The 57,671-nt window shown below is 59.6% G+C and carries 46 protein-coding genes and 1 riboswitch (2 of these 47 running past the window's edge); of the genes, 27 read left to right on the top strand and 19 right to left on the bottom strand.

Annotated elements, in window-relative coordinates:
• The 4 genes in view from EXN68_RS21280 to EXN68_RS21265 are tightly spaced (at most 28 nt apart) and all read right to left on the bottom strand, a layout consistent with a single transcriptional unit that may run on beyond the window.
• Nucleotides 1-732, bottom strand: partial view of a TRAP transporter substrate-binding protein gene (locus tag EXN68_RS21280; RefSeq protein ID WP_065117656.1) — the 5' portion only. Its footprint begins 267 nt before the window's first position; the window shows 732 of its 999 coding nt (coding positions 1-732); it begins with the start codon at nucleotides 730-732; the stop codon falls past the left edge of the window.
• A 15-nt stretch (nucleotides 733-747) separates the two neighbouring features.
• The gene (locus EXN68_RS21275; protein ID WP_142842739.1) at nucleotides 748-2,580 is read right to left on the bottom strand and encodes a TRAP transporter large permease; all 1,833 of its coding nucleotides are present in this window, start codon (nucleotides 2,578-2,580) and stop codon (nucleotides 748-750) included.
• Between the two features lie 28 nt (nucleotides 2,581-2,608).
• Nucleotides 2,609-3,736 carry an LLM class flavin-dependent oxidoreductase gene (locus tag EXN68_RS21270; protein WP_065117654.1) on the bottom strand — a complete coding sequence of 376 codons (1,128 nt, stop codon included), beginning with the start codon at nucleotides 3,734-3,736 and terminating at the stop codon, nucleotides 2,609-2,611.
• The gene (locus EXN68_RS21265) at nucleotides 3,733-4,599 is read right to left on the bottom strand and encodes an ABC transporter substrate-binding protein (RefSeq protein WP_142842738.1); all 867 of its coding nucleotides are present in this window, start codon (nucleotides 4,597-4,599) and stop codon (nucleotides 3,733-3,735) included. Before EXN68_RS21265 ends, EXN68_RS21270 begins: the two co-directional genes overlap by 4 nt.
• 211 nt (nucleotides 4,600-4,810) lie before the next feature.
• Here EXN68_RS21265 and EXN68_RS21260 point away from each other — a divergent pair, with 211 nt between their 5' ends.
• Both EXN68_RS21260 and EXN68_RS21255 read left to right on the top strand, forming a co-directional pair.
• Complete coding sequence (locus EXN68_RS21260) at nucleotides 4,811-5,176, top strand: ArsR/SmtB family transcription factor (protein ID WP_065117652.1); 366 nt, start codon at nucleotides 4,811-4,813, stop codon at nucleotides 5,174-5,176.
• Nucleotide 5,177: 1 nt separating this feature from the next.
• On the top strand, nucleotides 5,178-5,807 hold the full coding sequence (locus EXN68_RS21255; protein ID WP_142842737.1) for a glutathione S-transferase family protein: 630 nt from the start codon (nucleotides 5,178-5,180) through the stop codon (nucleotides 5,805-5,807).
• Here EXN68_RS21255 and EXN68_RS21250 read toward each other — a convergent pair.
• Both EXN68_RS21250 and EXN68_RS21245 read right to left on the bottom strand, forming a co-directional pair.
• The gene (locus EXN68_RS21250; RefSeq protein WP_142842736.1) at nucleotides 5,804-7,639 is read right to left on the bottom strand and encodes an ABC transporter ATP-binding protein; all 1,836 of its coding nucleotides are present in this window, start codon (nucleotides 7,637-7,639) and stop codon (nucleotides 5,804-5,806) included. The two genes, EXN68_RS21255 and EXN68_RS21250, sit on opposite strands and share 4 nt — an antisense overlap.
• A 215-nt stretch (nucleotides 7,640-7,854) precedes the next feature.
• Nucleotides 7,855-9,051, bottom strand: coding sequence for an aminotransferase class V-fold PLP-dependent enzyme (locus EXN68_RS21245; protein WP_142842735.1), 1,197 nt, complete (start codon nucleotides 9,049-9,051; stop codon nucleotides 7,855-7,857).
• 87 nt (nucleotides 9,052-9,138) lie between these two features.
• Between EXN68_RS21245 and EXN68_RS21240 the strand changes: the two genes are divergently transcribed.
• Nucleotides 9,139-9,975: an IclR family transcriptional regulator gene (locus EXN68_RS21240; protein WP_065117648.1), complete on the top strand. Its 837-nt coding sequence runs from the start codon at nucleotides 9,139-9,141 to the stop codon at nucleotides 9,973-9,975.
• Between the two features lie 6 nt (nucleotides 9,976-9,981).
• On the opposite strand, the gene EXN68_RS21235 is transcribed toward EXN68_RS21240, so the two are convergent.
• The 5 genes from EXN68_RS21235 to EXN68_RS21215 all read right to left on the bottom strand — a co-directional run bounded on the left by EXN68_RS21235 (nucleotide 9,982) and on the right by EXN68_RS21215 (nucleotide 15,388).
• A complete protein-coding gene (locus EXN68_RS21235) occupies nucleotides 9,982-10,476 on the bottom strand; it encodes a RidA family protein (protein ID WP_020011822.1) in 495 nt (164 codons plus the stop codon).
• A 79-nt stretch (nucleotides 10,477-10,555) separates the two neighbouring features.
• Nucleotides 10,556-11,779 carry an amidohydrolase/deacetylase family metallohydrolase gene (locus EXN68_RS21230; RefSeq protein ID WP_142842734.1) on the bottom strand — a complete coding sequence of 408 codons (1,224 nt, stop codon included), beginning with the start codon at nucleotides 11,777-11,779 and terminating at the stop codon, nucleotides 10,556-10,558.
• A 1-nt stretch (nucleotide 11,780) separates the two neighbouring features.
• The gene (locus EXN68_RS21225) at nucleotides 11,781-12,656 is read right to left on the bottom strand and encodes an ABC transporter permease (RefSeq protein ID WP_065117645.1); all 876 of its coding nucleotides are present in this window, start codon (nucleotides 12,654-12,656) and stop codon (nucleotides 11,781-11,783) included.
• The gene (locus tag EXN68_RS21220; RefSeq protein WP_161991429.1) at nucleotides 12,656-13,597 is read right to left on the bottom strand and encodes an ABC transporter permease; all 942 of its coding nucleotides are present in this window, start codon (nucleotides 13,595-13,597) and stop codon (nucleotides 12,656-12,658) included. Before EXN68_RS21220 ends, EXN68_RS21225 begins: the two co-directional genes overlap by 1 nt.
• A 264-nt stretch (nucleotides 13,598-13,861) precedes the next feature.
• A complete protein-coding gene (locus EXN68_RS21215) occupies nucleotides 13,862-15,388 on the bottom strand; it encodes an ABC transporter substrate-binding protein (RefSeq protein ID WP_142842733.1) in 1,527 nt (508 codons plus the stop codon).
• Between the two features lie 434 nt (nucleotides 15,389-15,822).
• On the opposite strand from EXN68_RS21215, the gene EXN68_RS21210 reads away from it, so the two are divergent.
• The 8 genes from EXN68_RS21210 (at nucleotide 15,823) to EXN68_RS21175 (ending at nucleotide 29,054) form a co-directional block, all read left to right on the top strand.
• On the top strand, nucleotides 15,823-16,947 hold the full coding sequence (locus EXN68_RS21210) for a glycosyltransferase family 4 protein (RefSeq protein WP_142842732.1): 1,125 nt from the start codon (nucleotides 15,823-15,825) through the stop codon (nucleotides 16,945-16,947).
• A 309-nt stretch (nucleotides 16,948-17,256) separates the two neighbouring features.
• A complete protein-coding gene (locus tag EXN68_RS21205; protein ID WP_142842731.1) occupies nucleotides 17,257-18,993 on the top strand; it encodes a type I secretion system permease/ATPase in 1,737 nt (578 codons plus the stop codon).
• Entirely contained in the window at nucleotides 18,986-20,299 is a 1,314-nt protein-coding gene (locus tag EXN68_RS21200; protein WP_142842730.1) for an HlyD family type I secretion periplasmic adaptor subunit, read from the top strand. The genes EXN68_RS21205 and EXN68_RS21200 overlap by 8 nt, the downstream gene beginning before the upstream one ends.
• A 191-nt stretch (nucleotides 20,300-20,490) precedes the next feature.
• Nucleotides 20,491-21,453, top strand: a complete 963-nt coding sequence (locus EXN68_RS21195; protein WP_142842729.1) for a rhizobiocin — start codon at nucleotides 20,491-20,493, stop codon at nucleotides 21,451-21,453.
• Nucleotides 21,454-21,602: 149 nt separating this feature from the next.
• Complete coding sequence (locus EXN68_RS21190) at nucleotides 21,603-22,652, top strand: acyltransferase family protein (RefSeq protein WP_142842728.1); 1,050 nt, start codon at nucleotides 21,603-21,605, stop codon at nucleotides 22,650-22,652.
• Between the two features lie 384 nt (nucleotides 22,653-23,036).
• A complete protein-coding gene (locus EXN68_RS21185) occupies nucleotides 23,037-24,233 on the top strand; it encodes a polysaccharide biosynthesis/export family protein (RefSeq protein WP_142842727.1) in 1,197 nt (398 codons plus the stop codon).
• Between the two features lie 397 nt (nucleotides 24,234-24,630).
• Nucleotides 24,631-25,917, top strand: coding sequence for an efflux RND transporter periplasmic adaptor subunit (locus EXN68_RS21180; RefSeq protein WP_142842726.1), 1,287 nt, complete (start codon nucleotides 24,631-24,633; stop codon nucleotides 25,915-25,917).
• Entirely contained in the window at nucleotides 25,914-29,054 is a 3,141-nt protein-coding gene (locus tag EXN68_RS21175; RefSeq protein ID WP_142842725.1) for an efflux RND transporter permease subunit, read from the top strand. The genes EXN68_RS21180 and EXN68_RS21175 overlap by 4 nt, the downstream gene beginning before the upstream one ends.
• 61 nt (nucleotides 29,055-29,115) lie before the next feature.
• On the opposite strand, the gene EXN68_RS21170 is transcribed toward EXN68_RS21175, so the two are convergent.
• The 5 genes from EXN68_RS21170 to EXN68_RS21150 all read right to left on the bottom strand — a co-directional run bounded on the left by EXN68_RS21170 (nucleotide 29,116) and on the right by EXN68_RS21150 (nucleotide 36,648).
• Nucleotides 29,116-29,691, bottom strand: a complete 576-nt coding sequence (locus EXN68_RS21170; RefSeq protein ID WP_142842724.1) for an invasion associated locus B family protein — start codon at nucleotides 29,689-29,691, stop codon at nucleotides 29,116-29,118.
• Nucleotides 29,691-33,830, bottom strand: coding sequence for an autotransporter domain-containing protein (locus EXN68_RS21165; RefSeq protein ID WP_142842723.1), 4,140 nt, complete (start codon nucleotides 33,828-33,830; stop codon nucleotides 29,691-29,693). Before EXN68_RS21165 ends, EXN68_RS21170 begins: the two co-directional genes overlap by 1 nt.
• 237 nt (nucleotides 33,831-34,067) lie before the next feature.
• Nucleotides 34,068-34,592, bottom strand: coding sequence for an NADH-dependent FMN reductase SmoA (gene smoA / locus EXN68_RS21160; protein WP_142842818.1), 525 nt, complete (start codon nucleotides 34,590-34,592; stop codon nucleotides 34,068-34,070).
• Between the two features lie 5 nt (nucleotides 34,593-34,597).
• Nucleotides 34,598-35,491 carry an aldo/keto reductase gene (locus EXN68_RS21155; RefSeq protein WP_142842722.1) on the bottom strand — a complete coding sequence of 298 codons (894 nt, stop codon included), beginning with the start codon at nucleotides 35,489-35,491 and terminating at the stop codon, nucleotides 34,598-34,600.
• Nucleotides 35,491-36,648, bottom strand: a complete 1,158-nt coding sequence (locus tag EXN68_RS21150) for an LLM class flavin-dependent oxidoreductase (protein ID WP_142842721.1) — start codon at nucleotides 36,646-36,648, stop codon at nucleotides 35,491-35,493. The genes EXN68_RS21155 and EXN68_RS21150 overlap by 1 nt, the downstream gene beginning before the upstream one ends.
• 100 nt (nucleotides 36,649-36,748) lie before the next feature.
• Here EXN68_RS21150 and EXN68_RS21145 point away from each other — a divergent pair, with 100 nt between their 5' ends.
• The 11 genes from EXN68_RS21145 (at nucleotide 36,749) to thiD (ending at nucleotide 48,282) form a co-directional block, all read left to right on the top strand.
• On the top strand, nucleotides 36,749-37,453 hold the full coding sequence (locus tag EXN68_RS21145; RefSeq protein WP_142842720.1) for a GntR family transcriptional regulator: 705 nt from the start codon (nucleotides 36,749-36,751) through the stop codon (nucleotides 37,451-37,453).
• A gap of 335 nt (nucleotides 37,454-37,788) precedes the next feature.
• A complete protein-coding gene (locus tag EXN68_RS21140) occupies nucleotides 37,789-38,865 on the top strand; it encodes an ABC transporter ATP-binding protein (protein ID WP_142842719.1) in 1,077 nt (358 codons plus the stop codon).
• 52 nt (nucleotides 38,866-38,917) lie between these two features.
• Nucleotides 38,918-40,153 carry an ABC transporter substrate-binding protein gene (locus tag EXN68_RS21135; RefSeq protein ID WP_142842718.1) on the top strand — a complete coding sequence of 412 codons (1,236 nt, stop codon included), beginning with the start codon at nucleotides 38,918-38,920 and terminating at the stop codon, nucleotides 40,151-40,153.
• Between the two features lie 174 nt (nucleotides 40,154-40,327).
• Nucleotides 40,328-41,239: a carbohydrate ABC transporter permease gene (locus EXN68_RS21130; protein ID WP_003519885.1), complete on the top strand. Its 912-nt coding sequence runs from the start codon at nucleotides 40,328-40,330 to the stop codon at nucleotides 41,237-41,239.
• A gap of 4 nt (nucleotides 41,240-41,243) precedes the next feature.
• Nucleotides 41,244-42,098 carry a carbohydrate ABC transporter permease gene (locus EXN68_RS21125; protein ID WP_035220846.1) on the top strand — a complete coding sequence of 285 codons (855 nt, stop codon included), beginning with the start codon at nucleotides 41,244-41,246 and terminating at the stop codon, nucleotides 42,096-42,098.
• A 12-nt stretch (nucleotides 42,099-42,110) separates the two neighbouring features.
• Nucleotides 42,111-44,102, top strand: a complete 1,992-nt coding sequence (locus tag EXN68_RS21120; protein ID WP_142842717.1) for an alpha-glucosidase — start codon at nucleotides 42,111-42,113, stop codon at nucleotides 44,100-44,102.
• A 36-nt stretch (nucleotides 44,103-44,138) separates the two neighbouring features.
• A riboswitch (TPP riboswitch) is annotated at nucleotides 44,139-44,241 on the top strand.
• A 128-nt stretch (nucleotides 44,242-44,369) separates the two neighbouring features.
• A complete protein-coding gene (locus tag EXN68_RS21115; RefSeq protein ID WP_142842716.1) occupies nucleotides 44,370-45,155 on the top strand; it encodes an ABC transporter permease in 786 nt (261 codons plus the stop codon).
• The gene (locus EXN68_RS21110; protein WP_161991428.1) at nucleotides 45,152-46,102 is read left to right on the top strand and encodes an ABC transporter substrate-binding protein; all 951 of its coding nucleotides are present in this window, start codon (nucleotides 45,152-45,154) and stop codon (nucleotides 46,100-46,102) included. The genes EXN68_RS21115 and EXN68_RS21110 overlap by 4 nt, the downstream gene beginning before the upstream one ends.
• A complete protein-coding gene (locus EXN68_RS21105; protein ID WP_142842715.1) occupies nucleotides 46,099-46,839 on the top strand; it encodes a hydroxyethylthiazole kinase in 741 nt (246 codons plus the stop codon). Before EXN68_RS21110 ends, EXN68_RS21105 begins: the two co-directional genes overlap by 4 nt.
• Nucleotides 46,826-47,488 carry a thiamine phosphate synthase gene (gene thiE / locus EXN68_RS21100; RefSeq protein ID WP_142842714.1) on the top strand — a complete coding sequence of 221 codons (663 nt, stop codon included), beginning with the start codon at nucleotides 46,826-46,828 and terminating at the stop codon, nucleotides 47,486-47,488. The genes EXN68_RS21105 and thiE overlap by 14 nt, the downstream gene beginning before the upstream one ends.
• Nucleotides 47,485-48,282, top strand: coding sequence for a bifunctional hydroxymethylpyrimidine kinase/phosphomethylpyrimidine kinase (thiD, locus tag EXN68_RS21095; protein ID WP_142842713.1), 798 nt, complete (start codon nucleotides 47,485-47,487; stop codon nucleotides 48,280-48,282). Before thiE ends, thiD begins: the two co-directional genes overlap by 4 nt.
• 197 nt (nucleotides 48,283-48,479) lie before the next feature.
• Here thiD and EXN68_RS21090 read toward each other — a convergent pair whose 3' ends face one another.
• The gene (locus tag EXN68_RS21090; protein WP_003500727.1) at nucleotides 48,480-48,938 is read right to left on the bottom strand and encodes an Lrp/AsnC family transcriptional regulator; all 459 of its coding nucleotides are present in this window, start codon (nucleotides 48,936-48,938) and stop codon (nucleotides 48,480-48,482) included.
• Between the two features lie 127 nt (nucleotides 48,939-49,065).
• Between EXN68_RS21090 and alr the strand changes: the two genes are divergently transcribed.
• From alr to EXN68_RS21075, 3 genes are all read left to right on the top strand, one after another.
• Nucleotides 49,066-50,232 (top strand): alanine racemase, encoded by a 1,167-nt coding sequence (gene alr, locus EXN68_RS21085; protein WP_142842712.1) that lies wholly within the window; start codon nucleotides 49,066-49,068, stop codon nucleotides 50,230-50,232.
• Entirely contained in the window at nucleotides 50,222-51,496 is a 1,275-nt protein-coding gene (locus EXN68_RS21080) for a D-amino acid dehydrogenase (protein WP_237681443.1), read from the top strand. Before alr ends, EXN68_RS21080 begins: the two co-directional genes overlap by 11 nt.
• A gap of 179 nt (nucleotides 51,497-51,675) precedes the next feature.
• A complete protein-coding gene (locus EXN68_RS21075; RefSeq protein WP_052819027.1) occupies nucleotides 51,676-52,179 on the top strand; it encodes a BA14K family protein in 504 nt (167 codons plus the stop codon).
• Between the two features lie 202 nt (nucleotides 52,180-52,381).
• Here EXN68_RS21075 and EXN68_RS21070 read toward each other — a convergent pair whose 3' ends face one another.
• Both EXN68_RS21070 and EXN68_RS21065 read right to left on the bottom strand, forming a co-directional pair.
• Nucleotides 52,382-53,737 (bottom strand): sigma-54-dependent transcriptional regulator, encoded by a 1,356-nt coding sequence (locus EXN68_RS21070; protein ID WP_142842710.1) that lies wholly within the window; start codon nucleotides 53,735-53,737, stop codon nucleotides 52,382-52,384.
• Nucleotide 53,738: 1 nt separating this feature from the next.
• Nucleotides 53,739-55,580: a sensor histidine kinase gene (locus EXN68_RS21065; protein ID WP_142842709.1), complete on the bottom strand. Its 1,842-nt coding sequence runs from the start codon at nucleotides 55,578-55,580 to the stop codon at nucleotides 53,739-53,741.
• A gap of 236 nt (nucleotides 55,581-55,816) precedes the next feature.
• On the opposite strand from EXN68_RS21065, the gene EXN68_RS21060 reads away from it, so the two are divergent.
• Together EXN68_RS21060 and EXN68_RS21055 are read left to right on the top strand one after the other, a co-directional pair.
• Nucleotides 55,817-57,166 carry a dicarboxylate/amino acid:cation symporter gene (locus tag EXN68_RS21060; RefSeq protein ID WP_142842708.1) on the top strand — a complete coding sequence of 450 codons (1,350 nt, stop codon included), beginning with the start codon at nucleotides 55,817-55,819 and terminating at the stop codon, nucleotides 57,164-57,166.
• Between the two features lie 183 nt (nucleotides 57,167-57,349).
• Nucleotides 57,350-57,671, top strand: the 5' portion of a protein-coding gene (locus EXN68_RS21055; RefSeq protein WP_046800765.1) for an EamA family transporter. 116 nt of this gene lie beyond the right edge of the window; 322 of the gene's 438 nt are visible here — the first part of the coding sequence; it begins with the start codon at nucleotides 57,350-57,352; its stop codon lies beyond the right edge, outside the window.

The following is a 57,671-nucleotide window of genomic DNA, read 5'->3' as shown; positions in this document are numbered from 1 at the left end:
GACGCCTGAAGCCCAGATGTGGCCGGTTTCCGTCAGATAGGGCACGACCTCGTAAAGCTTGAAGCCGGCATAAGCGGACTTGGTGAGATCCATGGCATCAGCCACGCCGGTTGCCAGCGCATTATAGGTCTCGGTAATCGGAATCCCTACCGGGGTGGTGCCGAAGGCGCTCCACAGCTTGGTGTGCAGCGGGCTCTGGATGACACGGATCTTCTTGCCTTCCAGCTGCTCCGGCCGGGTTACCGGCTCCTTGGTCAGAAGATGGCGTGCGCCGTAATTGATGAAATCGGCGGCGATGAATTGCTGGGCGGCGAGCTTCGTCTTCAGATCAGTGCCAGTCTCGCCCGTCACCACCTTGCGCACATGGTCGGCATCGCGGAACAGGAAAGGTAGATCGAGGATCTGCAGTTCCGGCACCCAGCCCGAAAGCGAGGAGACTGTCGAAAGGCTCGCCTGAACCGAGCCCAGGCGGATATTTTCCGCCACTTCCTTTTCACCGCCCAGCGCACCGCTCTTGACGATGTTGAAACGGAAACGGCCGGGCAGCTTTGCCTCCACCAGCTCGCTGATCTTCACCCAGATTTTCGTCTCCGGCTTGTCATCGGCAAACAGCGAGGCAACGGTGAGGCTGCGGGTTCTGGCATTCGCCGTACGCACAAAGGCGGGCGCGGCGAGCGTTGCGGCGCCGATGGCGGAGAGTTTGAGGAGATTGCGGCGATCGATAATAGTCATGATTGAACCCCAAATTTAGAAGAAAATGGCCCAGGCGCACAGAATGGCGAGGGAAACGAGAAGCGAGACGAGATAGGGAACGACGGCCCGGAAAAGTGCTGTCGCCGGAATGCGGGTGACGCCGCTGACCACGAAGATCAGCATGCCGAGCGGCGGCGTCAGGCCATGGATCATCAGATTGACCACGAGAATGACGCCGAAATGGATGGGATCAATGCCGGCTGCCACGGCTGCGGGCAGCAGGATCGGCCCGAACAGCAGGATGGCAGCACCAATATCCAGCACCAGACCAACCACGAGCAGGATGAGGTTGGAGAGCAGGAGCACCGCAATCTTGCTGCCGCCCAGAAGCGTCACAAAATCGGTGACAAGGCCGGAGACATTGTCCACCGCCAGCAGGAAGGCGAAAGGCCCCGCCGTGCCGATCAGAAGACCGATGGCCGCCGCCTCACCCGCCGACTGGCGGAAGGTCGCGAAAATGCGGCCCGCGCCCAGCCGGTAACCGAAACCGAGAAACAACGTATAAAGGGCGGCAAGGGCCGCAGCTTCCGTGGTGGTGACGACGCCGATGCGGATGCCGACCACCACGATGACGCCAAGCCCGAAGGCAGGTATCGCAGCCACGGCCGAACGCCAGCGTTCGCTGCCTGTCGCCCGCGGCAGGGTATCGACGCTGCGCACGCTGAGATGGATTGCCACCGCAAGGCAGATTGCCATAAGCCCACCCGCGAAGAAGCCGCCAACCAGCAACGAGCCGACCGACAGGTTGGTGGCCGTTGCGAGGATGAGAAAGGCGATGGAAGGCGGAATGACATTGTCCAGCACCGAGGTAGCGGCAATGATCGCGCCCGCCTGCGCCGGCGGATAGCCGTGCTTCACCAGTTCCGGCTGGAAGGTGGAAGCGCCGAAGGCGGCATTGGCGACCGAGGAGCCGGATGCGCCGGAAAACAGCACGCTGGTCAACAGCGTCGTCTGCGCCAGCCCTGCCCGCCGGTGGCCGACCATGGAGGCGGCAAAACGAACCAGCTGGTTGGCGACGCCTGATTCCGTCAGCAGGCTGCCGGCCAGCAGGAAGAAGGGAATGGCCAGCAGCAGGAATTTCGACATGCCCGTCACCGTCGAGGACACGATGGCCGGCTCCGGCAAGGTGCTGCCGAAGGCGATCGCCACATAGGCGGCGGCGAGGAAGGCATGGGCAAGCGGTGCGGCCAGAACCAGCCCCACGGCCGCCGTCAGCGCCAGAAACAGGCTCGGCGGCAGGCTCGTATCGATAAACAGTTCCGGCAGGCCGACATAAGAAACGACCGCGATGGCGACGGAGAGCAGAACGGCAAGCGCCTTGCCTTCACCGATCCGTTGAAGCGCCAGATAGACAAAGATCAGCGCACCGCCTGCACCGAGAAAACCGAAGCGCACCCATTCCGGCAGACCAAGCGTTGGCGATGTGCCGCCCAGCATGGCCGCAATCTCCACCCCGCCGAAGGCGAGGATGAGGGCTGCGACGAAGGAAAAGGCATCGGCCAGAACTTCGGTTGCGGCATGAAAGCGTTCCGGCAGGAAGCGCACGAATACATCCAGCCGCATGGCCAGAGCGCTCTTGAGGCTGAGCGGCGCGCCGACCGCGATCATCGCCACATTGAGCCAGATGCCCAGATCTTCCGCGCCGATGAAACCGGTATGGAACAGATATCGCAGGGCGACATTGACCAGCACCACCACAAGAAGCGTTGCAAGGATGGCTGCGGCAACCGCGCCCAGCGCCTTGTCCAGAACGGCAAGCGCCCGTTCGGCCACGCGTTGTGGACCGAAGCGCCGTTGCGCGATTGTTGTTGCCGGACTTGCCGTCATGTTGTTCTTCTCCACTCCCGCACCATGCTCAGGAGGCCTTGGCCGAGAGGTCGCGGTCGAACAGGGTCGACCAGGTGAATTGTTTTGCCGCTGACACTTCCCGCGATACATCGAGACGTGGCAGGACCTTTTCGCCGAAGCGGAAGGCTTCCTCCAGCAATGGCATGCCGGACAGGATAAAGGTGTTCACGCCCGCCTTCTTATAGGCCTCCAGCGTGCGGATGACAGTATCCGGCGAACCGACAATCGCGGTTCCGGGGCCCGGACGGACAAGCCCGATGCCGGCCCAGAGATTGGGGGCGATTTCCAGATCGCGCAGGTTTTCCGGCTTCTGCCCGCCATGCATCGCCGTCATGCGCTGCTGGCCGACGGAATCGGTCTTGCCGACAAAACGCTGGTTGGCGGCAATCGCGCGCTCATCCATGCGCCCGTAAAGGTCGGCGGCGGCGGCCCAGGCCTCTTCATCGGTGTCACGCACGATGACATAGAGCCGAATGCCATATTCCAGTTCGCGGCCAAGCTGTTCTGCCCGCGCCTTGACGAGATCGACCTTCGCGCCGATCTGATCGGGTGTTTCACCCCACGAGAGATAGGTCTCGACATGTTTGGCGGCAACATCGATGGCCTTGTCCGAAGAACCGCCGAACCACAAGGGCGGCGGTTCTATGCCCTGCCCCACCGGCAGTGCGAGTTTCGCGCCCTCGGTCTGGAAATGCCGCCCCTTGAAATCCACCGTCTCGCCGGCGAAAAGCCGGTGCCAGATCTGCAGATATTCATCCGCCATGTCGTAACGCTCATCATGCGGCATGGTCATGCCGTAAGCGCCGAGCATTTTCGCATCGCCAGAGACGACATTGATCAGCAGGCGGCCGCGCGAAAACTCCTGAAGCGTCGCCGCCATCTTGGCAAGCAGCGTCGGCGCGATCAGGCCCGGATGGATGGCGACCAGCAGTTTCAGCCGCTCGGTATGGGAGAGCAGTGCGCCCGCCAGAACCCAGACATCATGCGCGCCGGTGGCAAACAGCGCGCCGGTATAACCCAGCTGATCGTAAGCCAGCGCCAGCTGCCTGTAATAACCGAGATCAACCTTGCGGGAGCCTTCCGGCTGCCAGGGATAGGCGCCGTCGGGCGCGCACATGTACCAGAAAACATTCATCTGTCGCCTCCGACGCTGGCTGATTGCGGGGCCGGGCTTTGCCCGGTCTGAACCGGTAAAGAGAAATGGCCGTGCCTGTAAAGCGTATCGGCCTCCTCCTGCTGTTCGGCAAGGATATTTTCAGCGGCGGGCACCACGGAAAGATCGCGTGAGCGCAGCACCTTCGCCCAGGATGCCGCATCACCCTCACTGCCCGGTTCGGCGGCAAGCAGCGCCGCAGCCCTGTCGATATCCGCCATGACGGCGCGGCCGACGCGGTCCAGTTCGGCCGCAATCGCCTGTCTTGTCTCCTGCGCTATATTGTGACGCGCTAGCGTCCAGAACAGCGATCGGTTGGGAATGGTTGAACCGCAGCGGACCAGAAGGCTGATCTCCTCATGGGTCAGGGCCTTTTCCAGCCGTGGCGACATCGTTACCCAGGCATCGACACGGCCTTCCACGAGGTCGAGCAGGCTGTCGCTGTCACCGCTTTCAATCCGCGTCACATCCGAAAGACCAAGCCCCGCCCCTTCCAGGCTGCGGGCCAGAAGATAGGTGTGAAACGATCCATCGATCAGCGATATGCGCTTTCCCGAGAGATCAGCGGCAGAACGGATCGGGCTGTCGCGCCGCACGAGGATTGCGCCATTGGCGGACCTCGGCGCGGAAGCGGCGATATAGACTGCCGAAAGCCCGCGCGCATCCGCTTCAATGGGCGGTGTCGAGCCGGTGCCACCGAAATGGATGTCGCCCTTTTCCAGCAGAGCCGCCGTGTCGCGTCCTTCGCGATAGGTCACGAATTCCGGATTAAATTGCTCGAAAGCGCCGGGCCAGAGCCGGGCGAGCCGTAAATGCAGATTGTTGGGATGGACCCCGATTTTCATGTCGACACCTCATTTCACAATCAATCTACTTTTTTATAGAGTGTTTTCGAGGAACGTTTTGGCGATCCTCGGCCGGAAAGCGAAAGAGAAATCTACTAATCCTGTAGATTTTAAAAATTCTGCAGCCGACTAAAAACGACCTACATCAAGCCATTGAAATTTATCGACATACAATTTACTTTTTTATAGTCTGAAACAGGGACCAGTAGTTGTGACGAAACCGGTTTCCAATCTCATCTGCCGCAGCGTGGTGGAAGCGAGCGAGCTTCTGAAGCTTGTCGCCAACGCCAACCGTCTGGCCATCGTCTGTTACCTCATGGAAACGGAAGCGTCCGTTTCCGCACTGGAATATGAACTTGGTATCCAGCAGCCAACGCTTTCGCAGCAGCTCGCCGAATTGCGCGACGCCGGTATCATTGAAGGCACACGGGAAGGCAAGGCGGTGATCTATCGTGTCACCGACCCACGCATTATCCAGCTGGTTCTGACCCTGCGTGGTCTTTACAAGGACCTTTCCGATGTGACGGGCAAGAAAGGCCGTCGCGCCTTGCCGCTGGATGAGGCGATGTTCGACTGACATGATCGACCTGTACACCTGGATCACGCCGAACGGCCTCAAAATCTCGGTTGCGCTGGAAGAACTCGGCCTGCCCTATCGCAGCCACGCCATCGACATCGAAAAAGGCGAGCAGTTCGCGGCCGATTATATCCGCATCAATCCCGGCTCGAAAATTCCGGCAATCATCGACAATGACAACGGCACCGTCCTGACGGAATCAAACGCGATCCTCCTCTATCTCGCCGAAAAGGCCGGCCGGCTTCTGCCCGCCTCTGGCGCCGAGCGACTGACAGTCACCGAATGGCTGATGTGGCAGGCCGCCAATTTCGGCCCGACACTCGGTTATGCCCATTATTTCCTGACTTATAATGCCGGAGAGGCCCCCTTTGCCGAGGCACGTTTTGCCGCGGATGTGGAGCGCCTCTATCGGACATTGAACGACCGTTTAACGGGGCGGGAATATGTGGCGGGAGATTTTTCCATCGCCGATATCGCCATCTGGCCATGGGTGTCGCGTTTCGCGCGCCACAAAATCAATCTCGATGATTTTCCGGCGGTACAGCGGTGGTATCGCCAGCTTGGACAGCGGGAGAGTTTTAAGCGCGGTTATCGCGTCCCCTTCGCAACGTCGGACGTACCGGGGTTTTAACAGGCGACGAGGTGACCGGGCGAAACCTCGCGATATTCACGCGGCTTGACGACATAATCGACAGCGCGGATCGGACTTTTCAGCTCGTCATTGGCCGCACCGCGCCTTGTGTTGCGGCGGTCCGGGTCCGGCACCGGCACGGCGGCCATAAGCTTGCGGGTATAGTCGTGCTGCGGATTGTCGAAGACATCAGCACGTGGGCCGATTTCGACGATCTCGCCGAGATACATCACCGCCACCCGGTGGCTGACGCGTTCCACCACCGCCATGTCATGGGATATGAAGAGGAAGGCAAGATCGAGGCTTTGCTGCAGATCCAGCATCAGGTTGATGACCTGCGCCTTGATCGAGACATCCAGCGCCGAGACGCTTTCATCGGCGACGATGACCTTCGGCTGCAGCGCCAGCGCGCGGGCAATACAGATGCGCTGCCGCTGGCCGCCGGAAAATTCGTGCGGGTAACGCGCCGCCATATCCGGCGAGAGACCGACCTTTTCCAGCATGTCGGCCACCACATCCTTCGCTTCGCGGGCGCTGCCCATGCGGTGTTCCAGAAATGGTTCGGCAATCGCCGCACCCACCGTCATGCGCGGGTTGAGCGAGGCAAAAGGGTCCTGAAAGATCATCTGCACCGTCTTGCGCATTTCGCGCATGCCCATCTTGTCGAGGGCGAGAATATTCTCGCCATTCACCACCACCGAACCGGCATCCGGCTCGATCAGCCGCATGATGGCACGACCGGTGGTCGACTTGCCGCAGCCGCTTTCGCCCACCAGCGATAGTGTCTCCCCGGCCCTCAGATCGAAGGACACGTTTTCCACCGCGTGGACGCGGCCGCTGAGCCGTCCCAGCAGGCCGGAGTGGATGTCGAAACGCTTGGTCAGCCCCTCAACCTTCAGCACCGGCTGGGCGCTGGCGTCAACGGTATCGGCCGGACGCGCCGGCTCCTGCGTTTCCCCCGTGGTGGTGTTGACGATGGGAAACCGGAGCGGTCTTTCCTCACCCGTCATCGACCCGAGAACCGGAACGGCGGACAAAAGCGCGCGCGTATAGGGATGTTTGCCGCGGTGGAAGATATCCGCCGTCGCGCCGACTTCCACCTGTTCGCCGCGATACATGACGACGGTACGGTCGGCAATCTCAGCCACCACGCCCATGTCATGGGTGATGAACAGGACGGAGGTGCCCTCCTCTTCCTGAAGCGTCTTGATGAGGTCGAGAATCTGGCCCTGAATGGTCACATCGAGTGCCGTCGTCGGCTCGTCAGCGATCAGGAGCTTCGGCCGGGACGCAAGCGCCATGGCGATCATCACGCGCTGGCGCATGCCGCCGGAAAAGCGGTGCGGATATTCATCGAAACGCGAGGCGGCGGAGGGTATGCGGACCTTTTCCAGCAGGCGGATCGTCTCGGCCCGCGCATCGGCTTTCGACATCGGCTGATGGCACAGCAGAGCCTCGGAAATCTGGTCGCCGATGGTGAAGAGCGGATTGAGGCTGGTCATCGGCTCCTGAAAGATCATCGCCACCTCATTGCCCCGCACCCGCCGCATGGCGTCCTCGGAAAGCGAGAGCAGGTTGCGACCGCCAAGCAGGATTTCACCCTGCACCCTGCTGCTTTCCCGATCCAGCAGCCGCATGATGGAAAGCGATGTCACGCTTTTGCCCGAACCACTTTCACCGACGATCGCAACCGTCTCGCCCGGCCCGACATCAAAGGAAATATCACGCACCACCGGTTTCCAGCCGCCATCCACGTGAAAGGACGTGGTGAGATTGCGGACGGAAAGCACGGCATCTTCGGCACTAAGCGGTGCTGCCTGCGGCATGGTCATGATCGTTCCCTTTTCTTTATTCTGGTTGCAATGCTTGGGCGGGCAGTTACCGCGGGTTTCTTCTCCCCGAGGGGGAGAAGGTGGCCCGAAGGGTCGGATGAGGAGGCAACACCAGCGATAGACCGCACCCCTGCCCCCTCATCCCGCTGCCGCGGACTTCTCCCCCTCGGGGAGAAGAAGCTCGCGGCACCCGCTCGTTCCATATGCAGTCGTTATTAGTCCGGCCAGCGCAGCATGCCGTCGAAACGGTGGCGGCTGCGGTCTTCGAACGGTGTCGCGATCACCTCGTTGGAGGCGCGCGCCTTATCCAGCTCTTCCGCCAGGCGGGAAGCCACGATGGTTTCCTGGCCGGGATGCAGGTTGCAGGGGTCGAGATAGAAATAACGGTGTTCCACCTCGTGATCGCGGGTAATGATCGGCGGATTGCCTCTGGCCAGCGCCGTCGTAAGGTCCCATGCGGTGATATGGGCTTCTTCGGCATCGATGATGACGCGCAGCCGGTCGAGCGGGTTATTGGTCGGGTCGGGCTCGATCAGCGCCGTCACGCCGGGGCGTCCATCCAGCGTCTTTTTCCAGAGGTTGAGATAGCCGGTTTCACGCTCGCGGATGCCGTCATGGTCACGCTTTTCCCAGGCTTCCAGCGCCGCCATGACGCCATAAATGCTTTCCTTGCCGACCTTCATGCCGCGGCCGATGCCCATATTCTGGAGGAAAGCGTTGCGCACCAGTTCCTTTTTGCCGGCGACGATGCCGGAAGTGGGACCGCCAAGGAACTTGTGGCCGGAATAGAGGACAACATCCGCGCCCGTCGCCAGAAACAGCTCCAGGTCATATTCGGACGCCGCATCGACGATAACAGGCACGCCCTTGGCGTGGGCAATCTCGACGAATTCGGAAAGGTGCAGCAGACCGTAATTCACCACATGGTGCGAGACGACATAGACCGCCGCCGCCGTCTTTTCGGTGATGGCGTTTTCCATGTGGAAACGATGGGTCGATGTCGCCTGCCCGATCAGCACCACCTTGCCGCCGCCGAGGCGGATTGCCTGATCCACCGGCGCGCCATAGCTCACCACATGCCCCATCTGCACCAGAACTTCGTTCTTCTCAGGCGCGACATCGGGCAGCTTTTCGATGGCCAGCAGATTATTGCCGGTAATGGCGCCTGCTACAGCAAGGCTGATGCCGGAGGAGCAGGACGCCGTGACGAAACCGGCCTCGCCGCCCGTCAGCCGTGCAATGATCGCGCTCGCCTTGCGTTGCAGATCATTGATCTCGACGAATTGCGGCAGGATGGCCGCCATGGCCTGAACGGCCTCGGGAACGACAATCGACGCGCCGAGCGAGGTCATGGTGCCCGAGACGTTGATGACCGGGCGAAGGCCGATCCTGCTTCTGATATCCTCGGTCATGTCTTTCTCCTGTCTTTGCGATGCGATAGGCATCGACATATATGCCATAATAATGTAATAGCTTCTCAAAACCATGAGGAGCCAAAATTGGACGCCCATAGACTGGACGAAATGCCTTCAACCGCCGTGTCTCCCACGGAGGAAAATCCGGACGCGAAGACGGCCAAGCGCTCGCGCGTCAGCGGCATCGACCGTGCGCTTCAGGTTATTGATTACCTTTACGAAACCGGATCGCCAGCCGGCGCTTACGCGATTGCCAAGGCCATCAAGGCACCACTTTCCACCGTCTATGTGATCATTGACGATCTCGTCGAAAAGAACATGCTGGCGCGCAATGCCGATGGCAATATCTGGCTCGGCGCGCGGCTTTACCATTATGGCCTTGCCTATGCCCGCTCGCTGGATTTCATGGGTGTCGCCACCCACGAAATGCACGATCTGTGCCGCCATGCGGGCGAGACCGTGCAGCTTTGCGGCCGCGATGGCGACCATATGCTTGTTCTGGCCATGGCCGATGGTCCAAGCCATTTTCAGGTCGCGTCGCGCGTCGGCACCCGTGTTCCCCTGAACTGGACGGCCTCCGGCCGCCTGCTCGTCGGTCATTTGCCGGAGGCGGAGCGTGTCGAACTGTTCAAGCGCTGCGCCCGCACCTCGCCCACTGGCCGCGCGGAAATCAACCCGGAGACCCTGTCGCAATCGGCAGGTGCCGCTTTCCATGACCGCCTGTCGATACAGGTCGCCGAATCCGATTACGCCGTCGCCTGCATTGCCTCGCCGATCTGCGACAACAGGGGCGAATGCGTTGCGACGATTTCCATCGTGCTGCCGGAACAGAAGGTGCTGGCGGACGAAAACCATTACACCGAACAGGTCAGGGTCTCGGCAGAACGGATCGAAAAGCTGATGGGCTGGCGCAACCATTAAACGGCCTCACCCCTTGAGCGCGACGATGGCTTCGATCTCAACGGTGATGTTGCCCGGCAATGAGCCGAAACCCACGGCGGAGCGGGCATGTTGTCCCGCATCGCCGAACACATCGATGAAGAGATCGGAGCAGCCATTGATAACGCTCGGGTGATCGCGGAAATCGCTGACGGCATTGACCATGCCGAGCAGCTTGACCACCTTTTTCACCCGCGACAGATCACCCAGCGCCTCATGCATGACGGCAAGCAGATTGATGCCGGTGAGACGCGCATGATTATAGGCCTCTTCCAGCCCGATTTCCGCGCCCACCTTGCCGGCATAGAGATGGCCATTTTCTTCCCGCGGCCCCTGGCCCGAGAGATAAAGCATGTTGCCTTCCACCACATGGGTGACGAAATTGGCAATTGGCGGCGGCGGCGGCGGCAGGGAGATGCCGAGCGCAGCGAGCCGGTCATAGGGCGAAAGGTGCCCTTCTGCATCAAGCGAAGACTGTTTCACGCGAATTCCTCATAATGCCGGGACGGGTATCCCGTAATGTCTGCGGAAGGCGGAGCGTGCCCCGCCATTCCATTCGGGTTCAGCGCCAGGAATAACCATGGCTGTGGCGCACCAGCTTGCGCGCCCTTGGAATGTAACGGCTGGCGGCAATCGCTTCCGTGCCGATGACCGCGTAACGCGGCTCGAACAGACGCGTCAGGCGCGCCACATCGCCATTTGAATCGGTCGCTTCCAGATCGGCATCCACGAGATCGAAAATGGTGAAGTCGGCGCGCTGACCAACATCGAGACGGTTTTCCATATCGAGGCGGATGACGGAGGCCGGATTGCGGGTAACGGCCTCGACGACATTTTCGAAGGGCATATCGACCGACAGCAGCTTCGACATGGTCGTCGCCAGATCCCAGACCGGGAAATTCATCGAATGGCCATGCAAATCCGTCGAGATCGAGAACGGCAACAGGCCGCGTGCAATTGCCGCTTCCGCCACCTTGAAGGAGAAGGAGGCGCCGCCATGGCCGATATCCAGCCGGATGCCTTCACCGGCGCAGCGTTCGGCAAGGTTGAACAGGTCCTCGTCTTCCATGATGCTGGAGCCCGACTTGCCGTTGAAGCAATGGGTCACGACATCACCGGGGCCGAGAATTTCCAGCACCTCGTCATAAAGTGCGGGCGGTTCGCCCACATGCACCATCATCGGCACCTTCAGGATCTTGGCGATCTTCTTGCCGAGCTTGACCGGCGTCACACCCCAGGAACCGGTGATGACATGGCTCGCCCGCACCTTCAGGCCGACAATATGCTCGCTGTTTTCGGCGTAACATTCGAGGATACGATCTAGGTCGATATCCTTGATGTCGCGCAGTTCCGGCACCCGGTTGCAGGCAACAAGGCCGATGGAACCGAGATTGAGAAAGGCCTTGATGCGCTCTCTCGAGGGCTCGATGATATATTCGCGGAAACCGTGGAAATTCGCCTCGCCTGCCGAACCGGCATCCACCAGCGTCGTGACGCCGCGTTCCGCCCCGCATTCGGAGGGGCGGATGGAGATATCGGTGCCGCCGTGCCAGATGTGCACGTGCAGATCCACCCAGCCGGGCGAGATGAAGGCGCCCTTGGCATCGATACGCTGTGCATCCGCAGGCGCCTGCAGGGCAGAGCCTACCGCGGCAATCTTGCCATCGCCGCCGATCAGAATATCGGTCGAGGCCTGGGACGCCCCCTTTCCGAAACCGACGGGTTTGACATTGGTGAGAAGAATAGGAGCTTGAAGAGGCGCTTTCGCCTGTTCGCCGGACGACATATTACAAATCCCTTCGCAGTCTTGGGTCGAGCATGTCCCGCAGCCCGTCGCCGACCATTTGCAGCGACAGCACGGAAAGAATGATGGCAAAGCCGGGGAAATAGGTCATCCAGTCAGCCTGGCCGATATATTGGCGGCCAGCGGAGATCATGGTTCCCCAGGTGGGAATTTCGGGGCTGACACCGAGCCCCAGAAAGGAAAGGCCCGCCTCGGCCAGCATGGCGCTGGCGAAAAGGAAGGTGCATTGCACGAGGATGGGCGAGACCAGATTGCGCAGCACATGCCGCGTCATGATGTGGAAGGTGGAAATGCCAAGCGCCTTCGCCGCCTCCACATAGGGCAACTCACGGATCACCAGCGTCGAGGCGCGCACGATGCGGGCAAGGCGCGGCGAATAAACGACGGCAAGCGCGATGATGACGGTGGTCAGCGACGGGCCGAGTGCCGCCACCAGCGCAATCGCCAGCAGAATATCCGGAAAGGCCATCATCGCATCGATCAGGCGCGCAATCGGCGTATCCAGCTTCTGGAAGAAACCGGCGAGCAGGCCGAGCGTGATGCCGATCAGCGCCGAAAGCGCCACCACGGCGGCCCCGACCAGAAGTGACAGTCTTCCGGCATAGATGGTGCGGGAAAACACGTCGCGGCCGAACTCGTCGGTGCCGAACCAGTAAATTTCACTCGGCGGCTTCAGGCGGTTCACGATCGACAGTTTCGACGGCGAATAAGGCGCAATCATCGGCGCGAAAACGGCAAGCAGCACGAAGACGACGAGAACGATAAGACCGGCAGCGACCGTCTTGCGCTTCAACAGACGCCGAATGAACAGGATGGTCGGGTTGCGCGCCGGCGGGGTGGTGGAAACAATATCGGCCATCAGTAACGAACCCTCGGATCGACCAGCAAATAAAGCATGTCGATTGCAAAATTGATGAGCACGTAAAGCCCGGCGATGATGAGAAGCGCGCCCTGAATGACCGGATAATCCCGCCGGAGCACGGCTGAGACGACGAGATTGCCGACGCCCGGCAGGCCGAAGACGGTTTCCGTTACCACTGCACCGGAAATCAGCACGGCGGCGGTGAGGCCAAGCACGGTGAGGATGGGAATGAGCGCATTCTTCAGCGCATGTTTCATCACCACCCGGCGCTCCTTGACGCCCTTGGCTCTGGCGGTGCGGACATAATCGTCACCGAGAACATCCAGCATCGAGGCGCGGGTGAAGCGCAGAATGAGCGCGGAGGAAACGAGGCCGAGCGCTATTGCCGGCAAGGTCAGGTGATACATGCGCTCAAGGAAGCTCGCGCCCGGCCCGCCATAACCCGAAACCGGAAACAGATCGAGCCGCACGGCAAAGACCTGCATGAGGATGAGGCCGAGCCAGAAGCTCGGAATGCTCGCCGCCAGCATTGCAATGGTGGTGGCTGCCTGATCCACGAAGGAACCGCGCCGGTAAGCGGCGTAGATGCCGATGGGCAGCGCGATGACGCTGGCAATCAGCAGCGAAAAGATCGTCAGGAAGAAAGTCGGCTCCGCCCGGTCCAGCAGTGCCGATCCAACCGGCATGTTGAGGAAGATCGACTGGCCGAGATCGCCCTTCAGCAACTGGCCGATATAATAGACATATTGCACGCCAAGCGACTGATCGAGACCGAGCCGGGTGCGCAGCTCGGCAATATCCTGCGCCGAGGCATCCGGCCCCAGCATCACGGCTGCCGGGTCTCCGGGGGTGACGCGCAGGATGACGAAAACGATGGTGACGACGAGGAACATCACCACGATCATTCCAGCAAGTCTTTGGAAAATATACCGTATCACGTATCAAGGCTCCGAAGCGGGTGATAGGCCGCGACCAGGCGACGGTTGAACTGAGTTAAAGATGAATGCCGACACCTCCGGCACTCAGGGTCGGGAAAAACGCTTACTTCCGTCATGCCGGACTTGATCCGGCATCCAGCTATCACGCGTCGGCGTGGTAAAAGAATCCCTTGCGATCAAAGACTTGATCGCGCTGGATCCCGGCTCAAGGCCGGGATGACGGGGTGCGGCCGTAGCACCCAGCACCCCGAGACCAAGCTGATCCTATTTCGTGACCGAAGCGTTCCAGAAATACGGCCACGGAGCCGGGTCGACACCATCAAGCTTGTTGGACTTGGCCGCGGCGGCGTTGAAGTCGCCGATCTTGATGAGCGGCAGCTCGGCATAGATCGTCTTCTGTACGTTGGCCCAAAGCGCGAGGCGCTTTTCCGGATCGGCTTCCGACGTGAAGGCGTCAACTGCCGCCTTGCGTGCCGGCGTATCCCACCAGCCCGGTGAGCTGGTGGACAGAGCTCCCATCAGCGCCGGTTCCGGCAGGAAGGGGCTGTGGCTGATATAGATGTCCCAAAGCTTCGGATCGGCGCGGCGCTGCGTCAGCGTCGCCCAGTCCACCACCTGCATATCCACCTTGAAACCGGCAAGTTTCAGATATTCCGCCGCCACCTGCGCCATCTTGTAATGGAACTCATATTGGCGGCTGGTGAGGATGCGCAGTGGCTCGCCATTATAACCGGCTGCCTTCAGCTTTTCGGCGGCGGCTTCCGGGTTGCCGACATTATAATTGCCCTCGACACCCTCTTCCGTGTGCCAGGAGAAATTGTCGGGGTAATAGGCACCGTCCAGCGCGTAGAAATCCGTGCTGCCGAAAGCGGCTGCGAGCATGTCGTCCATGTTCAAGGCTTCGGTCACGGCCTTGCGGACCTCGAGCTTGGAAGCAAGCCCCTCCTTGGTGTTGAACACGAAGACCGGGAAACCGAATGGTTTCAGCATCATCGGCTGCGAGGCCGACGAGGACTTCACCTTGTCGAAGGATTCCACCGGAATGGAATCGACATAGTCGTATTGTCCGGAAACAGCGGCTTCGACGCGGGTATTCGGATCAGGCACCGGAACGAAGCGGATTTCATCGAGATACTGATGGCGTGCACCACCATAACCGTCGCTTTCGCCATCACGGGATTTGTAACCATCGAACCGCACGAGCTGGATATATTGGTCCGCCTTGCGTTCCTTCAGCATATAAGGACCGGTGCCGACAAATTCGGCCATCGGCTCCGCCTGTTTTTCAGCCGGCAGAATGATGGCGGCGGAGTTGTTGAAAGCCAGAAGCGAGGTCAGCGGCGCATAGGCCTGCTTGAGGGTGATCGTCACCGTTCCGGCATCGGGCGCGGAAATATTGTCGATGAAACCGGCGGCCTGCTTGCCGCGCGAGGCGATCTTCATCCAGCGGCCGAGCGAGGCGACGACATCTTCCGAGGTCATGTCGCTTCCATCATGGAACTTGATGCCCTGCCTGAGCTTGATCGTGTAAGTTTTGCCATCCGCACTGATTTCCGGCAGACTTTCGGCCAGAAGCGGCGTCACCTTCCAGCCCTTGTCGAAGGTGTAAAGCGTTTCGAAAATATGCTGCGTGACGATGCCGACCAGATCGGCGGTCGAGGCCATGGGATCGAGTGTCGGCGGCTCGCCGATCGTCGCGACGTTGATGACGCCACCCTTCTCCGCGGCCATCATCACACCCGGCGCCAGCAACAGCGCGGCGGTGGCGAGAAATGCAATCTTACGTCTCATGTTAAAGCTCCCAGCTTTTTTTATCAACTCGATGTTCCATTATTATGTTATATGCATCTTTATAACAGAATATCTTGATAAGACGCCTTGTCAATGACCTCGTGGCGAGATCTCGGAATTCATGGGTTGAGGAACCAGCAGGAAATCTTTGCCAGCGTTAAAAGCAAGCTTTTGGGAATGACGGCCACGTCTTCCGGGCGAGACAGAAGAGAATTAACAGGTCGGGATATTTCGCATTTGCGAACAAACTGCTATTGAAGATCGAACCAAGACCAGTTTTCGACCGACATCGCTTAGCATTCCTATTATTTTCATATCATTCCGTCTCCGGCAGCCGCTTTTTCAGGACTGGAGACAAGCAGGCCATTCTATACCGCCGAGTTTTTCCAGGGCGGATTATAAATTTTTATTACGTTGAAATTATTGAGGAAATTATGAAGACGGCAATCGTCCATGACTGGCTCACCGACCGAGGTGGGGCTGAAAAGGTGCTTCACAACCTTCTCGAAATCTATCCTCACGCGGATCTTTATTGCCTTGTCGATTTCATGAGCGAGCGCGACCGGGGTTTCCTCGGCGGGCGGCCCGTCAACACCTCTTTCATCCAGAAACTGCCCTTCGCCCGGAAGAAATACCGTTCCTATTTACCGTTAATGCCGCTTGCCATCGAACAATTTGATCTCAGCGGCTACGATCTGGTGATCTCCTCAAGCTATGCCGTCGCCAAGGGTGTCATCACCGGTCCGGGCCAGTTTCACGTCTCCTATATCCACAGCCCCATCCGTTATGCCTGGGATCTCCAGCACCAATATCTGAAAGAAACAAAACTCAATCGCGGCTTCGCCTCATGGATTGCGCGCGCCATCCTGCACTATATTCGCATGTGGGATATACGAACCGCCAACGGCGTTGACCTGATGACGGTCAATTCCAAATTCATTCGCAACCGGGTGCGCAAATGTTACGGGCGCGATTCAACGGTGATCTATCCGCCGGTGGATACCTCGCATCTGTCTCCCTCCGAATGGAAAGGCGACTATTTCGTTACCGCGTCGCGGCTAGTGCCCTACAAGAAGGTACACCTGATCGTCGAAGCCTTTGCGAAGATGCCCGAGAAACGCCTCGTCGTCATCGGCGACGGACCCGACATGAAACGTATTCGCGACATCGCCGCGCCCAACGTTGAAATCCTTGGCTTCGTCGGCAATGAGGAGCTTCATAAATACATGGCGGAAGCCAGGGCCTTCGTTTTTGCGGCAGAAGATGACTTCGGCATCGTGCCGGTGGAATCGCAGGCGCTCGGAACACCGGTCATCGCCTATGGCAGAGGCGGCGTGCTTGAAACGGTCATCCCGCTCGGCGCTTCAAACCAGCCGACGGGCCTCTATTTCGGCGAACAGACACCGGAAGCGATCTGTGCCGCCGTGCAGGAATTCGTCGACAATTCCGAGCGCTTCGACAAGAACGCCTGCATCGACAATGCCGCCCGCTTCTCACGGGAACGTTTCCTGCGGGAATTTGCCGATACCGTGAATTTTGCACTGGCGGAACGGGCCTGAACGTCAACGACCCGTTGCGCGGCTGAAGACCGAGCCGTGTCGATCGATAATGCTAAACCGCTGGCGGCACGCCTGTTAATGACCGCACCGAAGTAGATCCGGATCAGCGATCTCGCCTCAGCGCGAAGCATTTAAATATCGAGGATGCATACACAAAGGCCAGCCCTAATTATTAGCCGGATTTATTTTTGCAGGTTGCCCCCGCGGCACTAATCCTAAGATGCTTTAATCGGTTTATCCAGTTCATTATCAAACAGCATTGCCTAATTTTATTTATTGTGCAATTTTCGCGCAGTTTTAGGTGTTGATATGTTTTTATTTAATTCTTTTTTAACAAAAAATAGGCGCGCTTTTTTTGCTGTTGGCCTTGCCAGTGCGCTGATGAATATTCTTAATCTTTCCGGCTCGCTCTTCATGCTGGAGGTTTACGATCGCATTTTGCCCAGCAAGAGCATCCCTTCGCTTGTCGCGCTGGTCGTTCTCCTCATCATCCTTTACGCCTTTCTGATGGGCTTTGACGTTTTGCGCAGCCGGATATTGGCGCGTATCGCCGATACCATCGACGACGCGCTCAATCAGAAGCTTTTCAGGGCATCGATCGGCGCTCCTCTTCTTGCCTCCGCCAAGATCGATGGCTTGCAGATCGTCGGCGATCTCGATCAGATACGTCAGTTTTTGTCCGGTCCGGGCCCCGGAGCATTTTTCGACATTCCCTGGCTCCCCATCTATCTGCTGATCTGTTTTGCCCTGCACCCGTGGATCGGCTTTGCCGTGCTTGGCGGCGCCGTCATTCTCGTCATCTTGACGCTTTTGACCAATTGGCTCACCGAAAAGGCGACCAAACAGGCTTATGCCGCGCGTGGGCAGAGAAACACGCTCGTGGGCAACAGTCAGCGCAATATTGAATCCATCAGGACCATGGGGATGATGGGTGCGGTGACCTCGATGTGGAGCGATCTGCATTCCCAATATCGTGCCGTCACCCTCTCGACCTCCGATACGGCAGGCATGCTTGGCGCGATATCGCGCACATTCCGCCTGCTGCTGCAATCCGGCGTCATGGCAATCGGCGCCGTGCTGGTCATCGATGGCAATGCATCAGCGGGCAGCATCATCGCAGGCTCGATCCTTTCGGCAAAGGCGCTTGGCCCCGTCGAACATGCAATAGCCAACTGGCGCAGTTTCATGACGGCGCGACAGGGCTGGAAGCGCATCAACGAATTTCTTGAACTGGTGCCTGAGCCGCCGCCGCCACTTTCTCTGCCGCGGCCGCAATATACCGTTGCCGTCGATCGTGTGACGGGTGGGCCGCCGAGTGCTGCGCGCGATACGGTTGCCGATATTTCCTTTACGCTGAATGCTGGCGACGGGCTTGGTATCATTGGCCCAAGCGCGTCCGGAAAATCAACGCTGGCGCGCCTGATGACGGGGATCTGGCCCTATGAGCGCGGTTCCGTGCGCTTCGATGGCGCAGCGTTGAACCAATGGGATTTCGAGGTTCTCGGCAAATCCATCGGTTACATGCCCCAGCAGGTGGAGTTGATGGCGGGAACCGTCGCGCAGAATATCGCACGATTTGACCGTGATGCGACAGCGGAAGCAATCGTTGCGGCGGCCAAGGCGGCTCAGGTTCATGACCTGATCCTGAGCCTGCCCAGCGGTTACGACACCTATATCGGCGATCGTGGCGAGGCCTTATCGGGCGGGCAGAAGCAGCGCATCGGCCTTGCCCGCGCGCTTTTCGGCGAACCGTTTTTTGTGATTCTGGATGAGCCTAACTCCAATCTGGACAGCGAAGGCGAGATGGCGCTGCGCAATGCAATCGGCGACATCAGGGCGCGGGGCGGCATCGTTGTTGTCATCGCCCATCGTCCCAGCGCCATTGAAAGCGTCAATCTCGTGATGGTCATGAGCGGCGGCCGGATGCTGCGCTTCGGCACCAAGGAAGAAGTGCTGGCGCAAATCCTACGGCAAAACCTGCATCAGGTGCCGGCCGCGGAGGAAGAAACGCGCAGGATCGAAAACCGGGTGGGCGAAAATGGTTGAGCAGGAAACAGCCGGCGTCACGAATGCGTCTCTCGTAAAGCATTCCGCCGCAGTGATGGTTCTCGCCATCGGCCTGCTCGTCGGATTGGGCGGCTGGGCAGCCATGGCAAAGCTTGCCGGCGCAGTCGTCGCCACGGGACGGGTCGTCGTCGAAGGCAACTCCAAGAAAATCCAGCACCTTTCCGGCGGCATTGTCAGCGAGATCAGGGTCGCCGAAGGCGACAGGGTCGATGCAGGGCAGATTTTACTGCGGCTGAGCGACACGATCGTTCAGGCCAATTTATCCATCGTGGAGAACACGCTCGCGCAGCTTTACTCGCGCCGTGCCCGTCTGCGCGCCGAAATTACCGAGGCCGCGTCTTTCACCGTGCCGGAAGATCTGGTGGAATTGACCAATCCGAAATCCGCCAGGACATTCATCGACAGCGAACAGGGGCTTTTTAACAGCCGCCTCAGCGCGCTGACCGGCATGAAAAAACAGCTGGCAACGCGCAAGGAGCAACTTCTTGACGAGGCGCGAGGCATGGGCGTTCAGGTTGAGGCAACCGAAAACGAGCTTGCCATCGTCAAGGAGGATGTTTCCAAGACGCAGGAACTTTACAGCAAGGGGCTCGTCACGCTTCAGCGGCTCAATCTCTTGAAGCGGCAGCTGTCCAACCTCGAAGGCCAGCAGGGCCAATATATGGCGGCCCGCGCCCAGACGGTGGGCAAGATGAGTGAAATGGACCTGCAGCTGCTGCAGCTCGACGAAGACCGAAAGTCCGAAGTTACCAAAGACCTGACATCGGTCGAGGCAACGGTCGCCGAATACGAAGAACGGCTTGCCGCAACCCGCGATCAGCTGGATCGCCTTGATATTCGTTCACCGATCGCCGGGCGTGTCTATCAGCTTTCCGTGCACAATATAAATGGTGTCATTCAGCCGGGCGAAGTGCTGATGCTGGTGGTGCCGGAGAAAGACGACCTTGCAATCGAAGCGGACATACTTCCGCGAGACATTGACCAGATTTACGTCGGCCAGCCGGTCACCATCCGGTTCACGGCCTTCAACCAGAGCACGACACCTGATGTCGTTGCCGAAGTCGCCGTCGTCGCTCCTGATCTACAGATGGATTCCCGAACCGGGGCCTCCTTTTACACCCTGCGGATCAAACCGGATAAGATCGGGATGCAGCATCTTCCGGGCGGAAAACTATACCCGGGAATGCCGGCGGAAGTCTTCATACAGACGAGTGAGAGAAGCGTGCTGTCCTATTTCGTGAAACCGTTTCAGGACCGGCTTAATAAAACGTTCATACAGGAATAAGCTTCTTTACGCTGCATATTATCCAAATGAAAACATTCACAAAATATGCGGGTAGACACTCAGTATAGTTAAAAATAAGCGTAAATTAGTCTCTTGTTTTATTATTTTTTATGGATTAAATATCGTAGGCATTGCTAAGTTTAGAGTAAATTTCAATTCATTTCAGTCTCAAAAATTTATAGGAGAGTAACATGGCATTAACTGTCACTTTCGGTAATGGCGGCGCTTCGACGGTTTCGTCGCTCACCAATCTCATCGATCAGGAAGCTTACAAGCTCCTCACGGAATCGACGACGCAGACCAAGAACGGCTCCTCGCTCAATTCCGGCGTCGTTGATGTCGGCGCCGTTTCGGTTCCCGGCAGCAGCGTGGGCGGCAAGGTCGATGTTGGATACGACACCAGCACCAACAGCTTCAATTTCGACGTGACGTCGGCATGGAACTCGGTGAAAAACGTTCTCGCCAAGTCCGACTCCGCAGAAAACCTTTCGTTCAAGGATTTCGTGCAGGTTGACGTTCACCTTGGCGGCACCACCGCTTCCAACGTTGAAGTTCTCAATGCCAAGCGTGGTAATATCTCCACCGGCTCGGGCAATGACACGGTCACCCTCTCACTTCTGTCGAACGACAAAGCCTGGGTAAACGCCTTCAACATCGACACCGGTGCCGGCAACGACACCATCATCGTCAAGGCCGGCTCTGCCCTTAATGATCTGTCTTCGGCGGGCGCAGGCGGCGTTGCTGCCGGCACCAATGTCGTAAACGGTGGCAAGGGCATCACCGACGGTAGCGCAACCTCTGTCACGATCAACGCTGGTGACGGCAACGACACGATCGATCTTAGCGGCGTCAAGCTCGCTTCGTCGCTGGTAACCGGTGGCAAGGGCATCGATCACATCATCGCCAGCGGCGGTGCCGATACTTTCGTGTTCAATCTCGGCGACATGGCCAAGAGCCTTGCCACCGACTCCATCAGTGGCTTCAACGCCAGCGTGGACAAGCTCAAGCTGGTTGGCACGACAATCTCGGACTGGACGCTGTCGACCTTCGGCGACGACACCGTCCTCGACTACCATGTGGACGGCGCGCACAAGGGTGAAAAGATCATCGTTTCAGGTGTTCACCTTACCGGCAGCGGCTGGTTCACCGCATAATTCTCTCAAAGAGAATTTGCATTAGCAGCGCCATTGCCTAAAATGATCGTGGTCCGGACCGTATATCCGGACCACGATTTTTTTGTCCTGAAATTTCTCATTCTCTTTTGAACTTTTAGATTTTATCAAAAACTTTTCAGAGCACCGACATGGAACAGAAAAAGTCGCGCGACAATAGTTATGATGTCGCCAAAGGCCTGTGCATGATCCTTGTGGTTTTCGGTCACGCGGAAAGGGGACTAAGCGTTTCCGGCGCACCACCGCAATTCAGCCTTCTGGGATTTGTCGACTACACGATCTATACTTTTCATATGCCGTTTTTTTTCTTCGTTTCGGGGCTGTTTTTCTCATCCGGCAAAACGACGGACCCCAGAGATTTCCTGGGCAAGCTGGGAAAAAATATCGCTTATCCCTATCTGTTCTGGTCGCTCCTGCACGGCAGCCTCATGGTTGCCATGGGGCGTCTCGGCCTCACAAATACGGTCATTGATTTTACCAGAATTCTCGAAATCCTGTGGAATCCGATCAGTCCCTTCTGGTTTCTCTACGCGCTGTTTTTCTGCCAGCTCGCATCCTTTGTTTTAACACAGCTATCCGCGATTGTCCGCCTGGCACTCGCACTCGTTGTTTTCACATTGCTTTATTCACTCGGCCATTCCGTCCTTTGGGATATCGCCTACGGCTTCGTGTATTTCACACTCGGCATCGTCGCGAAACAATATGGTTTTCAGCAGCGACTATACGATACGCGCTCATTTCTCGGACTGCTCGTAGCCTTTGCAATTTCAGCCTATTTGTCATGGCAAGCCGAGATTCCCGAAAGGCTCCCTTTTATCTCCGCTGTTCTCGGCATCTTTCTGGTGATCGCACTATCGCAAATTCTCGCGAGGAGCGAAAACGCGATATCGTCCGTATTTGAAACGCTTGGGAGACTGTCCGTCGGCATTTATGTCATGCACATCATCGCCATCGGCTTTGGCCGGGCTGTTGCAGTAAAACTGTTTCAGGTGACAGATATGGCAAGCCTTCTGGCAATCACGACAATCATTGGTGTTGCGCTGCCGGCCATCGTTCAAATGGCCGCCATCCGCCTTGGCATCCATGAGTGGCTGGCATTGCCCGCCTCGGCCCATAGAAGATCAAACGACATCACACCGTCTTTCGGACGCATCCGTAAAAAGCTGAAAAAACATTCGTAAAACAAATAATTACCAATTCGTGATATCAAGACATAAAGAAACTTCTCAAGCGTGACAAAACTGCACTAGCGCAATGCAGCAATCGAAGAGATTATGGCTCTGACTGAATATTAAAAGCAAAGACATCAACGCTCCTCTGAACCACGAATGTGCGCGATTGCAGCTTTCTGGCACAGATGATCGGTGAATGAACTTGAAGCATCGCCTGGAATTGGGCATATGCCTGATGCGGGCAGAAGCAGTTTCTAAATACGATTCTGCTTAAGGAATGTAATACCGGTGGAGTTTCCTTTACCGGCTCTGTTTATGACGTGTCTATTTTTTAAAAATTATACGATGTCCGGACTGTTTTACTTTTCGGACGAAATTCATTTTGAGGACCAAATGCGTTTATTGAATGTTTCGATTCTGCTCGCCTCCGCAGCACTGGCAGGCTGCACGGTCACAGCGGCGTCCGGGCCTGATGCGGCGTCAATCGAATCCAACGCTTCGGTCAAATTCGGTTCCAAGGACAAGCAGAAAACCGCAGGCGTGGACTACGCGCTGATCGACATAAACAGTTCCGTCCTGAATTATGTCGGCGATACCACGACGACGACCCTGCTCGGCAGCTTTGGCGGTGGCAAGGGCGGTGTGCCTGCGCTGCCAATGGGTGTCGGTGACGTGGTGCAGGTGGCGATCTTCGAAAGCCAGGCGGGTGGTCTGTTCATCCCGAGTGATGCGGGCAGCCGCCCCGGCAACTTTATCAGCCTGCCCAACCAGACGGTGGATCGGGAAGGCAATATCAGCGTGCCCTATGCCGGCAAGATCCGCGCGACCGGCCGCAATGTCGAGGATGTGCAGAGCGAAATCGAGGAGCGACTTGCCAACCGCGCCATCGAACCGCAGGTTCTCATCACCAAGATTTCCAGCCGTTCGGCGCAGGCTTCCGTGCTTGGCGATGTCAAGGAGCCGACAAAGGTCCAGCTGTCGGAAGCGGGCGATCGCGTTCTTGACGTGATCTCCTATGCCAAGGGCCTCAGCGCGCCCAATATCGAATCCTATGTAACGCTGATCCGCCGCGGCAAGACTGCGCGCGTCAACTATAATCACCTCGTCAGCACGCCGAGCGAGAACATCTATGTGGTTCCGGGCGACACGATCATGGTGGAGCGTGAGCGCCGCACCTATCTCGCCTTCGGCGCTTCCGGCCTCAACGGCCGTTTCGAATTCGAGGACGCCGATCTCAAGCTTTCGGATGCGCTCGGCAAGGCGGGCGGATTGCTCGATTCCCGCGCGGATCCGGCCCAGGTCTATGTCTATCGTACCGTCAAGCGCGAGCTTCTGGTTAAACTCGGCATCAATACGTCCAAATTCCCCGGCCAGGACGTTCCGGTCATCTTCCGCGCCAATCTGCGCGATCCGTCCACCTTCTTCGCCAGCACGAAATTCCCGATGCAGGATCGCGACATCATCTACGTCACGAATTCGCAGGCAACCGAACTTTACAAGTTCCTCGATCTCGTCGGCTCCGTTCCCGCAACGACGGGCAATGTGGCCGAGGATGTACTTGCGACGCGCAACGCCATCCGGGCCTTCTGACCCATGGCATCGCGCCGCTGACACCAAAGCCGCCCCGGAAACGAGGCGGCTTTTTTGGCTGAAACCATTAGCGGGAATTGTCTGCCGGTCAGGGTGCATATCGACGACATTCCGCTCCAGCAACTGACGGCACCGGTGAACACAGATGCTGATCTTGGAGGCAGAGTCCGAAGCCCAGGCAGCGGCTGTCGCGTGGCAAGCCGGCGACCGGCATCGGCCAAGAACCGCCACACCCCCTGCTCCGCAAGGCGTAGCGCCGTGGCCATTGTTGCCGCCATTACAAAAGTTTAAGGTGATTTCGCAGCGCAATGGGTATCTTCTGGGTGGCAAGCTGCTCCCAAGGCTTGCCGCACATGTTCGGGAAACATGTATCGCTCTCATTATGCGGAATCGTCAGATGAAACGTTTCTGGACCGCCCTCAGCGTTCTTGCCATCGCAGCCATCGGCGCGTGGTATTTCAAAGACCGCCTGCCGCTCGATCAAATTCCCTATCTCAAGCAATTCGCCAGCGTCTCGCAACAGACGACCCCTGCCACGGCTGATACCAGGGCGCAGCACGCACAAAACGGCCAGCCCGCCCAACAACAGAGCCAAAGACAGGGTGGCGGGCGGCGCAATGGCGGACCGCCCACCGTCAGCACCATCGCCGTCGACAAGGCGACGCTGCCGATGGATGCCATGGCGACAGGCTGGGCGGTTGCGGCCGATATTACCAATATCGCCCCGCTTCAGGCCGGTCTCGTCACGGAAATCGCGGCAAAGGACGGCCAGCATATCAAGGCCGGCGATCTGATCCTGAAAATGGATGACCGCATTGCCCGCGCCGCCGTCGATAAGGACAAGGCCAATATTGCCGCCGATCAGGCGACGCTCGATCAGGCCGAGGCGGCTTTCCAGCGGGCCGCCAATCTGGTCAAGCAGAATGCCGAAGCCCAGCAAGTGCTGGATCTGGCCAAGGCGGCGCGGGATTCGGCCAGCGCCAAGATCGGTGCTGACCGCGCGGCACTGGCCGCCGACCAGGTGACGCTCGAGAATATGGAAATCCGTGCGCCCTTTGACGGTCGGCTGGGCGATATCAGCGTCAGCCCCGGGGCTTATCTCAGCGCCGGCGTCAATATCGTGACGATCACGAAATATGACCCTATCGACGTCAGTTTCCGTCTGTCCCAACGTTACCTGCCGCAATTGCGCGAAGGCCTCGAGAAGGGCGCAACTGTGGATGTGGATCCAGCGGCAACCGGCGGTGAAGCCATGCAGGGCGTGCTGCGCTTTTACGACAATACGGTGGACCAGACCTCCGGCACCGTGCTGGTGAAAGCCGAATTCAAGAACGACCGCGGCCTTTTATGGCCCGGCCAGTCGGTCAACGTCACAGCCCACTTCGTCTCGGATGAAGAGATGATCGTCGTGCCGACGGTTGCGGTTCGGCCGGGACCGAAGGGAAGTTTCGTCTATACCGTCGATGAAAACCACCGTGTCCATATGACAACGGTCGAAGTCGCCCGTTCGAACGGCGATCTCACCGCCATCGCCAGCGGCCTGTCCGGTGGAGAACATGTCATCATCGAAGGCCAGTCGGAACTCGCCGATGGCCAGCAGGTTGTCGAGCAGTTTTCCGACAAGGGTGGCGCAGATGGCAATCTGGCCGCCAATGTTCCGCAGGAAAAGGCTGGCACCCCATGATCTCGAATTTCTGCATCAACCGGCCCGTCGCAACCACCCTTCTCGCCATCGGCCTCGTGCTGGCCGGGCTTGCCGGTTTCCGCCTGCTACCCGTCGCCGCACTGCCGAAGGTCGATTTTCCGACGATCAGCGTCTCGTCGTCGCTGTCAGGCGCTTCGCCGCAGACGATGGCCACATCGGTCACCACCCCGCTGGTCAAGCAGTTCGAGACCATTCCGGGCGTCAGCGAGATCAGCGCCACCAATACGTTGGGCAACAGCTCGATCGTGCTGCAATTCGATCTCAACCGCGATATCGATGCGGCGGCTGCCGATGTTCAGGCCGCGATTTCGCGGGCGCAGCGGCAATTGCCAAGCAACATGACGACGACGCCGAGCTACCGCAAGACCAACCCGGCCGATGCACCGGTGCTGTTGCTGGCCATCAACAGCAAGGAACTGCCAACCAGCAAGGTGGATGAGATCGCCGAAGATATCATCTCGCCGCTGCTTTCCACCATTTCCGGCGTCGCCCAGGTCAGTGTCTATGGGGCGCAGACCTATGCCGTGCGCATCGGCCTCGATCCGGCGCAGCTTCAGGCACGCGGGCTCGGCGTCGATACCGTTACCAATGCGATAGCGCAGGCGAATAATCAGGTACCCGTTGGCGCATTGCAGAACGACAACCAGCGCCTGACAATCGAGGCCGATACCCAGCGCACGGATGCCGCGGCCTTCCGTACCCTGGTCGTGGCGACGAATAACGGCGCAGCCATTCATCTCGGTGACATCGCCAATGTTACCGACAGCATCGACAACACCAATGCCGGCAGCTGGTTTGACGGCGAACAGGCGATCATCCTTGCCGTACAGCGACAGCCGGACGCCAATACCGTCGACGTTGTCGATGCCATCAAGGCCAAGCTGCCGGCACTTCGCCAGCAATTACCGCCCTCGGTGAACATCAACGTCATGAATGATGCCTCGACCGCCATCACGGATGCGATCTCCGATGTGCAGTTCACGCTTTTCCTCACCATCGGGCTGGTCGTCGCGGTCATCTATCTTTTCACCGGCCACCTGACGGCGACCATCATTCCAGGCCTTGCCGTACCCCTGTCGCTGATCACAGCCTTCGGCGCCATGTATGTGCTGGGTTACAGCATCGACAATATCTCACTGCTTGGCCTGACATTGTCCGTGGGGCTGGTGGTGGACGATGCCATCGTCATGCTGGAAAACATATTACGCCTGCATGAAAAAGGGCTGACCATGCGGGAAGCGGCCCTTCAGGGGGCAGCGGAAGTTAGCAATACCATCCTGTCCATGTCCATCTCGCTGGTCGCCGTGTTCATTCCCATCCTGTTGATGGGTGGGGTGATCGGCAGGCTCTTCAACGAATTCGGCATGGTCGTCACGCTCGCGATCATGGCCTCGGCGCTGGTGTCGCTGACGGTAACGCCGATGCTCGCCTCGCGCCTTTCCGGCAATTCGTCCAGACCGCCAGCCATCGTCCGGTGGTTCGATGCCGGTTTCGAGCGCACGCTGCGTGGTTATGGCCGTGCAGTCGGCTGGTGCCTTTCCCACCGCCGTGTGGTTCTGGCTTCGTTTCTGGCCTCGATTGCCGCCTCGCTCTATCTGTTCGAGACCCTGCCCTCCAGTTTCTTCCCGCAGGAGGATATTGGCCGTCTTTCCGTGTCGACGCAGGCGCGCGAGGATATTTCCTATACTGCGATGCGGGACCTTCAGGCACAGGTCGCCGACCAGATCCGCAAGAACCCGGCCGTTGTGCATGTCACCTCCATTGTCGGCGGCAACTCCCGCAATCCGCTGAACAATGGTTCGATGTTCGTTGAACTTAAGCCCAAGGAACAACGCGCGCCGCTCAGCCAGGTGCTGGCGGAACTGGGGCAGGCCACATCGAAAGTGGCCGGCATCCGCACCTATATCAATCCGCAGCAGAGCCTGCGTTTCGGCGGGCGCAGTTCCGCCAGCCAGTATCAGCTTGTCGTTCAGGGCCTGAATGCCGATACGACCAATGACTGGTCGAACAAGTTGATGGAAGCGATGCGCCGCGACCACACATTCACCGCCGTGACTTCCGACGCCCAGAACGGCGCCATCGCCGCGACGATTACCGTCGATCCGGAAAAAGCGGCCGCCTTCGGCATCACCAATGACCAGTTGCGCAAGACGCTGGAAATGTCCTTTGGCGGTTATACGGCGGCGCAAATCCAGTCGACCGGTGACAGCTATGATGTGATTGTGGAATTCGACAGTTCGAAACAGTGGAATGATGATTTCCTCAGCGATATCAATATTCTCTCGGCCAAATCTGGCGTTCTGGTTCCGCTTTCCAATTTTGCTGCCCTCACCCGCACCCAGGCACCGGTCACCATCAACCAGACAGGCCAGCTCGTTTCCACGACGATTTCCTTCAACCTGCCGGATGGGGTGGCGTTGTCCGATGCCACCAGCCGGATCGATCAGCTCAAGAGTACGATCGGCCTGCCGCAGGACGTTTTCACCAGCTATGGCGGCACGGCGGCAATCTTCCAGCAGAGCCAGGGCAATACCGGCATCCTCATTCTTGCGGCGGTGCTGACCATCTATGTGGTTCTCGGCGTTCTCTATGAGAGCTTCATTCACCCGCTGACCATTCTGTCCGGCCTGCCGGCAGCGGCCTTCGGCGCGCTGGTGGCGTTGAAGGTGATGGGCATGGATTTCTCGATCATCGCACTTATCGGCCTGTTGATGCTGATCGGTATCGTCAAGAAAAACGCGATCATGATGATCGACGTGGCGGTGGAACTGATGCGCGAAAAGGCCGAGCCGGCCGTCACCGCCATTCACGAAGCCTGCGTTCGCCGGTTTCGGCCGATCATGATGACGACCTTCTGCGCCTTGCTGGGCGCGCTGCCAATCGCGCTTGGCTCGGGTGCCAGTTCGGAACTGCGCCAGCCGCTTGGCGTCGCCGTGGTTGGCGGCCTTATCGTCTCGCAATTGCTGACGCTGTTCATCACCCCCGTTATCTTCGTGGAAATGGACCGGTTCGGCAACTTCCTCACCGGTCTGTTTTCCCGCAAGAAATCAACCGGCAAGCACGCCGAGCCACAAAAGCCGGAGGGTGAAGGCGAGCCTGATTCCGTCGCTGCCTAGATCGTTTTGATTTTACGCGTTGTCCGGACGTAAAAGCGTTTCCGCTTTTACTGGAAACGCTCTAACGCAGATTTGCGAGGCGCTTCAGAGCCTCGGAAAAACCCGCCGCCTGCAACTGGAACGACACCGTGCGGCCCTGCAGATCAGGGGCTTCAATCGTCAATGTCTTTCCCGCCTCAAGCGCCGAGACAAGCTCGACAAAGGGCGTGAAGGACACGATGCAGCCGACGGGCAGGCAGGTGCTGACCTGCACTTCCTGCAGCCGCACAGTTCCGGATTTCACCGAAAACAACTTTGTGACGGCAAGGCCGAAAGGCATGACGATGGTGCCGGACAATTTGTCCGGTATTTTCGGATCATCAATCCGGAATTCGACCGAGACGACAAGCTTGCGGGTTTTCTCCTCAAGCTGCACCTGGGCTATGGCGCAGGCCGGCTTTTCCGCCGCCACTGAAGCGTTCGGGTTGGCCTCGTCGTTTTCCGCTGGTGCCGCGCAGGCGAGCTGCCAGCTTCCATAAACCTCGTGCATGGGCCCAGCAACCTTCGCTGCCTCCTGCGCAAGCGCACTCGCTGCAACACTGGCGAAGAGGAAGGCAGCGAGGGCTGTCTTCCCAACCAAGTTTTGACCACGCCTCATCAAAAACGGACTCCCAGTTCGGCAGAGGCGGATTGATCCAGCATGCCTGCTCCGAAAACAGCGCCATAACGGAATGTCAAAGTGGCGGCAGGATTGAGGTCGTAGCGCAGTCCCAGATTGATCAACGCCAAATCCTGCGCCATCGCCGCACTTGTAACGGAAAAGCCTTGGCCGCCCGCGTAGAACAAGGTGCTCTCAACCGCCGGATCGCCATAGGCATGACGCCAGCCAATATCGAACATCGCCTGCCCAATCATACCCTCAAATGCGATATCACGGCTGAAACGCGCACCAAGCGTCGAATAAAGCTGGTCATGACTGGCGGAGCCGGAAGAAACGGCGGCCATGCCGCCCTTCTCGCCGAAGGCATCCGACCGTGTGTTCACATAGCTGATATTGGCATAGGGCTCAAACTGGACGTGATCAAAATCGAAACGCCAGGCGGCCTCGGCAAAGACCTGCGTGGTGGAGGCGTCATAGCCGGCGGTCAGATTTTCCTGCAATGTCGAAAACGACACCGCCCGGCGGGTTTCGACGTCCTGAAAAGCGTGGATCGCTCCGAGGCGCAGCGAGGCCGGGCCAATTGCCCCGCCCGCATAGGCAGCCGCATAATAGCTGTCCACATCCGCCGACGCCAAAAAAGACTTCTGGCTGATGACATCACGGCCATAACCGGCAGCAACACCGGCGCGCCAACCGTCGCCCCAATCACCATCGAGACCAAAAAAGACGCCGCCACCCTTCATACTGACCGACGAGCCGTTGCCATCGCCATCGATATGTCCGCGCGACCCGAAACCATTGGACCAGAAAGTGAGGGAGCCTTCATCGATATTCATCGGATCCGATGCACCCACCCTTTCGACAGCGGGCAGGATCGGACGCGCATCAATACCCCTGAAGGCGCTGCGCAACCGGTTGAGAATAACGTCGCGGGTCAACTGACTGCGGTTTATCAATGCCATGGCAAGTGAAGGATGCAGTTCACCGGCAAGCTGTGAGAAGGCGGATTGCGTTTCGCCGTCCTGCAGAAACAACGCCGCCTGATAAAGCGAGGAAGCCTCCCCAAGCGCCTCGACGGCCTTGGCGGCGCTGCGCGCGTTATCCGACGATGTTGCAGCAGCAAAAAGCCCGTTCTCCGATGATGCCCGATTGAAGGAAAGATAGGCGTTGCCGTTATCTGCGCTCTTTGTGACACTCGCAATTACGTAAGCGAAATTATCATCCACACCGGAAAATGTGCCAACAATACCGCCCGTCGCCGTCAGGATTCGATATTGGGTGTCGAGACTGTAGGCCGTATAGTTTGAAAGCGGTGTGACGACGAGACGGACATTGTTATCGATGGTGATGGCGCCATTGACATCAAGCCTGTCGGAACTGCCTGATGCGTCGATTTCGACCGCATAGGCCGAGCCGCTGGCGAATGTCACATCGCCCGTGGAGGTGAGCGTGCCGATGGAATTGCCGGGCGAAAGCGTGCCGCCCGAGGCGACGGTCACGCCGCCGATGGTGCCGGACCCGCCGAGCACCGCACCGCCGCCGACCGAAACCACGCTTGTGAGTGATCCATTGACGCTGAGCTTGCCCGACGAGACCTCGGTGGGGCCTGAATAGGTGCTGTTTCCGGAAAGGACCAGATTGCCCTCACCGGTCTTTTCGAAAGCACCGGTGCCGCTGACGACGTTCGAAAACGTGCCGGCACCATCTACGGCGAGTTTCGCATTATTGACGATGTTCCCCGAGCCGAAGCTTTTTGCGGTTCCCGTCAGCGTGCCGGCCGAAACAGTGGTGCCGCCGGAATAGCTGTTGTCGCCGGCGAGAAGGAGATTGCCGGTGCCCGTCTTTTCAAACGAGCCGGAACCGCTGATGACATTGGAAAGCCTACCGGCCCCATCCACGATAAGCTGCGCATTATTGGCGATCTCGCCCGAACCGAAACTGGTGGCGGCTCCCTTCAGCGTGCCGCCCGAAATCACCGTGCCGCCGGAATAGCTGTTGTTGCCGCTGAGCGTCGTGACGCCGTTTTCGGCATTGATCCGGCCAGCGCCGAAAATATCCGCGGAAAGTTCGTAGTCGCTTTCCGAGTGGTTGAGGACGATGCTGCCGTTGCCGGAACCGAAGGCAATCACATTCGCCTCAACCTCCCCGGCAGAACGCGCCGTCTGCCCGGCGGCAGCGCCGATATTCAAAACGCCGGTGGAACCCGCCGCCGATGCGATCACGATGGTCGCCGCGGCAAGGGAACTGCCGCCCGTCACCTCCACCATGCCACTGCCGCTTTTCCCGATAACGAGGGTGTTGCCGATTTCTGCGTGTGACCCCACCCCGACGACCTGCAATGCACCGTCCGAACCGGCCTCCGCGCCGAGAAAAAGCTGATTGGCATTCAGGGAAGCGCCATTGAACACCGTTACGGAGCCGCTGCCGGAGCGGCCGATATTCATGGAGCCGGAACCGGCAAGGTTGTTATCGACCGCAACCGTGACATTCGAACCGGTGCCTTCGATGGTCATTGTGCCGGACGAACCGGCAAGTTCGCCCAGGGTTATCTGCCGTGCCTCAATGCCGCCGCCGGTACTGACCACCACCTCTCCCTCGGCATCATTCTGATATCCGACGAAAAGGGTCTTCGCCACCGTCCAGCTCGATCCGCCGCCGTCGACGATCACGGAAGATCTCGAACCGCTAAGTGTTGCGACATAACCGGTATCGCTGTCGACGGAGCCGCCCGCATCGATCTGCAGCGAGCCCTCGCCGGCATTGCCGACATGGAGATTTCCGGAGTTTTGCAGGGCGCTCCCCGAACCGGAGATACTGGCGGAGCCGACGCCGCCGGCATTTACCCCGAGAACCGTATCAACCGCTTCGACAAGCCCGCCGCCGGTTATTGTCAGCCGGCCTGTGCCGTTGACGCCAACGCCGAGACTGCCGCTGCCGACCGTCCATGCGGAACCGCTGCCATCCACGCCAACATTACCCGTCGCACCCGCGGCATTGCCGAGACGCGCGGATGTACTGTCCACCGCGCCTCCCGTCTTCACATTCAGCGTGCCATAACCAGCCGTTCCCACCGGGTCTGACGCATCGCCGCCAATCTGCAAATCACCCATCGTCCATTGCGTGCCGCCGCCGGTTACATCCACCACGGCAATCGAATGGCGGCCGATGGTGACGGCGCCGCTGGTGACGGTCGCGGCGGTGCCGACAGCCATAGTGGCCGCGCCCTCATCGCCGACAACCAATGTGCCCTGAGTTTCCAATACGGAACCAGCGCCATCTATCCTGAGCCCACTTCCATCCGATGACCCCAGATTGCCAATGACCGTTTTGCCCTGGCTGATCACCACGCCCCCGCCAGCGATGGAGAAAGAGGCTAGCCCGCCACCGCCGATGATCATATCGCCGGAGCCTGTCACTGTGCTGCCGGCACCCTCCACGGATACGGTCCCCATGGAGCCAACTCCGTTGGCGACAACCAGTCCGCCGGTGGTAAACTCGCTTGCGCCCAGCACCTCCAGCAAACCGAAGCCGCCATAACCCACGAAAACGGTGCCGGAATTGTCAAAGCTGGACGAATTGTCCAATTTGACGGTGCCATATCCCAACCCGTCCTTACCGACGTAGATATTTCCCGCAGACGTGGCCGAACTTCCACTAAGTGAAAGCTCACCGACGCCGCTTCCGCCCACGGTTATATCGCCGGTATTAGACCAGGTTCCTCCCGAAAAGTTCAATTTTCCGGTAACGCCGGCGTTGTAGCCAATGTCGCTCCCGACTGTCGTCAGGCCACCATTGACTGAAAGCGAGCCATCGGTGTCGATCCCGATCAACAGATCTGAGATATCGGCATGCTTCCCCGCTGCAATCGTCGGCCCCGCGGAATTGAAGCCGGCAGTATCGTTTGGTCCGGGAACGCGCGTATAGCCGTACCAGTTGGAGGGCAAGAACCAGTCGTCCGTCGATGATCCAACCCAGACGATCGTCTCCGCCAGCGCGGGTGACGCGAATGCGGCGGAAAACATCAGGGCAAAAAGGCTCGTCGAGCCACGCAGAGAGCACCAGGATACGGGCGCTGGCTTCAAGGGCGCCTTCTGCGGATCTTTCTCTTCAGAAACACCACAGAACCAACCGGACATCCAAGCTCCCTCACCGGCGCATTACGCCGCCCTGCCCTGACCGGCGAATCACTGTTTCAAACAAATCAATTAGCCCACTCTGAAAGATAATTGATAGTATAAACAGCATAAAAATTGCTCTGAACGTCTGCGTAAATATAAAATGGAGCGTGACAGGCACGCTCCATGAAATAGTTGGAAAGATTGCTTGAGCAGCGGAATTTTTGCCGAAAACCGAAGCGGAAACGGCAGTTTCTACTACTGCCGGGAAAACCGCCCAAAGGCTCCGCCTGAAAAGCACAGGGGATCGCCATCACGGTGTGCGGCGCGCAAAACCTCGCCGACGATGATGGTGTGGTCGCCCGCATCATGGGCGGCGGCCTGCCGGCATTCAAACCGGGCGAGCGTTCCGGGAATGACCGGCACACCCTCATCGTTCAATTCCCAGTCCAGATCGTCAAAGGCACGGCCATTGCGGGTGAAGCGGGCGCTCAGCACGTCCTGATCGGCGCTCAGCACATGAATGGCGAAATGGGTGGCACCGCTGAAGGCCTGATAACGCGACGAGTTTTTGGCAGGCGACCACAGCACCAGCGGCGGATCAAGCGATACCGACGCGAAGCTGTTGACCGTCATGCCGATCGGTCCGTCCGGCGTCGTTGCCGTCACAACCGTAACCCCCGTCGTGAAGGCGCCGAGCGCGTTGCGAAAGCTGCGGCTGTTCTCGCCGCCAGGAACGAATACATGCTCATTGGGCATTTTGATCGCCTCTGCCATTGCCACTGTCATCACGGCACCTCGTTTCCGATTGCGAGTGTATAAAGCTCAAACCATGTCTGGCGGTCGATCGTGACGCGCAGGGCGTCAGCCGCCGTTTTAATGCGCTCGATATTGTTGGTGCCGAGCACCGGCACGATCTTGGCCGGATGGCGCAAAAGCCAGGCGATGGCGACAGCGGTAGCATCCACGCCCTGCTCTTTGCCGATGCGCTGCAGCGCCGCCATCGTTCCACCATGGGCGCCGGAAAATAGCGAGCCGCCGCCAAGCGGTGACCAGGCCATCGGCGAAACGCGCTTTTCCTGCAGGAAGGCGAGATCGCCATTGGTGAAACTATCCGTGGCAAGCAGGCTCATTTCGATCTGGTTCGTCACCAGCCGGTTTTTCATGGCCGATTGCAGCAGCGAGAAATCCCATGGCCGGAAGTTGGAGACACCAACGGCCTTCACCTTGCCCGACGCGACCAGTGCGTCGAGCGCCTTGCCGGTTTCCTCCGCATCAACAAGCGGATCAGGGCGATGAATGAGCAGGAGATCGACATAATCGGTTCCCATGTCGCGCAGCGACGCCTCGACCGAGGCATTGATATGGCCTGCCGTCGTATCATAGTGCTTGACGCGGGCGGCGGAATGCCGGCCGGCCGGTGCGACGATGCCGCATTTGGTGACGATCTCTATTTTGTCGCGCAGTCCCGGAGCAGCCTTGAGGCCGTTACCCAGAATGGCTTCCGCCGTGTATCCGCCGTAAATATCGGCCTGATCCATGGTGGTGATGCCCTGCGCCAGGCAGGCTTCGATCTTGGCCTGCACATGGGCGGGCGAAGTGTCCTTATCGTCGCCGATGCGCCACATGCCATAAACGATGCGGCTGAGTTCGAGTTTGTCGGAAAGAGCGATGCGTTCCATCAGTGGCGTTCCCCGTTGCCGAGCGGCGTGGCAGGCGTTTCAGAAGGTACCCGGCCGTAAGCATGCGGCAGGGAGCAGGTTTTCATCTGCGGCAGAACCTTGGTGCCGAAGTGTTCCGCCTCATCAATATGCGGATAGCCGGAAAGAATGAAGGCGCGAATGCCCATCTTCTGGTATTCCTCCAGCGTCGACAGAACCTGATCCGTCGAACCGACGAGAGCCGCACCACAGCCGGAGCGCGCCCGACCGATGCCGGTCCACAGATTGGGTTCGACATAACCGAACTTGTCAGCCAGTTCGCGGGCACGCGCCTGATGCGACACGCCGAGCGAGCCACTGTCATGGGCGCGGTTGCGGATCAGCTGGCCATATTCGTCATCAAGCTTCGAGACGAGATGCTCCGCATATTCGCGGGCTTCCTGTTCGGTATCGCGCACCACCATGTGGACGCGCAGGCCGTAATCCAGCGTGCGGCCATGGGCGGCTGCACGTTCATTGGCGGCGCGCATGCGGTCCGTCAGCTGGTCCTTCGTTTCCGGCCACATCAGATAGACGTCACACTGCGCGCCACAGAGTTCCAGCGCATCCGGCGAATAACCGCCGAAATAAAGCAGCGGTCCGCCATTCTGCTGGTAAGGCCGTGCCGGCTCGGTGGAGACGCCCTTGAACTGGTAGATTTCACCGTCATGGTCGATGGTGTCCCGCGTCCAGGCCTGACGCAGGATCTCAACGACCTCGTGACTGCGCTTGTAACGAAACGCACTATCGGCCACTTCTCCGGGAAAATCGGAGCTGATGACGTTGAGCGTCAGGCGGCCCTTCAGCATGTGGTCGAGCGTCGCCACAGTGCGCGCCAGCATGATCGGCTGCATCTCGCCGCAGCGGATGGCCGCGAGGAAATTGATGCGGTCACTGATCGGCGCACAGCCTGCAACGAAGCTCAGCGTATCCTGCCCGACCTGATAGGATGACGGGCAGAGGATGTTGCGGAAACCGAGTTCCTCGGCCTTTTTGACGATATCGGAGCAATGGTCGAAGCTGGAGCGCAGGCTGCCGTCTGGCACGCCCAGATAGGCGTAATCATCGGAGCACAAAGCGGAAAACCAGGAGACCTCGGCAGCATCGAGATCAGCGGATGTAACGGGTACGACGGTCATGCAATTCCTCCTCAGGGCCGCTCTTGTTTTTCTTGCATAACATCAAGAAATATGTAAATCAATGATGTATCAATTTTTGTTTCGGGGAGGAAATGGCATCATGAAAAACACTGGCGGCAGCCTGCCCATGTATCTGCAGATCGCCGAAATGCTGGTGCGCGAGGTGGCGGCGGGCCGGCTGATCGATGGCGAAAAGCTGGCGCCTGAGCGTGATATGGCGGCCGATCTCGGCATTGCCGTCGGCACGCTTCGCAAGTCACTCGCCGAATTGCAGGAGCGCGGCCTGCTGGAGCGCGTGCAGGGTTCGGGCAACTACATCCGTGCCGTCAGCGATCCGCAAAGCGTTTACGCCTTCTTCCGCCTCGAGATGATCGAGGGCGGCGGCCTGCCGACGGCGGAGGTTCTGGATGTGGCGCGGCTTGCCAAACCCGCCGCCCTGCCCGCTTTCGGCACGTCCGCCGAAGGGCATCGCATTCGCCGCCTCCGGCGCATTGCCGGAAAACCGGCGGCCATCGAGGAAATCTGGCTTGATGGTTCTTATGTCGACACGATCGCCATCGAGAACATGTCGGAATCCCTCTATCTTTATTATCGCACCCGTCTCAATCTCTGGATCTCGAAGGCGGAAGACCGCATCGATCTGGGCGACGTACCCGACTGGGCACCCGAGGCCTTCGGCCAGAAGCCGGGCGCGCCGGTGCCGCGCGTGCTGCGTCTCAGCCAGGCGCAGGATGGCGCGGTGGCCGAAGTTTCATGGACATGGTTCGACCATACGGTTGCCCGCTACGTTTCTCGCATACGTTGAGATCGCCGCATATTCGCGTGATCTACATGGAGGCAAGAATTTGACGGGAGGCAAGGAAGCGACGACCTGCCTTGCGGCGAGTTTCGCCACTATATTTCTTTAAATCAACGACTTAATAGTTTTTGATTTCTGTCAGAAATAAAATTGATACACTATTGATTTCCTTTTTGTGAAAGGTAATATCACGGAATTAGGGAGACAGGCGTTTCGCCATCCCACGCTATCGCCGGATAATCGGAACAGATTTTCGACAGAGCGATACGTGGAACTTGAAGGTTGATACCGGCTTTTGCGTCCATCGGGATTTTGGACGCGTCGGTTGTGAGGAGGAAAATATGGCTTCAGTCAGCCTGCGCAAGCTGGATAAGAGTTACGGTGCCCTGCGCATCGTCAAGGGCATCGACCTTGAAATCAACGACGGTGAATTCGTGGTGTTCGTCGGCCCTTCCGGCTGCGGCAAATCCACGACGCTGCGTATGGTCGCGGGTCTGGAAAGCATCAGCGGCGGGGAGGTCATGATCGGTGACCGTGTCGTCAACAGGCTGCCGCCGCGCGAACGCGACATCGCCATGGTGTTTCAGGATTATGCGCTTTATCCGCACAAGACCGTGCGCGAAAACATGGGTTTCAGCCTGAAGGTGCGCGGCGTGAGCGCTTCGCAGGCCAATGCCAGCATCGATGAGGCGGCAAAGATGCTCGGCATCGAGCATCTGCTCGACCGCCGGCCCGGCCAGCTTTCCGGCGGCCAGCGCCAGCGTGTGGCCATGGGCCGCGCCATCGTGCGCCGCCCGCAGGTGTTTCTGTTCGACGAGCCGCTTTCCAACCTTGACGCCAAACTCCGCGGACAGGTGCGCACGGAAATCAAGCGGCTGCACCAGCAGCTCGGCACGACGATCATCTATGTCACCCATGACCAGGTGGAGGCCATGACGCTCGCCGACCGCATCGTCATTCTGCGTGGCGGCGATATCGAGCAGGTCGGCACGCCGGACGAGGTCTATAACCGTCCGGAAAGCGTCTTTGTCGGCGGTTTCGTCGGTGCACCCGCCATGAATTTCGCCCGCGCCAGGGTAAACGGCGACCGGCTGACATTTTCCGACGGCAATTCTCTGCCGATGGCGGCCATCCGGCCAGCCCGCGAAACTGGCCTCGAAGGGCGCGAAGTCATTGTCGGCATTCGCCCGGAACATTTCGGCCCCGCCGAGGGCTTCGATACGCAGCTTGCGGTCAAGGTACAGGTGGTGGAGCCGCTGGGTTCCGATACGCTCGTCCATTTCAGCCTCGGCGATGCGGCGCTGACCGCCAGAATGCCGCCGCAGCTTCGCCCGGCGCCGAACGAGGAGCTTAAGATCGGGCTCGATCCGTCCAAGGTTCATCTTTTCGACGCCGCGACGGAGCGCTCTATCCACTGATTGCCGGGCGTGGAAACGCTGCGGCCAACGGGTTTAATAACGGGAGGAACACATGAAATTCAAAGCTATAACCAGGGCAGCGCTCTGCGCAACCATGCTCACTTTCTCGGGACAGGCCTTTGCCGATGCCGAACTGAAAGTTTTCGTTTCCAGCCAGCATCAGCCGGATGTCTGGCGCAAGGCGCTCGATCAATATGAGGCGAAGACGCCGGGCGTGAAGGTTGTCATCGAGACAGGCGGCAACACCTCGGAAATGCAGGCGCAATATCTCAACACCGTGATGTCGGCGAAGGATTCTAGCCTCGACGTGCTGATGCTCGACGTCATCCGTCCGGCGCAATTCGCCACCGCCGGCTGGACCAGCGATTTCTCCGGCAAGGACATGTCCGCTTATCTGCCGACCTATGCCGAAGCCAACACCGTGGACGGCAAGATCGTGGCATTGCCCGCCTTCGCCGACTCCATGTTCCTTTATTACCGCAAGGACCTGCTGGACAAATACGGCATTCAGCCGCCAACCACCTGGGACGAGCTGAAGGAAGCATCCAAGAAGGTGATGGAGGGTGAAAAGAACCCCGAGCTTCAAGGCCTGTCCTTCCAGGGCAAGGCGATCGAAGGCGCGGTCTGCACCTTCCTCCTGCCCTATTGGAGCGAGGGCAAGTCGCTGGTCGAAAACGGCAAGCTGAACTTCGATAACCAGGCAGCCGTGGATTCGCTGAAGCTCTGGAAGAGCTTTGTCGATGAAGGCATTTCCAAGAAGAACATTTCCGAAGTCGCGACCGACGACACCCGCAAGGAATTCCAGGCCGGCAAGGTTCTCTTCGCCGTCAACTGGTCCTACGCCTGGACGCATTTCCAGGGCAAGGAATCGCAGGTGAATGACAAGGTTGGCGTCGCGCGCCTGCCGGCCGTCAAGGGCGGCGAGCAGACAACCTGCCTCGGTGGCTGGGAATTCGGCGTTTCCGCCTATTCCAAGCAGCAGGATGAAGCCAAGAAGCTGGTGGAATATCTCTCCGGTCAGGATGTGTCGAAGTTCATGGCCATCAACGCCACGCTGCTGCCGACATATGCCGCGCTTTACAAGGATGCCGACGTGACCAAGGCAATCCCGTGGTTCGCCGACGCCCTGCCCGTGGTTGAAACCGCCAAGGCCCGTCCCGTGACGCCGCGTTACAACGAGGTCAGCGAGACGATCCGCACCACCGTCAACGGCGTACTTGCCGGCGTCATGACGCCGGAGGACGGCGCAAAGCAGATGGAAAGCCGTCTGCGGCGCGTGTTGCGCTAAACTTCAAGGCCGGAAAGCGGCGTGGTTTCATGCCCTTTCCGGCTGCTTCGACGGACAGGAATAAACGCGCCCGGGCGGTGCGATAAACGGACCGGGTATGAACCGGTCCGATCGGGAGACGATGACGTGAATCCAGTTGCGGGAGTGGCAGGTGTGACAATGCCGGAAAGAACCATGGTCCGGGTGGACGAAAAGCAGCTGCCGCGCTGGACGCGGTGGCTCGATCTCGGCGACCGGTCGCTTGCCGTGCTTCTGCTGGCGCCTGCCGCCATTCTTCTGTCGCTCATCATCGTCTATCCGGTGGCGCGGCTTGTTTATACCTCGTTTTTCAGCCTGTCGCTGACATCCGGCCTGCCGGCGGAATTCATCGGCTTTGAAAACTACACGGCGATGTTCGACGATCCGATCTTCTGGGAAACGACCTGGAACACGGTTCTGATAACGCTGATCACCGTGCCCGGCGCCCTGTTCATGGGCCTTGGCCTCGCGCTGCTCGCCAACCTGCCCTTTTCCATGCAATGGCCGATGCGCCTGTCGCTGCTCATCCCCTGGGCGCTGCCGCTCTCTTTTGCCGGCCTGATCTTTGCGTGGTTCTTCCATTACGAGTATGGCGTGGTCAATGATGTGCTGAACCGGCTGGGCTTTGAAGGCGTCATCTGGTTCAACTCCCCCAACTGGGCGTTCGCGGCCATCTGCCTGACGATCATCTGGAAGACATCCTCCTTCATGGCGCTGATGATCCTTGCCGGCCTGCAGACCATTCCCCGCTCGCTCTACGAGGCGGCGGATGTGGATGGCGCCGGCAAAATCCGGCAGTTCTTCGAAATCACCCTGCCGCTTCTCAAGCCCTCGATCGTCGTCGCCCTCATCTTTCGCACGATCACGGCGCTGCAGACCTTTGATATTCCTTACATGATGACCGGCGGTGGCCCCGGCACATCCACCACGACGCTTGCCATGTACATTCACCAGAACACCGTTTCCTTCCTCGATCTCGGTTACGGCTCGGCGCTCGCTGTCATGATGTTTGCGCTCTCCATGTGCGTCACCGCCGTTTATCTCCGCATCATCAGGACGAAGGACTGATCCCATGAGCACCGTTGCAAATTCCGGTCTGTCCTCGTTCTTTTCCGGCAAGCCTCTGCGCTTCATCGCGGCCTCCATCCTTCTGGTCAACGGCCTGTTTCCGGCAATCTGGATCCTCTTCACCTCGCTGAAGACGGAAGCGGAACTGACGGCGAAGCCGATCACCTGGTTTCCGCACGCGCCGACGCTGGCCAACTATATGCAGGCCTTTTCCGATCAGCCGCTGCACCTCTTCCTGTTCAACAGCTTCATGGTGGCGCTGCTTTCGACCGCACTCACCATCCTGATCTCGGTGCTGGCGGCTTACGCGCTGGCGCGGCTCAACCTCAAATACCGGGCGCTGATCCTCTCGCTCATCATCGCCGTTTCCACCTTTCCGCTGGTGACCCTGCTGGTGCCGCTGTTCGAAATCATGCGGGCGCTGAACCTGCTCAACAGCTGGACGGCGCTTATCCTGCCCTACACCGTGCTTTCGCTGCCGGTCTGCACGTTGATGCTGGTCTCCTTCTTCGAAAGCATTCCGCGCGATCTCGAAAACGCCGCCATGATCGATGGCTGCACTCGCATCGGCGCGCTGTTCAAGGTGGTCGTGCCGCTCTGCGCACCGGGCGTTTTCACCGCCGGCATTCTCGCTTTCGTCAATGCCTGGGATGAATTCCTGCTGGCGCTTTCCTTCAATTCCAATCCGGCCCTTCGCACCCTGCCCGTCGGCATCCAGCTTTATCAGGGTGAATTCGCCTTCCCCTGGCCGGTCATTTCGGCGGCGCTCGTGGTTGGCATCGTGCCGGTCGCGATCCTGATCGTCATCTTTCAGGAACGGGTTGTCTCCGGCCTCACCGCCGGCGGTCTCAAGGGCTAAACAGGTACAGTCATGCATTTCGAAAAGACCAAAGACGGCTTCACGCTCGCAATCGGCGGCCGCACCATCCTGTCCCATTCGCCAGACAACCCCGCCTTCTTCGCCGGTTCTGGCCGCGAGCGGATGGATATGTATCGCGGCAATTTCGACATAGAGGATTATGTCATCGAGCGGATCGCCCTGCGCCACGCCGAGTTGAATGGCGACAGCGTTACGCTTTCCTCCGCACCAGGACAGGCACCTCACCTCCGCCTGACGCTCGACGGCAACGCCATCAGGCTGACGGCGCTGGATGAAACCATCAACCGCCTGTGGCTGCGCATCGTTGCGGAAACGGACGAGCACGTCTGGGGCGGCGGCGAGCAGATGTCCTATTTCGACATGCGCGGCCGGTGTTTTCCGCTCTGGACTTCTGAACCCGGCGTCGGCCGCGACAAGACCTCGGAGATCACCTTCAAGGCCGATGTGAGCGGCAAGGCGGGCGGTGATTATTACAACACCAACTACCCGCAGCCGACGTATCTCTCGTCGCGCAAATACGCCCTGCATGTGGAAACGAGCGCCTATTCGGTGTTCGATTTTCGCAACGGCGATTTCCACGAAATCGAAATATGGGCGATCCCGGAAAAGATCGAGTTCTTCGCGGGCGATGCCTTCACCGATATCGTCTCCGCCCTGTCGCTGCGGTTCGGACGCCAGCCGGAACTGCCGGAATGGGTCTATAACGGCGCGATCATCGGGTTAAAGGACGGCGTCAACTCCTTTGCCCGGCTGGAGAAAATCCGTGCGGCCGGAACGAAGGTTTCCGGCCTCTGGTGCGAGGATTGGGTGGGCCTGCGCCAGACATCGTTCGGCGCGCGCCTCTTCTGGGACTGGCAGGCCAATGACACCCGCTACCCGCATCTGCGCCAGAAAATCGCCGAGCTGGCCGATCACGACATTCGTTTCCTGGGCTATGTGAACCCCTATCTCTGCGTTGACGGCCCGCTGTTCCCGGTCGCCGAAGAAGCCGGTTATTTCGCAACTGGCGCGGACGGCAAGACGGCGCTGGTGGATTTCGGCGAATTCGACTGCGGCGTCGTCGATTTCACCAATCCGGCCGCCGCCGACTGGTTTGCCGAAGAGATCATCGGCAAAAACATGCTTGATTTCGGCCTTTCCGGCTGGATGGCCGATTTTGGCGAATATCTGCCGATCGACATCAACCTTTCCAACGGTGTCGATGCCAAGCTGATGCATAATGCCTGGCCCACCCTCTGGGCCGAGGTTAACGCGAAGGCCGTCGAAAGCCGGGGCAAGACGGGTGAAGCGCTGTTCTTCATGCGCGCCGGCTTCACCGGTGTGCAGGCCCATTGCCCGCTAATCTGGGGCGGCGACCAGTCCGTCGATTTCTCCCGCCACGACGGGCTTGTCACCGTCATCTGCGGCGCGCTCTCTTCCGGCCTGATGGGCAACGCCTATCACCATTCCGACATCGGTGGATACACCAGCCTGTTCGGCAATGTCCGGACAACGGAGCTCATCATGCGCTGGACGGAAATGGCCGCCTTCACGCCTGTCATGCGCACCCATGAGGGCAACCGCCCGCGCGACAATCTCCAGATCGATCAGGACGAGACGGTTCTCGCCCATTTCGCCCGCATGACGGAAATTTACGTCGCGCTCGCCCCCTATCTGAAATCGCTTTCCGCAGAGGCGGCTGAGACAGGCTTGCCGGTGCAACGCCCGCTTTTCCTGCATTTCGAGGATGACCGACAGACCTACGCAGTTCAGGACAGCTATCTCTATGGAGCCGACATGCTGGTTGCGCCGGTCTGGAAAGCGGGCGAAACGCAGCGCACGCTTTATCTTCCAGGCAATGGCGAATGGGTGCACCTGTGGAGCGGCGCGCGCCATCCCGGCGGACGCGAAGTCACCATCGAAGCGCCGCTCGGCCAGCCGGCGGTTTTCTATCGTGCCGATAGCCGACATATCGCCCTGTTTGAACAGCTTCGCAGCATCTGAGCCGTTGACAGCCAGCTAAAAAAGCGACAGTTTCCGACGCATTCCGAGGGGAGCACCGCACGGTGCTGAGATGGCGATGAGCCGGACCCTTGAACCTGATCCGGGTCATGCCGGCGTAGGAACGGAAACTGTCGCACCCTTCAGGCGCTGCCCTTTCTCTTCTCCGCTTGGCCATGATCTCCGTGATTGTCACATCTGGAGACTGAATGATGATGCTGAAACCTTCTGTCCTTCGCACATGGTGCGTTTGCGTCTGAGGTCCGGCTCATGCGTGCCACCCATGCATTGAACGGTATCGGTCTCCTGCTGCTTCTGTGGCAGGCAGGCACATGGCTGTTTGCGCCGCCACGCTATATCCTGCCGTCGCCCGCCGATGTCGCCGCCGCCTTCTGGCGTCAGCCCGGCTTCCTGTTCGGGCAGGCCATGGTAACGCTTGGCGAAATGGCGCTTGGGCTAGCGGCCGGTGTTACGGCTGGCATCCTCGTCGCCTTCACCATCGCCGCTATCCCGCGTCTTGGCCGCCTCGTCTGGCCCATGGTTCTGGTGCTCCAGGCCTTCCCGGTCTTCGTGCTCGCGCCCATTCTCGTGCTCTGGTTCGGTTTCGGCATGGCCTCGAAAGTGGTGATGACGGCGATCATCATCTTCTTCCCCGTCGCCTCCTCCTTCACCGATGGCCTTAACCGCACGGATCGCGCCATTCTCGACGCCGCCTCGCTGACGGAGGCAAGCCACTGGCAGATCCTCACCCGGCTGCGCGTGCCGCTGGCGCTGCCATCGCTTATTTCCGGGCTGAGGGTCGCCGCCCCGCTCGCCCCGCTGGGCGCCGTCATCGGCGAATGGGTGGGAGCTTCGGCGGGGCTCGGTTTCGTCATGATCCAGTCCAATGCCCGCATGCAGACTGACACCATGTTTGCCGCCATGGCCATTCTTGCCGTCATGGCGGTGCTGCTGCGGCTCATCGTCGACCGGGCGACCGCCAATCTGGCCCCCTGGGCCAAAGAAACAGAATATACCATTCCTCTCAGATATTTACGGAGACTTTCGGCACCATGAAACGAACGCTTCTTTCCCTCATCGTCGCGGCAGCAGGCGCATTTGCTCCCATGCAATCACAGGCAGCCGACAAGCTTACCGTATTGCTCGAATGGTTCGTGAACCCCGATCATGCGCCGATGGTGATCGCCAGGGAACGTGGCCTGTTTGCCGACGCCGGGCTGGAGGTGGAACTGGTGCCGCCGGCCGACCCTTCCGCCGTGCCGCGTCTCGTCTCGGCAAAACAGGCCGATATCGGCGTGCATTACCAGCCGAACCTCTATCTCGATCACGATGCCGGCCTGCCGCTCGTGCGTTTCGGCACACTGGTGGAAACTCCGCTGAACACCGTCACGGTTCTCGCGGATGGGCCGATCAAGAGCCTGAAGGACCTGAAGGGCAAGAAGGTCGGTTTTTCCGTTTCCGGTTTTGAAGATGCGATGCTTAAGCGCATGCTGGAAAAGGACGGCCTGACGAAGGATGACGTCGAACTCATCAACGTCAATTTCTCGCTCTCGCCATCGCTGATCGCCGGCAAGGTGGATGCAACGCTCGGCGGTTTCCGCAATTTCGAACTGACGCAGATGAAGCTCGAAGGCCATGAGGGCCGCTCCTTCTTCCCGGAAGAACATGGTGTGCCGGCCTATGACGAGCTGATCTTCGTCACCCATCGCGATCTCGCAAAAGACAACCGCCTGCCGCGTTTCCTCTCTGCCGTGGAGCAGGCCGCGATCTTCATCACCAATCACCCGCAGGACTCCTGGCAGCTTTTCATCAAAGCCTATCCGAACCTTGACGATGCGCTGAACAAGCAGGCCTTCTTCGACACGCTACCGCGTTTCGCCAAACGTCCCGCCGCTCTCGACCGCGCGCGCTACGACCGCTTCGGCGCCTTCATGCAGGAGATGCAGCTGATCAAGCAGGCACCGAAGGCAGACGATATCGCCGTGGAGCTGCAGCAGCCATGACGACGAATTTCCCGACAGCGGCAAAAGCCGCCGAGATTCTGGAGCGGGTGCGCAAGACGCGCCCGCGCGTACACTGCCTGATGAACACCGTGGTGCAGAAATTCACCGCCGACGGCATCACCGTCGTCGGCGGCATTCCCTCGATGACCACCTCGCTCGAGGAAATCGAGAGCTTCGTCACCAAGGCGGATGCATTGACCGTCAATCTCGGCACGCTGGATGCCGAGCGGCGCAAGGTCATCCGGCTGGCGATCGAGATCGCCAATGCATCCGGCAAGCCGTGGATCGTCGACCCCGTCCATTGCGATTATTCGCCATCCCGTCTGGAGTTTGCCCGCGAACTCATCGCACTTTCCCCGACGATCGTGCGCGGTAACCGCGCCGAAATGAGCCTGATCGGCGATGTGCCCGACGCGGTGCGGATCGAAACAGGGCCGGTCGATCATCTCCGCGACACGACCCGTGGCGTCAGGATCGTCAACGGTCATCCATGGATGGCAAAGGTCACCGGCACCGGTTGCCTCTCGGGCGGCATCATCGCCGCTTTCATGGCCGTGGAGAAAGATGCGCTGGCGGCGGCGTCCTCCGCCCTTGCCGTGACAGGGGTTTCCGCCGAGTTAGCTGCGAAACAGGCCAGAGGCCCCGGCACCTTCGAACCGGCATTTCTGGATGCGCTTTCCGAAATTTCAGGGGAAGACATCATCAACCACGCGAGGATAGAGCATGAACAAGGTTGATTACCGCCTCAACGCATTGGTCGATGCCAGTCTTGCCGATGTCGCGCCCTTACCCGAGCTTGCTTTGGCGGCCGCACTCAACGGTGCGACCATTCTGCAATATCGTGACAAGCACGGCTCGACGCGGGAGATGATCGACAACGCCCGCGCCATTCATGAGGCCATCGCCGGCACCGGTGTCCCGCTTGTTATCAACGACCGCGTCGATGTGGCGCTCGCCTCCGGCGCTGATGGCGTGCATCTCGGTGCCGATGACATGGATGCGAAGACCGCACGGCGCATTCTCGGCGAAAAGGCGATCATCGGCCTCACCGTCAAGAACCGCGCCGATGCCGAGCGAGCGGCCTCCATGCCTGCCGATTACGCCTGCATTGGCGGCGTGTTCGAAACGGTTTCCAAGGTGAACCCGGACAAGCCGGTCGGTATCGATGGTTTTGCGACGCTTCGCGCCCTGCTGCGCGAATGGCGGCCGGATATGCCTGTCGGCGCCATCGCCGGTATCGACCTTGCCCGTGTACCGTCAATCATCGCCGCCGGCGCGGATGGTGTCGCGGTTATTTCCGCCATCTTCCGGGCAGGCGATATTGCCAGCGCAACCAAGGGCTTCCGCTCTGCAATTGACGCGGCGCTGAAAGCGAGACAGCCATGACATCCATTGCATTGACCATTGCCGGCTCCGACAGCAGCGGCGGTGCCGGCATTCAGGCCGACACCAAGACCTTCTCAGCGCTCGGCGTCTATGCCGCCAGCGTCATCACCGCCATCACCGCCCAGAACACCAGGGGCGTGACGGCGGTGGAGGATATTTCAGTTGCCACCATAATTGCCCAGATGGATGCCGTTTTTTCCGATCTCGCCGTCAACGCGGTGAAGATCGGCATGGTCTCACGCATCGAAACCATCGCCGCCATCGCGGAACGGCTGCGGCAGCAATCGCAACCAGTAGTGCTCGACCCCGTCATGGTGGCGACATCAGGCGACCGGCTGCTACACGAGGACGCCATCGAGACATTACGGCGCGAGCTTTTGCCGCTCGCGGCCATCATCACGCCAAACCTGCCCGAAGCGGCGCTGCTGACCGGCACGCCGATGGCACAGACGCAGACGGACATCAACCGACAGGCCGAGACGATCCTCAAGGCCGGTGCAAAAGCCGTGCTCATCAAGGGCGGACATGGCGATGGGCCTGAGAGCACGGATTATCTGTTTGCTGATGGCACCATGCTGGCGCTTGCCGCGCCGCGGGTGGACACGAAGAACGACCACGGCACCGGCTGCACGCTGGCGGCGGCGATCACGGCCCACCTTGCCAAGGGTTGTGAGCTGCGGGAGGCGGTCGGGCTTTCGAAGGAGTATCTGAACGGGGCGCTTGAGGCTGGGCGCGGGCTTGCCGTCGGGAATGGGCGGGGGCCGGTGCATCATTTTTATCGGTGGTGGGGGTAGCGGAGAGCGCTGGGGGCGCGGCTTACCCCCCTCTGTCCTGCCGGACATCTCCCCCTCAAGGGGGGAGATCGGCAAGACGCTTTATCGCCACTTTAGTCTCAAACGTTGAGATGGGCGAAACCTCGCCTCGAGTCGATCTCCCCCCTTGAGGGGGAGATGTCCGGCAGGACAGAGGGGGGTAAGCCCCAACCTCGACACTACCTCGCCTTCGGTGTCGCCAACACATTCCGGATCGCAAAACTCGAATGAATCCGCGAAACCCCCGGCAGTTTCGACAGAATCTCCTTGTGAATCCGCTCGAAATCCCCCGCACTTTCCGCCTCACAGCGGAGGAAATAATCCGAGCCGCCGGTCATCAGGTAACATTCGCGGATTTCCGGATACCGCCGCACCGCATTCTCAAACCGGTTGAGAAAATCCTCCGTCTGGCGGTCGAGCGTGATCTGCACGATGACCGAGATGACCTCTCCGCCCGCGAGACCGCTGGTCAGCGCCGTATATCCGCGGATAATGCCCTCCCGTTCGAGAATATCGACCCGGCGCAGACAGGCCGAGGCCGAAAGCCCGACTTCCGCGGCCAGCTTCGCATTGCTGATACGGGCGTTGAGCCGAAGCAGGCGGATGATGTGGCGGTCGGTCGCATCAAGTGACGACATAGAAAATTCCAATCAGACAAAGAAAATTGCGCCATTTTGAATTCTATCGCATTTCCTTCGAACAATCGCCAAGAAATTCGACAATCGTTGCAATACTCTCATGGGATAAAAATGAGGGTGAACGACCATGGACATGCAGATCAGCCGCCAGCAGGCAGCCGGTGGTGCAAGCGGCCATCTGAGCATCGATCTCGGCGCATTACGCGACAATTACCTGACCCTTGCGGCCATGGCCCCGGCATCGCAGACGGCAGCGGTCGTTAAGGCGGATGCTTATGGCCTCGGCGCTGATATCGTCTCGCAAACCTTGTTCGACGCAGGCTGTCGCAATTTCTTTGTCGCCCATATCGATGAGGCGCTGGCGCTCCGGCTTCGTCTGTCGGCACAGGCGCGGATTTTCGTGCTCAACGGTCTTCAGCCCGGCAATGAGACCTCCTGCGCCGCCATGGCCGTCACCCCGGTTCTGAACTCGCTGGAGCAGATTGCGCAATGGTCGGCCCACGCGCGCCATCTCGGCAAGACGCTACCGGCGGCGGTGCAGATCGATACCGGCATGTGCCGTCTTGGCCTCTCTCCCGCAGAGCTGGAAATCCTCACGTCCCAGCCGCAATTGCTCGATGGTATCGACATCGCCTTCGTGATGAGCCACCTCGCCTGCGCCGACGAGCCGGATCATGCCGCCAACGCCCTGCAGCTTGCGGTGATGCGTAAAGCTGCCATTGCTTTTCCCGATGCGCCCGTCTGCTTTTCCAACTCCGGCGGCATATTTCTCGGCAATGACTACCACAATTACCTGCTGCGCCCCGGCATCGCGCTTTATGGCGGCGCGCCCTCCGTTGCCCGCCCGAACCCGATGAAGCCGGTCGTGCGTCTCGATCTCGCTGTCATCCAGACACGCACCGTGTCCGCCGGCTCGCTGGTCGGCTATGGCGGCTCCTTCGAAGCCGCAGGTCCCACACGTCTTGCAACAATCGCCGCCGGTTATGCCGATGGTCTGCCACGCTCACTCAGCAATCGCGGGGCGGCGTGGTACAATGGTATTCGTCTGCCAATTGCCGGGCGTGTTTCGATGGACAGCATCATTCTCGACATATCGGCCCTGCCCGAGGGAACATTAACCCAGGGCAGCCTCGTTCAGATGATCGGGCCTGAACAGACACTGGAAGACATCGCCGAGGATGCCGGCACGATTGCCTATGAAATCCTGACTGGCCTCGGACGCCGTTACCGCCGCAGCTATATTCAGCCGGGAGAAACCCCGGCAGCCGCTTCAACATCAGTCAATCACAAGTGAGACGATCATGAACGTCACTATCCTCGGAGCCGGCGTTGTCGGCGTGACATCTGCCTGGTACCTGGCCAAAGCCGGACACAAGGTGACGGTGATCGACCGCCAGCCGGCCGCAGCGCTCGAAACCAGCTTCGCCAATGCCGGTGAGGTCTCCCCCGGCTACTCCTCGCCATGGGCAGCGCCCGGCATTCCGATGAAGGCGATGAAATGGCTGTTCATGAAACATGCCCCCCTCATCATCCGCCCGACGGCCGATCCGGCGGCGTGGCGCTGGATGAGCCAGATGCTGCGCAACTGCACCTCGGCGCGTTATGCCATCAACAAAAGCCGCATGGTGCGCGTCGCCGAATATAGCCGCGATTGCCTGATGGCACTGCGCGACGAGACCGGCATTCAATATGACCAGCGCATGCAGGGCACGCTTGAGGTCTTCCGCACCCAGAAGCAGTTCGATGCCATCGGCAAGGATGTCGACGTGCTGACCGCCGGCGGTGTACCCTTCGAAATTCTCGACCGCGACGGGTGCGCTGCCATTGAGCCCGGTCTTGCACCCGCCAAGGAGAAGATCGTCGGTGGCCTGCGTCTGCCCGGCGATGAGACCGGCGACTGCTTCATGTTCACCACCGAGCTCGCCCGCATGGCGGAAGAGGCCGGTGTTACCTTCATCTATGATACCGGCATCATGCGTCCTATCGTTGAAGCCGGCCGCATCAAGGCCGTGGAAACCACCAAGGGTCTGGTGGAAGCCGATGTTTTCGTCGCTGCACTTGGCAGCTATTCTCCGCAATTCGTGCGCCAGCTCGGCCTCAACCTGCCGGTTTATCCGGTCAAGGGTTACTCCATCACCGTTCCGGTCGTGAAGGAGGAGCGCGCGCCCGTCTCCACCGTGATGGACGAGGCCTACAAGGTGGCGATCACGCGGCTGGGTTCGCGCATCCGCGTCGGCGGCATGGCAGAGATCGCCGGTTTCAGCAAGGATCTGCCGGCCGCGCGGCAGGGAACGCTGACCCATTCGGTGGAGGACCTGTTCGGTGGCGCGGGGGATCAGAGCCAGGCGAAATTCTGGTCTGGCCTGCGCCCGATGACACCGGATGGTACGCCAGTCATCGGCGCTACCCGCTACAGCAATCTTTACCTCAACACTGGCCACGGCACGCTTGGCTGGACCATGTCCTGCGGTTCCGCCCGCGTACTTGCCGATCTCATCAGCGGGACCAAGCCGGAGATCGACACGCACGATCTGGCGATCAGCCGTTACGCCGCATGATCAACGCTTGCCGCGCCGCCACCTGGCGGCGCGGCTTGCGAAAGTCGGGCCGGCCCGCGCGAATTTCGGCCGTCAACACGCCACAATTCATTCAGCGCCCGTTCAGCAGCAGCGCTATATTTCTTTAACCATCGAATTTGCAACTGGCAGCGCTCCTGCCATCTGGATGGAAGAAGACCATGTCGTCCTTTGCAGCTAAAACCGTTCTGGCCGTCGCCGTAGCCGCCGCCACCATCGTTCCTTTCAACACCGCGTCTGCCGACGACTGGGGTCGCCGTGACCGCCGCGACGCCGCCATTCTGGGTGGCGTACTTGGCCTTGCTGCCGGCGTTGCCGTCGGCTCCGCCCTTTCCCGTCCGGCGCCTGTTGACGATGAGCGCGTCTACATCGACCCGCCGCGCCGTTACGAGCCGAGCTATGTCTATGACGAGCCGGATTACCAGGAATACCGCCCGGCCCCCGTCTACCGCCCCGCTCCCGTCTATCGTCCGGCACCGGTCTATCGCCCGCAGCCGGTTTATGACAGCCGCCCGGTCTATGGCCAGCGCGCCACCTATCGCACCATCGAGCCGTGGACCAACGCCTGGTACGACTATTGCTCGCAGCGTTACCGCAGCTTCAACACCCGCACCGGCACCTATACGGATTATGACGGCCAGCGTCATTTCTGCGTCGCGGGCTAATAGCGCCAGCGGCTTCCAGCAGGAGCGGCAGCAGAAAAGCTGAGCGTCATACTGGCGATGCGTGCCAACGTGCCCTCCGTCATCCTCGCCCTTGAGGCGAGGATCCACACTTTCGATCGCCGATGGATCCTCGCCTCAAGGGCGAGGATGACACCGAGTATGGGAAAGCCGTCCAAAGCGTTGCGGCTTTTTCACGCCCCTCTCAGTTCTTCACATAATCCGCCCGGTTGATGCCGTGGCGTTGCAACTTGTCATAAAACGTCTTGCGGGCGATGCCGAGCGTTGCAATTGTTTCCGCCACGTCCCCATTCGACTGTTCCAGCGTTTCGCGAATGATCCGCGCCTCGATTGCATCCATGCGTTCGGGCAAGGTGCCGGATGCGGGCATGGCAGCCTGTGCGACAGGTGCGGCGGCCGCTTCCGTTTCCAGTCCCAGAACCACTCTTTCGGCGAAATGCCCGAGTTCGCGCACATTGCCCGGCCAGTCATGATCCTGAAGCCGACGGGAAATTCCGGCGCTGATCTGCGGCACGGCCATGTTGAAACGGTTGGCGGCCTTGGTGACGAAGTGGGAAAACAGCAGCGGAATATCCGCCTTGCGTTCCCGCAGCGGCGGTATCGACAGCGTCACCACATTCAGCCGGTAATAAAGATCCTCGCGAAAGGTGCCGCGCTCGGCGGGATCGCCGAGATCGACCTTGGCCGCCGCCACCACGCGGATATCGACCGGCCGTTCCTCGTTTGAACCCAGCGGCGAGACCTCGCGCATTTCCAGCACGCGCAGCATCTTCACCTGCACGGCAAGCGGCATGCTTTCAATCTCATCCAGAAACAGCGTGCCGCCGCTGGAATGTTCGATGCGGCCGACGCGCTTCTTCTGGGCGCCGGTGAATGCCCCCGGCTCATGGCCGAAAAGCTCGCTTTCGATCACCGTTTCCGGCAGTGCACCGCAATTCAGCGCCACGAAATTTCCCCGCGAGCGCTTCTTGCTCCAGCGATGCAGCGCCGTCGCCACCACCTCCTTGCCGCTGCCCGTCTCCCCCGCCACCAGCACATCCACATCCGTATCGGCAATGTGCCTGAGTGTGGTGCGCAGACGCTCCATGGCCGGCGTCTGGCCGATCAGCGGCAAATCGTCTTCCGCCTGCCCGGCCGCGCGGCGAAGCGCACGGTTTTCCAGCACGAGGTGGCGCTTTTCCAGCGCCCGGCGGGCACTCTCCACCATGCGTTCGGCCGGAAAGGGCTTGGCGATGAAATCATAGGCGCCGTTGTGAAGTGCATCGACCGCCATCGGTACATCGCCATGGCCGGTGATGAGGATGACAGGCAGATCAGCATCGATCTTGCGAACATGGTCGAAAAATTCGAGGCCGGTCATGCCCGGCATGCGCACATCCGTGATGACGATGCCGTCGAAATCCTCGTTCAGCGCCGCAAGCGCCTGTTCGGCGCGGGAAAAGGAGGTGACCGGCAATCCGTCGAGTTCCAGCGTCTGCACCATCGCCTTGCGCAGCTGCGAGTCGTCATCCACCAGGAATATGGTTCCATCCACCGTCATGTCATGCTCGCTTCAGATATACGGAAAAAGACGTGCCCGCCCCGCTGCTCGTCACCTCGATACGTCCGCCATAATCCGAGGCAATATCGTTGGAGATGACGAGGCCGAGACCGAGGCCGCTTTCCTTTGAGGTGTTGAAGGGCGAAAACAGCTGAGCGCGGATGGCCTCGGGAATACCCCCGCCATTGTCGCTGACCGAAAGCACGACCATGTCGCCTTCCTCGCGCACGCGCACTTCCACGCGGGCAGAGCCAATCTCTTCCGTGGCTTCAAGCGCGTTTTGCAGAAGGTTGATGAGGATCTGCTCCAGCCGGATACGGCTGCCGAGCACCTTCAAATCCTGATCCGGAAGCGCGATATCCAGCGCATCCATCTGCCCGGAAAAACGGCTGCGCAGCAGCATGACCGCGCCTTCGATGACCAGTTTGAGGCTGACCGGCTCGGCGGCGGTGCGGCCCTTGCGTGCCAATATCTTCAGGTCACCGGTAATCGTGCCGATGCGCTCTGTCAGCGCGGCGATGTTTTCGAGGTTTTCGGTCGCCTCGGACAAACGGTCGCGTTTCAGCAGGGTGCGGGCATTGTCGGCAAAGGCGCGGATGGTCGCCACCGGCTGGTTGATCTCATGCGCCACACCCGCCGCCACCTGGCCCAGAATGGAAAGGCGGTTGGCCTGCACCAGCTCATGCTGCACATTGCGCAACTCGCCCGTTGTCTTTTCATGCAAAGCGATTTCCGCCTGCAGATGGTCACGGGTCTTCGTCAGGTCGCGGGTCCGCTCCTGCACCTTCATTTCCAGTTCAGTGCGGGCGCGCTGCTCCTCTTCCTTTTCCTTGAGCGTCTTGTGCCGGCGCCACAGCCACAGTGCCGAAAGAGCCATCAGCGGCATCAACGTCGCCAGCGCCACCACCCGGCCCTCGCGGATTGCGGAGTTCAGCGCCGGCGCTACGGGTTGCAGGTAATGCAGGGTCCATGTGGTCGTCGGCACCGGCGTTTCCAGCCGCAGATAATCGCCGCGCTCCCGCCCCGGCTCATCGACATGGATCAGCGGAACATCATCGCCCGATGAGCGGGCCGGCCGGAAAGGCAGGATCGCCAGCGTCTCATTGCCGAATTGCAGGCTTTCGGAAATCACCTTTCGCCGCGCCTCGTCAATCGGTGCAACGGTCTTGAAGCGCCATTCCGGCACGCTCGTCATCAGCACGACGCCGTTTCTGTCGACCACATAAACCGGCTTGCCGCCAATGTTCCAGTCCGATTCCAGACGGTTGAACTCCACCTTGGCGATGACAACACCAAGCGGCCGCCCGTCCGCGGCATCGATGCGGCGGGAAATATAAAGACCCGGCCGGCGGCTGACATTGCCGAGCGCGTAATGTTCGGACATGCCGGTCTTCATTGCCGCCTGAAAATATTCGCGGAACGCGTAGTTGGAGCCGACGAAGCTGTCCTCCTCCCGCCAGTTGCTGGAAGCGATGGTGAGACCGGTTGGCCCGGTCACATAGATGACCGACGACTGCGTGCCTTCAATCAGCCCTTCCAGCTTGCGGTTCAGCCGGTCGACCGCGACGGCGTCGCCGCCATCCAGCGCGATGGAAAGATCGGGATCACCTGACAGAACCAGCGGAATGGCGCGCGGCCGCTCCAGCGCGACATTCAGCAACGCAATCTTCAGTTCGGCATCGGTTGACGCCTCGAAACCCGCCGTTCGCATTGCCTGATGACGGGCGAATTCATCGGCCACCAGCAGGGCACCAAGACTGACGAGCAGCCACAGGCCGGCCAGCGCCAGCCACTGCGCGCGACGTTTCGCCTGAGAATGAGGTGCCTGATCCTGATAGGTCATGCGCTAATTGTGCGGATTTACACACAGACCGCAAGAGAATTTGTCCGGAATTCCGCACAAATGCCCGTGAGCCGGCAAAGCACCAATAAAAAGTACTTTTTAAATCAGGCAGTTACGACAAATAAGCACGTCTGGCATGCGTATTGCACATGACTCCGCAATCGGCGCGAAGCCGTCAACGTCACGGCGATCCCGGGAGGCCAATAAAGGCAGGGTGAGGCCGAGGAGGAAAAAACATGATCGACAGCACAGCCGTGGCCGCAGGCCACGCCAAGCAGCCATTTTACAAGCACCTGTATTTCCAGGTTCTGGTCGCCATCATCGCCGGTATCGCGCTTGGCCATTTCTATCCGACCTTCGGTGAACAGCTGAAGCCGCTCGGCGACGGCTTCATCCGCCTCGTCAAGATGATCATCGCTCCCGTCATCTTCCTCACCGTCGCAACCGGCATTGCCGGCATGAACGACATGAAGAAGGTTGGACGCGTGGCCGGCAAAGCCATGATCTACTTCCTGGTGTTCTCCACCCTCGCGCTCGTTGTCGGCCTCATCGTCGCCAATACCGTGCAGCCGGGTGCCGGCATGAACATCGATCCTTCGACGCTGGATGCCAAGGCCGTCGCGACCTATGCCGACAAGGCCCATGAGCAGACCATCACCGGCTTCCTGATGAACATCATCCCGACCACCATCGTCGGCGCATTTGCCAGCGGTGACATTCTGCAGGTGCTGTTCTTCTCGGTTCTGTTCGGCATCGCGCTCGGCATCGTCGGCGAAAAGGGCAAGCCCGTCACCGATTTCATGCATGCCATGATGTATCCGATCTTCAAGCTGGTCGCGATCCTGATGAAGGCCGCCCCCATCGGTGCTTTCGGTGCCATGGCGTTCACCATCGGCAAATACGGCATCTCGTCCGTCACCAACCTCGCAATGCTGATCGGCACCTTCTACGTCACGTCAGCCCTGTTCGTGTTCGTGGTTCTCGGCGCCGTCTGCCGCTACAACGGCTTCTCCATCGTCGCGCTCATCCGCTACATCAAGGAAGAACTGCTGCTGGTTCTCGGCACCTCGTCTTCCGAAGCCGCCCTGCCGGGCCTGATGAGCAAGATGGAAAAGGCCGGCTGCAAACGCTCCGTCGTCGGCCTCGTCATTCCCACCGGTTACTCCTTCAACCTCGACGGTACCAACATCTACATGACGCTGGCGGCCCTCTTCATCGCCCAGGCAACCGGTATCCACCTGTCCTTCGGTGAACAGATCCTGCTGCTGCTCGTTGCCATGCTCTCCTCCAAGGGCGCGGCCGGCATCACCGGCGCAGGCTTCATCACGCTCGCTGCAACGCTCTCCGTCGTGCCTTCCGTTCCGGTTGCCGGCATGGCGCTGATCCTCGGTATCGACCGCTTCATGTCGGAATGCCGCGCGCTCACCAACTTCGTCGGCAACGCCGTCGCAACCATCGTCGTCGCCCGCTGGGAAGGTGAACTGGATCAGGACCAGCTTGCCCGCGTGCTCAGCGGCCAGGAAGAAATCTCCGGCATCGCCGATGTGGATACGGCACTGCCGGCATCGGTTCAGCCCGCCGAATAATACGACCTCCCAAGGTCCGGCCTGTCCCGGCTTCGTCCGGACAGGCTCTTACATGAAGGCCGGCGCATCATGATCGATGCGCCGGCCTTCCACGTTCAGATATAGTCGTGAAAACAGTTCTTATCGCCGGGCAGATGTTATAGAGCCAGACGGGAGCGAATGGATGAACGGAGTCGGCATCACATGAAGAACCTGTTTCTCGCCTGGCAATTCTGGGCACTGCTGTCAGCGGCTTTTGCGGCGCTCACCGCCATTTTTGCGAAGATCGGCATCGAAAACGTCAATTCCGATTTCGCCACCTTCATCCGCACCATCGTCATCCTCGCCGCCGCCGGCCTGATGGTTTACATCACCGGCAACTGGCAGCAGCCCTCCACCATTTCCGGGCGCACCTGGTTGTTCCTCGTACTTTCAGGCCTGGCGACCGGCGCATCGTGGATATGTTATTTCCGGGCACTGAAAATCGGCGATGCCGCCCGCGTCGCCCCCATCGACAAGCTGAGCG

It is taken from the genome of Martinezella rhizogenes (assembly GCF_007002745.1).
Lineage (GTDB): Bacteria > Pseudomonadota > Alphaproteobacteria > Rhizobiales > Rhizobiaceae > Agrobacterium > Agrobacterium cucumeris.
This window is presented reverse-complemented; position numbering and strand designations above follow the sequence as displayed.

Coding starts and splice junctions, on each gene's coding strand:
- EXN68_RS21275 (WP_142842739.1), bottom strand. CDS start 2,580: ATGACGGCAAGTCCGGCAACAACAATCGCGCAACGGCGCTTCGGTCCA.
- EXN68_RS21270 (WP_065117654.1), bottom strand. CDS start 3,736: ATGAATGTTTTCTGGTACATGTGCGCGCCCGACGGCGCCTATCCCTGG.
- EXN68_RS21265 (WP_142842738.1), bottom strand. CDS start 4,599: ATGAAAATCGGGGTCCATCCCAACAATCTGCATTTACGGCTCGCCCGG.
- EXN68_RS21255 (WP_142842737.1), top strand. CDS start 5,178: ATGATCGACCTGTACACCTGGATCACGCCGAACGGCCTCAAAATCTCG.
- EXN68_RS21250 (WP_142842736.1), bottom strand. CDS start 7,639: ATGACCATGCCGCAGGCAGCACCGCTTAGTGCCGAAGATGCCGTGCTT.
- EXN68_RS21245 (WP_142842735.1), bottom strand. CDS start 9,051: ATGACCGAGGATATCAGAAGCAGGATCGGCCTTCGCCCGGTCATCAAC.
- EXN68_RS21230 (WP_142842734.1), bottom strand. CDS start 11,779: ATGTCGTCCGGCGAACAGGCGAAAGCGCCTCTTCAAGCTCCTATTCTT.
- EXN68_RS21225 (WP_065117645.1), bottom strand. CDS start 12,656: ATGGCCGATATTGTTTCCACCACCCCGCCGGCGCGCAACCCGACCATC.
- EXN68_RS21215 (WP_142842733.1), bottom strand. CDS start 15,388: ATGAGACGTAAGATTGCATTTCTCGCCACCGCCGCGCTGTTGCTGGCG.
- EXN68_RS21210 (WP_142842732.1), top strand. CDS start 15,823: ATGAAGACGGCAATCGTCCATGACTGGCTCACCGACCGAGGTGGGGCT.
- EXN68_RS21205 (WP_142842731.1), top strand. CDS start 17,257: ATGTTTTTATTTAATTCTTTTTTAACAAAAAATAGGCGCGCTTTTTTT.
- EXN68_RS21200 (WP_142842730.1), top strand. CDS start 18,986: ATGGTTGAGCAGGAAACAGCCGGCGTCACGAATGCGTCTCTCGTAAAG.
- EXN68_RS21195 (WP_142842729.1), top strand. CDS start 20,491: ATGGCATTAACTGTCACTTTCGGTAATGGCGGCGCTTCGACGGTTTCG.
- EXN68_RS21190 (WP_142842728.1), top strand. CDS start 21,603: ATGGAACAGAAAAAGTCGCGCGACAATAGTTATGATGTCGCCAAAGGC.
- EXN68_RS21185 (WP_142842727.1), top strand. CDS start 23,037: ATGCGTTTATTGAATGTTTCGATTCTGCTCGCCTCCGCAGCACTGGCA.
- EXN68_RS21180 (WP_142842726.1), top strand. CDS start 24,631: ATGAAACGTTTCTGGACCGCCCTCAGCGTTCTTGCCATCGCAGCCATC.
- EXN68_RS21175 (WP_142842725.1), top strand. CDS start 25,914: ATGATCTCGAATTTCTGCATCAACCGGCCCGTCGCAACCACCCTTCTC.
- EXN68_RS21170 (WP_142842724.1), bottom strand. CDS start 29,691: ATGAGGCGTGGTCAAAACTTGGTTGGGAAGACAGCCCTCGCTGCCTTC.
- EXN68_RS21165 (WP_142842723.1), bottom strand. CDS start 33,830: ATGTCCGGTTGGTTCTGTGGTGTTTCTGAAGAGAAAGATCCGCAGAAG.
- EXN68_RS21155 (WP_142842722.1), bottom strand. CDS start 35,491: ATGGAACGCATCGCTCTTTCCGACAAACTCGAACTCAGCCGCATCGTT.
- EXN68_RS21150 (WP_142842721.1), bottom strand. CDS start 36,648: ATGACCGTCGTACCCGTTACATCCGCTGATCTCGATGCTGCCGAGGTC.
- EXN68_RS21145 (WP_142842720.1), top strand. CDS start 36,749: ATGAAAAACACTGGCGGCAGCCTGCCCATGTATCTGCAGATCGCCGAA.
- EXN68_RS21140 (WP_142842719.1), top strand. CDS start 37,789: ATGGCTTCAGTCAGCCTGCGCAAGCTGGATAAGAGTTACGGTGCCCTG.
- EXN68_RS21135 (WP_142842718.1), top strand. CDS start 38,918: ATGAAATTCAAAGCTATAACCAGGGCAGCGCTCTGCGCAACCATGCTC.
- EXN68_RS21130 (WP_003519885.1), top strand. CDS start 40,328: ATGGTCCGGGTGGACGAAAAGCAGCTGCCGCGCTGGACGCGGTGGCTC.
- EXN68_RS21125 (WP_035220846.1), top strand. CDS start 41,244: ATGAGCACCGTTGCAAATTCCGGTCTGTCCTCGTTCTTTTCCGGCAAG.
- EXN68_RS21120 (WP_142842717.1), top strand. CDS start 42,111: ATGCATTTCGAAAAGACCAAAGACGGCTTCACGCTCGCAATCGGCGGC.
- EXN68_RS21115 (WP_142842716.1), top strand. CDS start 44,370: ATGCGTGCCACCCATGCATTGAACGGTATCGGTCTCCTGCTGCTTCTG.
- EXN68_RS21110 (WP_161991428.1), top strand. CDS start 45,152: ATGAAACGAACGCTTCTTTCCCTCATCGTCGCGGCAGCAGGCGCATTT.
- EXN68_RS21105 (WP_142842715.1), top strand. CDS start 46,099: ATGACGACGAATTTCCCGACAGCGGCAAAAGCCGCCGAGATTCTGGAG.
- thiE (WP_142842714.1), top strand. CDS start 46,826: ATGAACAAGGTTGATTACCGCCTCAACGCATTGGTCGATGCCAGTCTT.
- thiD (WP_142842713.1), top strand. CDS start 47,485: ATGACATCCATTGCATTGACCATTGCCGGCTCCGACAGCAGCGGCGGT.
- EXN68_RS21090 (WP_003500727.1), bottom strand. CDS start 48,938: ATGTCGTCACTTGATGCGACCGACCGCCACATCATCCGCCTGCTTCGG.
- alr (WP_142842712.1), top strand. CDS start 49,066: ATGGACATGCAGATCAGCCGCCAGCAGGCAGCCGGTGGTGCAAGCGGC.
- EXN68_RS21075 (WP_052819027.1), top strand. CDS start 51,676: ATGTCGTCCTTTGCAGCTAAAACCGTTCTGGCCGTCGCCGTAGCCGCC.
- EXN68_RS21070 (WP_142842710.1), bottom strand. CDS start 53,737: ATGACGGTGGATGGAACCATATTCCTGGTGGATGACGACTCGCAGCTG.
- EXN68_RS21065 (WP_142842709.1), bottom strand. CDS start 55,580: ATGACCTATCAGGATCAGGCACCTCATTCTCAGGCGAAACGTCGCGCG.
- EXN68_RS21060 (WP_142842708.1), top strand. CDS start 55,817: ATGATCGACAGCACAGCCGTGGCCGCAGGCCACGCCAAGCAGCCATTT.